General features: G+C 36.4%; 61 protein-coding genes, 3 pseudogenes and 1 riboswitch (2 of these 65 cut by a window edge). Of the genes and pseudogenes, 20 read left to right on the forward strand and 44 right to left on the reverse strand.

Annotated elements, in window-relative coordinates; all coding sequences use genetic code 11:
- From AB1280_RS16880 to AB1280_RS16910, 7 genes are all read right to left on the reverse strand, one after another.
- Window positions 1-390, reverse strand: the start of a protein-coding gene (locus AB1280_RS16880) for an amino acid permease (protein ID WP_429756519.1). The gene continues 1,026 nt to the left of window position 1, outside the view; only the first 390 of its 1,416 coding nucleotides appear in the window; the start codon lies at window positions 388-390; its stop codon lies off the left edge, out of view.
- 302 nt (window positions 391-692) lie between these two features.
- Window positions 693-1,862, reverse strand: a complete 1,170-nt coding sequence (locus AB1280_RS16885) for a homogentisate 1,2-dioxygenase (RefSeq protein ID WP_429756520.1) — start codon at window positions 1,860-1,862, stop codon at window positions 693-695.
- Window positions 1,828-2,784: a fumarylacetoacetate hydrolase family protein gene (locus AB1280_RS16890; protein WP_272190940.1), complete on the reverse strand. Its 957-nt coding sequence runs from the start codon at window positions 2,782-2,784 to the stop codon at window positions 1,828-1,830. The genes AB1280_RS16885 and AB1280_RS16890 overlap by 35 nt, the downstream gene beginning before the upstream one ends.
- Window positions 2,785-2,877: 93 nt before the next feature.
- Window positions 2,878-3,996, reverse strand: coding sequence for a 4-hydroxyphenylpyruvate dioxygenase (gene hppD / locus AB1280_RS16895; RefSeq protein ID WP_272190938.1), 1,119 nt, complete (start codon window positions 3,994-3,996; stop codon window positions 2,878-2,880).
- A 266-nt stretch (window positions 3,997-4,262) separates the two neighbouring features.
- Window positions 4,263-4,373, reverse strand: a complete 111-nt coding sequence (locus AB1280_RS16900) for a DUF3948 family protein (protein WP_272190937.1) — start codon at window positions 4,371-4,373, stop codon at window positions 4,263-4,265.
- 90 nt (window positions 4,374-4,463) lie between these two features.
- Window positions 4,464-4,574, reverse strand: coding sequence for a DUF3948 family protein (locus tag AB1280_RS16905; RefSeq protein ID WP_272190936.1), 111 nt, complete (start codon window positions 4,572-4,574; stop codon window positions 4,464-4,466).
- Window positions 4,575-4,626: 52 nt separating this feature from the next.
- Window positions 4,627-4,737, reverse strand: a complete 111-nt coding sequence (locus AB1280_RS16910; protein ID WP_272190936.1) for a DUF3948 family protein — start codon at window positions 4,735-4,737, stop codon at window positions 4,627-4,629.
- Window positions 4,738-5,173: 436 nt separating this feature from the next.
- Here AB1280_RS16910 and AB1280_RS16915 point away from each other — a divergent pair, with 436 nt between their 5' ends.
- Window positions 5,174-6,043, forward strand: a complete 870-nt coding sequence (locus tag AB1280_RS16915) for a Cof-type HAD-IIB family hydrolase (protein ID WP_429756521.1) — start codon at window positions 5,174-5,176, stop codon at window positions 6,041-6,043.
- Between the two features lie 264 nt (window positions 6,044-6,307).
- Window positions 6,308-6,508 (forward strand): hypothetical protein, encoded by a 201-nt coding sequence (locus AB1280_RS16920; protein WP_272190933.1) that lies wholly within the window; start codon window positions 6,308-6,310, stop codon window positions 6,506-6,508.
- Between the two features lie 17 nt (window positions 6,509-6,525).
- Here AB1280_RS16920 and AB1280_RS16925 read toward each other — a convergent pair whose 3' ends face one another.
- From AB1280_RS16925 to AB1280_RS16960, 8 genes are all read right to left on the reverse strand, one after another.
- Window positions 6,526-7,671: an ABC transporter permease gene (locus AB1280_RS16925; RefSeq protein ID WP_429756522.1), complete on the reverse strand. Its 1,146-nt coding sequence runs from the start codon at window positions 7,669-7,671 to the stop codon at window positions 6,526-6,528.
- A 12-nt stretch (window positions 7,672-7,683) separates the two neighbouring features.
- Complete coding sequence (locus AB1280_RS16930) at window positions 7,684-8,880, reverse strand: ABC transporter permease (protein WP_429756523.1); 1,197 nt, start codon at window positions 8,878-8,880, stop codon at window positions 7,684-7,686.
- Between the two features lie 12 nt (window positions 8,881-8,892).
- Window positions 8,893-9,825 (reverse strand): ABC transporter ATP-binding protein, encoded by a 933-nt coding sequence (locus tag AB1280_RS16935; protein WP_429756524.1) that lies wholly within the window; start codon window positions 9,823-9,825, stop codon window positions 8,893-8,895.
- Between the two features lie 138 nt (window positions 9,826-9,963).
- Window positions 9,964-10,626, reverse strand: coding sequence for a response regulator (locus AB1280_RS16940; RefSeq protein ID WP_272190928.1), 663 nt, complete (start codon window positions 10,624-10,626; stop codon window positions 9,964-9,966).
- A complete protein-coding gene (locus AB1280_RS16945; protein ID WP_429756525.1) occupies window positions 10,623-11,816 on the reverse strand; it encodes a sensor histidine kinase in 1,194 nt (397 codons plus the stop codon). Before AB1280_RS16945 ends, AB1280_RS16940 begins: the two co-directional genes overlap by 4 nt.
- Window positions 11,817-12,315: 499 nt before the next feature.
- Window positions 12,316-14,175, reverse strand: a complete 1,860-nt coding sequence (gene abc-f / locus AB1280_RS16950; protein WP_429756526.1) for a ribosomal protection-like ABC-F family protein — start codon at window positions 14,173-14,175, stop codon at window positions 12,316-12,318.
- Window positions 14,176-14,307: 132 nt separating this feature from the next.
- Entirely contained in the window at window positions 14,308-14,442 is a 135-nt protein-coding gene (locus AB1280_RS16955; RefSeq protein WP_429756527.1) for an RAxF-45 family protein, read from the reverse strand.
- A gap of 264 nt (window positions 14,443-14,706) precedes the next feature.
- Complete coding sequence (locus tag AB1280_RS16960; protein ID WP_429756528.1) at window positions 14,707-14,919, reverse strand: hypothetical protein; 213 nt, start codon at window positions 14,917-14,919, stop codon at window positions 14,707-14,709.
- Window positions 14,920-15,020: 101 nt separating this feature from the next.
- Between AB1280_RS16960 and AB1280_RS16965 the strand changes: the two genes are divergently transcribed.
- Together AB1280_RS16965 and AB1280_RS16970 are read left to right on the forward strand one after the other, a co-directional pair.
- Entirely contained in the window at window positions 15,021-15,326 is a 306-nt protein-coding gene (locus tag AB1280_RS16965; RefSeq protein ID WP_272190924.1) for a YciI family protein, read from the forward strand.
- Window positions 15,327-15,360: 34 nt separating this feature from the next.
- Window positions 15,361-16,128 carry a DUF4931 domain-containing protein gene (locus AB1280_RS16970; protein ID WP_429756529.1) on the forward strand — a complete coding sequence of 256 codons (768 nt, stop codon included), beginning with the start codon at window positions 15,361-15,363 and terminating at the stop codon, window positions 16,126-16,128.
- An 18-nt stretch (window positions 16,129-16,146) separates the two neighbouring features.
- Here AB1280_RS16970 and AB1280_RS16975 read toward each other — a convergent pair whose 3' ends face one another.
- The 3 genes from AB1280_RS16975 to AB1280_RS16985 all read right to left on the reverse strand — a co-directional run bounded on the left by AB1280_RS16975 (window position 16,147) and on the right by AB1280_RS16985 (window position 18,807).
- Entirely contained in the window at window positions 16,147-16,680 is a 534-nt protein-coding gene (locus AB1280_RS16975) for a transglycosylase SLT domain-containing protein (protein ID WP_429756530.1), read from the reverse strand.
- Between the two features lie 401 nt (window positions 16,681-17,081).
- A complete protein-coding gene (locus AB1280_RS16980; protein WP_429756531.1) occupies window positions 17,082-17,840 on the reverse strand; it encodes a TatD family hydrolase in 759 nt (252 codons plus the stop codon).
- A gap of 610 nt (window positions 17,841-18,450) precedes the next feature.
- Window positions 18,451-18,807, reverse strand: a complete 357-nt coding sequence (locus tag AB1280_RS16985; protein WP_429757359.1) for a YxeA family protein — start codon at window positions 18,805-18,807, stop codon at window positions 18,451-18,453.
- 236 nt (window positions 18,808-19,043) lie between these two features.
- Between AB1280_RS16985 and AB1280_RS16990 the strand changes: the two genes are divergently transcribed.
- Window positions 19,044-19,148: a DUF3948 family protein gene (locus tag AB1280_RS16990; RefSeq protein ID WP_429756532.1), complete on the forward strand. Its 105-nt coding sequence runs from the start codon at window positions 19,044-19,046 to the stop codon at window positions 19,146-19,148.
- A gap of 347 nt (window positions 19,149-19,495) precedes the next feature.
- On the opposite strand, the gene AB1280_RS16995 is transcribed toward AB1280_RS16990, so the two are convergent.
- A complete protein-coding gene (locus AB1280_RS16995; RefSeq protein WP_272190919.1) occupies window positions 19,496-20,107 on the reverse strand; it encodes a lysophospholipid acyltransferase family protein in 612 nt (203 codons plus the stop codon).
- A 323-nt stretch (window positions 20,108-20,430) separates the two neighbouring features.
- Here AB1280_RS16995 and AB1280_RS17000 point away from each other — a divergent pair, with 323 nt between their 5' ends.
- Window positions 20,431-20,535, forward strand: coding sequence for a DUF3948 family protein (locus tag AB1280_RS17000; protein WP_272190918.1), 105 nt, complete (start codon window positions 20,431-20,433; stop codon window positions 20,533-20,535).
- Between the two features lie 59 nt (window positions 20,536-20,594).
- Here the strand turns inward: AB1280_RS17000 and AB1280_RS17005 are convergent, their stop codons facing one another.
- Entirely contained in the window at window positions 20,595-21,524 is a 930-nt protein-coding gene (locus AB1280_RS17005; RefSeq protein WP_429756533.1) for a substrate-binding domain-containing protein, read from the reverse strand.
- A gap of 165 nt (window positions 21,525-21,689) precedes the next feature.
- On the opposite strand from AB1280_RS17005, the gene modA reads away from it, so the two are divergent.
- The 3 genes from modA to AB1280_RS17020 all read left to right on the forward strand — a co-directional run bounded on the left by modA (window position 21,690) and on the right by AB1280_RS17020 (window position 23,763).
- The gene (gene modA / locus AB1280_RS17010; RefSeq protein ID WP_429756534.1) at window positions 21,690-22,490 is read left to right on the forward strand and encodes a molybdate ABC transporter substrate-binding protein; all 801 of its coding nucleotides are present in this window, start codon (window positions 21,690-21,692) and stop codon (window positions 22,488-22,490) included.
- Window positions 22,491-22,498: 8 nt separating this feature from the next.
- A complete protein-coding gene (gene modB / locus AB1280_RS17015; protein WP_429756535.1) occupies window positions 22,499-23,173 on the forward strand; it encodes a molybdate ABC transporter permease subunit in 675 nt (224 codons plus the stop codon).
- A 101-nt stretch (window positions 23,174-23,274) separates the two neighbouring features.
- Entirely contained in the window at window positions 23,275-23,763 is a 489-nt protein-coding gene (locus tag AB1280_RS17020; protein ID WP_429756536.1) for an NUDIX hydrolase, read from the forward strand.
- A gap of 23 nt (window positions 23,764-23,786) precedes the next feature.
- Here AB1280_RS17020 and AB1280_RS17025 read toward each other — a convergent pair whose 3' ends face one another.
- Window positions 23,787-24,329 carry a GNAT family N-acetyltransferase gene (locus AB1280_RS17025; RefSeq protein WP_429756537.1) on the reverse strand — a complete coding sequence of 181 codons (543 nt, stop codon included), beginning with the start codon at window positions 24,327-24,329 and terminating at the stop codon, window positions 23,787-23,789.
- 349 nt (window positions 24,330-24,678) lie between these two features.
- Here AB1280_RS17025 and AB1280_RS17030 point away from each other — a divergent pair, with 349 nt between their 5' ends.
- From AB1280_RS17030 to AB1280_RS17040, 3 genes are all read left to right on the forward strand, one after another.
- Window positions 24,679-25,530, forward strand: coding sequence for a GRP family sugar transporter (locus AB1280_RS17030; RefSeq protein ID WP_429756538.1), 852 nt, complete (start codon window positions 24,679-24,681; stop codon window positions 25,528-25,530).
- Between the two features lie 135 nt (window positions 25,531-25,665).
- On the forward strand, window positions 25,666-26,475 hold the full coding sequence (proC, locus tag AB1280_RS17035; protein ID WP_429756539.1) for a pyrroline-5-carboxylate reductase: 810 nt from the start codon (window positions 25,666-25,668) through the stop codon (window positions 26,473-26,475).
- Window positions 26,476-26,640: 165 nt separating this feature from the next.
- Window positions 26,641-26,746: riboswitch (SAM riboswitch) on the forward strand.
- A 136-nt stretch (window positions 26,747-26,882) separates the two neighbouring features.
- Window positions 26,883-28,526: an ABC transporter substrate-binding protein gene (locus tag AB1280_RS17040; RefSeq protein ID WP_429756540.1), complete on the forward strand. Its 1,644-nt coding sequence runs from the start codon at window positions 26,883-26,885 to the stop codon at window positions 28,524-28,526.
- A gap of 145 nt (window positions 28,527-28,671) precedes the next feature.
- Here AB1280_RS17040 and AB1280_RS17045 read toward each other — a convergent pair whose 3' ends face one another.
- Complete coding sequence (locus tag AB1280_RS17045; protein WP_429756541.1) at window positions 28,672-29,202, reverse strand: hypothetical protein; 531 nt, start codon at window positions 29,200-29,202, stop codon at window positions 28,672-28,674.
- Between the two features lie 20 nt (window positions 29,203-29,222).
- Window positions 29,223-30,077: a helix-turn-helix transcriptional regulator gene (locus tag AB1280_RS17050; protein ID WP_429757360.1), complete on the reverse strand. Its 855-nt coding sequence runs from the start codon at window positions 30,075-30,077 to the stop codon at window positions 29,223-29,225.
- Window positions 30,078-30,433: 356 nt separating this feature from the next.
- Here AB1280_RS17050 and AB1280_RS17055 point away from each other — a divergent pair, with 356 nt between their 5' ends.
- Window positions 30,434-30,895, forward strand: a complete 462-nt coding sequence (locus AB1280_RS17055) for a YusW family protein (RefSeq protein ID WP_272190906.1) — start codon at window positions 30,434-30,436, stop codon at window positions 30,893-30,895.
- Window positions 30,896-30,983: 88 nt separating this feature from the next.
- Here AB1280_RS17055 and AB1280_RS17060 read toward each other — a convergent pair whose 3' ends face one another.
- The 4 genes from AB1280_RS17060 to AB1280_RS17075 form a co-directional block, all read right to left on the reverse strand.
- A complete protein-coding gene (locus AB1280_RS17060; protein ID WP_429756542.1) occupies window positions 30,984-31,235 on the reverse strand; it encodes a hypothetical protein in 252 nt (83 codons plus the stop codon).
- A 1-nt stretch (window position 31,236) separates the two neighbouring features.
- Window positions 31,237-31,560 carry a YbjQ family protein gene (locus tag AB1280_RS17065; protein ID WP_429756543.1) on the reverse strand — a complete coding sequence of 108 codons (324 nt, stop codon included), beginning with the start codon at window positions 31,558-31,560 and terminating at the stop codon, window positions 31,237-31,239.
- 146 nt (window positions 31,561-31,706) lie between these two features.
- Window positions 31,707-32,231: a hypothetical protein gene (locus AB1280_RS17070; protein WP_429756544.1), complete on the reverse strand. Its 525-nt coding sequence runs from the start codon at window positions 32,229-32,231 to the stop codon at window positions 31,707-31,709.
- A gap of 358 nt (window positions 32,232-32,589) precedes the next feature.
- The gene (locus tag AB1280_RS17075; RefSeq protein WP_429756545.1) at window positions 32,590-33,213 is read right to left on the reverse strand and encodes a hypothetical protein; all 624 of its coding nucleotides are present in this window, start codon (window positions 33,211-33,213) and stop codon (window positions 32,590-32,592) included.
- A gap of 561 nt (window positions 33,214-33,774) precedes the next feature.
- On the opposite strand from AB1280_RS17075, the pseudogene AB1280_RS17080 reads away from it, so the two are divergent.
- Window positions 33,775-34,080 (forward strand): annotated as a pseudogene (locus tag AB1280_RS17080) (alpha/beta hydrolase); the annotation flags it as partial.
- Window positions 34,081-34,129: 49 nt separating this feature from the next.
- Here AB1280_RS17080 and dctP read toward each other — a convergent pair.
- From dctP to AB1280_RS17095, 3 genes are all read right to left on the reverse strand, one after another.
- On the reverse strand, window positions 34,130-35,407 hold the full coding sequence (dctP, locus tag AB1280_RS17085) for a C4-dicarboxylate transporter DctP (protein ID WP_429756546.1): 1,278 nt from the start codon (window positions 35,405-35,407) through the stop codon (window positions 34,130-34,132).
- Window positions 35,408-35,529: 122 nt separating this feature from the next.
- Complete coding sequence (locus tag AB1280_RS17090) at window positions 35,530-36,228, reverse strand: response regulator (RefSeq protein WP_429756547.1); 699 nt, start codon at window positions 36,226-36,228, stop codon at window positions 35,530-35,532.
- Complete coding sequence (locus AB1280_RS17095) at window positions 36,218-37,819, reverse strand: ATP-binding protein (protein WP_429756548.1); 1,602 nt, start codon at window positions 37,817-37,819, stop codon at window positions 36,218-36,220. The genes AB1280_RS17090 and AB1280_RS17095 overlap by 11 nt, the downstream gene beginning before the upstream one ends.
- 233 nt (window positions 37,820-38,052) lie before the next feature.
- Here AB1280_RS17095 and AB1280_RS17100 point away from each other — a divergent pair, with 233 nt between their 5' ends.
- The 4 genes and pseudogenes from AB1280_RS17100 (at window position 38,053) to scfB (ending at window position 41,254) form a co-directional block, all read left to right on the forward strand.
- Complete coding sequence (locus AB1280_RS17100) at window positions 38,053-39,135, forward strand: TRAP transporter substrate-binding protein (protein WP_429756549.1); 1,083 nt, start codon at window positions 38,053-38,055, stop codon at window positions 39,133-39,135.
- A 37-nt stretch (window positions 39,136-39,172) separates the two neighbouring features.
- Window positions 39,173-39,331, forward strand: a pseudogene (locus AB1280_RS17105) (amidohydrolase family protein); the annotation flags it as partial.
- A gap of 267 nt (window positions 39,332-39,598) precedes the next feature.
- A complete protein-coding gene (gene scfA / locus AB1280_RS17110) occupies window positions 39,599-39,748 on the forward strand; it encodes a six-cysteine ranthipeptide SCIFF (RefSeq protein ID WP_079999468.1) in 150 nt (49 codons plus the stop codon).
- A 114-nt stretch (window positions 39,749-39,862) separates the two neighbouring features.
- Entirely contained in the window at window positions 39,863-41,254 is a 1,392-nt protein-coding gene (scfB, locus tag AB1280_RS17115; protein WP_272190894.1) for a thioether cross-link-forming SCIFF peptide maturase, read from the forward strand.
- Window positions 41,255-41,338: 84 nt separating this feature from the next.
- Here scfB and AB1280_RS17120 read toward each other — a convergent pair whose 3' ends face one another.
- Complete coding sequence (locus AB1280_RS17120; RefSeq protein WP_429756550.1) at window positions 41,339-41,938, reverse strand: undecaprenyl-diphosphatase; 600 nt, start codon at window positions 41,936-41,938, stop codon at window positions 41,339-41,341.
- 350 nt (window positions 41,939-42,288) lie between these two features.
- Here AB1280_RS17120 and AB1280_RS17125 point away from each other — a divergent pair, with 350 nt between their 5' ends.
- Window positions 42,289-42,795, forward strand: coding sequence for a mismatch-specific DNA-glycosylase (locus AB1280_RS17125; protein WP_272190890.1), 507 nt, complete (start codon window positions 42,289-42,291; stop codon window positions 42,793-42,795).
- Window positions 42,796-42,848: 53 nt separating this feature from the next.
- Here AB1280_RS17125 and AB1280_RS17130 read toward each other — a convergent pair whose 3' ends face one another.
- The 4 genes from AB1280_RS17130 to AB1280_RS17145 form a co-directional block, all read right to left on the reverse strand.
- Window positions 42,849-43,607: a putative protein N(5)-glutamine methyltransferase gene (locus AB1280_RS17130; protein ID WP_429757361.1), complete on the reverse strand. Its 759-nt coding sequence runs from the start codon at window positions 43,605-43,607 to the stop codon at window positions 42,849-42,851.
- A 342-nt stretch (window positions 43,608-43,949) separates the two neighbouring features.
- Complete coding sequence (locus AB1280_RS17135) at window positions 43,950-44,330, reverse strand: VOC family protein (RefSeq protein ID WP_429756551.1); 381 nt, start codon at window positions 44,328-44,330, stop codon at window positions 43,950-43,952.
- A gap of 136 nt (window positions 44,331-44,466) precedes the next feature.
- Window positions 44,467-45,219, reverse strand: coding sequence for a phosphotransferase family protein (locus tag AB1280_RS17140; RefSeq protein WP_272190886.1), 753 nt, complete (start codon window positions 45,217-45,219; stop codon window positions 44,467-44,469).
- A gap of 272 nt (window positions 45,220-45,491) precedes the next feature.
- Window positions 45,492-46,997 (reverse strand): malate:quinone oxidoreductase, encoded by a 1,506-nt coding sequence (locus tag AB1280_RS17145; RefSeq protein WP_429756552.1) that lies wholly within the window; start codon window positions 46,995-46,997, stop codon window positions 45,492-45,494.
- Window positions 46,998-47,797: 800 nt separating this feature from the next.
- On the opposite strand from AB1280_RS17145, the gene AB1280_RS17150 reads away from it, so the two are divergent.
- The gene (locus tag AB1280_RS17150; protein WP_429756553.1) at window positions 47,798-48,787 is read left to right on the forward strand and encodes an NAD(P)-dependent alcohol dehydrogenase; all 990 of its coding nucleotides are present in this window, start codon (window positions 47,798-47,800) and stop codon (window positions 48,785-48,787) included.
- 326 nt (window positions 48,788-49,113) lie between these two features.
- On the opposite strand, the gene AB1280_RS17155 is transcribed toward AB1280_RS17150, so the two are convergent.
- From AB1280_RS17155 to AB1280_RS17195, 9 genes and pseudogenes are all read right to left on the reverse strand, one after another.
- Entirely contained in the window at window positions 49,114-49,959 is an 846-nt protein-coding gene (locus tag AB1280_RS17155) for a DUF2785 domain-containing protein (protein ID WP_429756554.1), read from the reverse strand.
- The gene (locus AB1280_RS17160) at window positions 49,956-50,177 is read right to left on the reverse strand and encodes a hypothetical protein (RefSeq protein ID WP_429756555.1); all 222 of its coding nucleotides are present in this window, start codon (window positions 50,175-50,177) and stop codon (window positions 49,956-49,958) included. The genes AB1280_RS17155 and AB1280_RS17160 overlap by 4 nt, the downstream gene beginning before the upstream one ends.
- A 78-nt stretch (window positions 50,178-50,255) precedes the next feature.
- Window positions 50,256-50,478, reverse strand: a pseudogene (locus AB1280_RS17165) (TnsA endonuclease N-terminal domain-containing protein); the annotation flags it as partial.
- 92 nt (window positions 50,479-50,570) lie between these two features.
- Complete coding sequence (gene glmS, locus AB1280_RS17170) at window positions 50,571-52,373, reverse strand: glutamine--fructose-6-phosphate transaminase (isomerizing) (protein ID WP_429756556.1); 1,803 nt, start codon at window positions 52,371-52,373, stop codon at window positions 50,571-50,573.
- 482 nt (window positions 52,374-52,855) lie between these two features.
- On the reverse strand, window positions 52,856-54,202 hold the full coding sequence (gene glmM / locus AB1280_RS17175) for a phosphoglucosamine mutase (protein ID WP_272190873.1): 1,347 nt from the start codon (window positions 54,200-54,202) through the stop codon (window positions 52,856-52,858).
- A 2-nt stretch (window positions 54,203-54,204) separates the two neighbouring features.
- A complete protein-coding gene (locus AB1280_RS17180) occupies window positions 54,205-55,518 on the reverse strand; it encodes a CdaR family protein (protein ID WP_272190872.1) in 1,314 nt (437 codons plus the stop codon).
- The gene (gene cdaA, locus AB1280_RS17185) at window positions 55,511-56,335 is read right to left on the reverse strand and encodes a diadenylate cyclase CdaA (protein ID WP_272190870.1); all 825 of its coding nucleotides are present in this window, start codon (window positions 56,333-56,335) and stop codon (window positions 55,511-55,513) included. The genes AB1280_RS17180 and cdaA overlap by 8 nt, the downstream gene beginning before the upstream one ends.
- Window positions 56,336-56,550: 215 nt before the next feature.
- A complete protein-coding gene (gene rocF / locus AB1280_RS17190; protein ID WP_272190868.1) occupies window positions 56,551-57,444 on the reverse strand; it encodes an arginase in 894 nt (297 codons plus the stop codon).
- Window positions 57,445-57,601: 157 nt separating this feature from the next.
- A protein-coding gene (locus AB1280_RS17195; RefSeq protein ID WP_429756557.1) for a glycerate kinase crosses the window boundary here: on the reverse strand, window positions 57,602-57,671 show its final stretch. The gene runs 1,082 nt beyond the window's last position; only the last 70 of its 1,152 coding nucleotides appear in the window; the start codon falls outside the window, past its right edge — the gene reads right to left on this strand; the stop codon is at window positions 57,602-57,604.

Genomic DNA, 57,671 nt, shown 5'->3' on the forward strand with positions numbered 1-57,671 from the left:
AAAATAAGCTGACCATCCATTAGCAACAGCTGATGTTGCTAATAAGTATTCAAGCATTAAATCCCATCCAATTAAAAAGGCAAACACTTCTCCCATCGTTGCATATGTATATGTATACACACTACCCGATACCGGTACGCTAGAAGCAAATTCTGCATAGCAAAAGGCAGCAAAGGCACAAGCTAACGCAGCTAATGCAAAAGATAAAATAATAGCCGGTCCAGAATGTTTCGCAGCAACTACTCCTGTCAAAACGAAAATACCGGTCCCAACAATTGCTCCTACCCCTAACATAGTTAAATCTAATGCTCCTAATGTTCGATTTAATTTCTTCTGGCTTCCCTCTTGCAACAATTGTGTAATCGGCTTTTTTTGAAAGATTTGCTTCATACATAGCACCTCAACATTTATAATTTTCTGAAAATTTTAATATTTACATCCATTTTACTTATTTCACCTTTTTTCGTCAATAACTTAATGAGAAATTTGTCCCCCTGCCACTACTTTGAATAATCCAAAGTAGTGCAGCTCGTTATGGTATTACTAATTAAAAAAAATAAAAATCATAAAAATGGTTTATATTTCTATATTTTTATATCATTTTACAAATATTTTTGGTATTTTATATAAGTCGATTCCTTTATGAGCACAAGCACACCCATCAAATGAGTGTGCTTGTTGTTCTTTACATCTTATACGGTATATGTGCCTTGTTCTAGCCAGCTATACATGTATTGCTCATCTTCCATATCATGCGCATCTTTTATAACGCGCAGTGGCCGGAATGTATCAATCATAACCGCTAGTTCAATTGTTTCTTTTTTACCAAGACTAGCCTCTGTTTTCCCAGGGTGCGGTCCGTGTGGAATACCGCTTGGGTGAAGAGTAATAGACCCTTCCTCTACCCCTTTTCTGCTCATAAAATTGCCTTCTACATAATAGAGTACCTCATCACTATTTACATTACTATGATAATAAGGTGCCGGTATTGCTTCTGGATGATAATCATATAAACGCGGAACAAATGAGCAAACAACAAAGTTATGCCCCTCAAATGTTTGGTGTACTGGCGGCGGCTGATGAATGCGTCCTGTAATTGGCTCAAAATCCTCAATATTAAATACCCATGGATATAAATGTCCATCCCATCCAACAACATCTAAAGGATGATGCTGCAAAACATGTTTATGCATATATCCTCTAGACTTTGTCATCACAACAAATTCACCTTTTTCATCGTACGTTTCCAACGTCTCTGGACCACGAATATCACGCTCACAAAACGGACTATGTTCTAACAATTGTCCGTACTCATTGCGGTAATTACGCGGCGTTGTAATTTGACTATTTGCTTCAACAACGAGAAGTTTTGATTCCCCTGCTTCAGGGATTACCCGATAAATTGTACCGATTGGAATGATAATATAATCTCCTTTTCGGTAATGAATTGTACCAAACATTGTCTCAATTTTTCCAGATCCGTAATGAACAAATAGCATTTCATCTCCGTCACCATTACGATAAAAATAATCCATTTTTTCCGCCCCGTTTACAACCCCAATTCGTAAGTCTTCATTTCCTAATAGAAAATTCCTTCCGTTCACGGCATCTCCTATTTTTCTATATTCTTTCGTCCGAAAATGACGATGCGCTAACGCCACATCTTCTTCGTACTGCACACGACAAGACCCTGCTAAAGAAGCATGCCCCACTTCTGTTGGCATGTAGTGGTGATACAAAATAGATTGCGTACCAGAAAAACCTTTCGTCCCCATAACTTGCTCACGATAGAGCGTTCCGTCTTGTTTACGAAACTGTACATGTCGTTTACGAGGAAGTTCCCCCATGCGACGATAATACATGTTCATCCCCCGCTTCCTTTTCTGCTTTTACCGTATTACGCAATGTTCCTAAACTAGTAATTTTCAACTCTACCACATCGCCAACTTTCAGCCATCTCTCTGTTCCAAGTTCTAAAATACAGCCGCTTCCAACCGTACCAGAACCAAGCACATCTCCTGGATACAACGTAACACCTTGAGATGCTCGTTCAATCATTTCAGCAAACGTATAATAAATATCTTGAAAATTACCTTTTGACCATTGTTCACCATTAATATGAGCTGTCATTTCTAAATTGTAACGATCCTCATTTCGATATATGTCTAACTCATCTTTCGTCACAATATACGGCCCAAGCGATGTAGCAAAATCCTTTCCTTTTGCCGGTCCAAGTCCGACCTTCATTTCATGCGCTTGTAAATCTCTAGCGCTCCAATCATTCATAATACAATATCCGAAAATATATTCATGTGCTTGCTCGCGCGAAATATTTTTACCTTCTTTTCCAATGACACAAGCAATCTCTAATTCATAGTCAAGTTTCTTCGTTGCGCCTGGACAAACAATAACTTCTTCCGGTCCGATAACAGCGCGATGATTCGTAAAATAAAAAACAGGAATATCATACCACTCTGGAACAATCTCCAAACCACGGCGGCCGCGAGCTGTCTTTACATGCTGTTCAAACGCATAAAAATCACGGATACTTCCCGGATTTGGTAAAGGTGCACAAAGCTCTACATCCGTAATATGATAAATCCCTCTTTCTGGCGTACCAATCTTACTGATGATTTTCATATATTCATCGGATTTCTCTAAAAAAGAAATCATTGTGGACGGAAGTGCCCCATGGCTTGCTATATGCATATCAATAACTTTTTCACCTTCAAGCCATCCAGCTCGCAGTTCTTGTGAAGGAAGACGAAATGTAATAAACTTCATCATTTTCTCTCCTCGCTTAAAAAGTAAAGCGCGGGAGGAAGGAGCATCTCTCCTCACCATTATCCCGCTCTAACAGACAGTAGAATTTTTACTTTACAGATTTCCGCGACGCGCCTGTTCTCTTTCAATCGATTCGAATAATGCTTTAAAATTACCTTCACCAAATCCTCTTGATCCTTTACGCTGAATAATCTCAATAAATAAGGTTGGACGATCCACAATTGGCTTCGTGAAAATTTGTAATAGATACCCTTCATCATCACGATCCACAAGAATTTTTAGTTCTTTTAATTTTTCAATCTCTTCATCAATTTGACCAACACGCGCTGTTAACTCTTCGTAATACGTATCTGGCGTATCTAAAAATTCGACGCCATTTGCACGTAGCGCAGAAACGGTTTTCACAATATCATTCGTTAATAATGCAAGATGTTGTACACCAGCTCCGTTATAGAACTCTAAATACTCTTGAATTTGTGATTTTCTTTTTCCTTCTGCTGGTTCATTGATTGGAAACTTAATCCGGCTTCCATTTGTCATTACTTTCGACATTAACGCAGAATACTCCGTACTAATATCATCATCGTCAAAATGAATCATTTGTTTAAAGCCCATTACATTTTCATAATAACTTACCCATTCTTCCATTTTTTCCACATTTCCAACAACATGATCAACAGCTACTAAACCTGTTTCTTCTACTGGAACAATTGATGTAAATGGTTCATATCCTGGCATAAACGCACCTTTATAATTTTTTCTTTCTACAAGTGTATGAATCGTATCACCGTATGTGCCAATGACCGCCTTTTTAAGAGTTCCATGTTCATCAGATAGCTCTTCTGGCGGAGCAATCGCAACTGCACCACGCTTTACAGCTTCTGTATATGCTTTCTCTACATCTTCTACTAGAAGTGCCACATCTTTTACACCATCACCGTGCTGTTTTACAAACTCGGCAATGCGGCTATTTGTATTTAAAGCACCTGACACAACAAAACGCATATTTTTTTGTACAAGTACGTAAGATACTTTATCTCGATTTCCTGTTTCTAAACCAGAATATGCAGCAATGTTGAATCCAAATGCTCTCGCAAGGTAATAACTCGTTTGTTTTGCATTACCAACATAAAATTCTAGATGATCAACATCACGTACTGGGAAAAAATCCTCCATCTGTGCCGCTAAAGTATCCATAGACTTTTGTTTCATAACTTCCTCATCCCCCTACAGTATAAATTTTAAATACCTTCTCCCAAAACCGTAAACGCTTCCAAATACAATCAAAAAAACAAATTGCACCACAACTTATTTGTCAATTTTAAATTTTCTATCTTTTCCGTCAAATACCTTCCTTTTTCTCACATAGAAAATTCGACTTTTTTCTATCTATCCCATACGAAGTAACGTTTTCCCTATTAATGGCGAAAAAAAAAGAACTTCGGTTTTCGAAGTCCTTCTTTTCTTTCACGTTCAAATTATACTAAAGCACTTGATAGAAACATAATCAATGCTGTTAAGGCCATTGCTACTCCTGCTGATCCTAATAAGTCCATTTTTGTTAATTGTAATACTTCTCTATTTTCCATTATTCTCATTCTCCCTTTAATAGATTTCTATATGTAACTTGCATTTTGTAATAGTTTTCCGCTCTACTTTCTATACAAAATTGCTATGATTTACACTAAAACACTTGATAGAAATACAATGAATGCTGTTAATGCCGCTGCTGCTCCTGCTGATCCTAATAAGTCCGTTTTTGTTAGTTGTAATACTTCTTTGTTTTCCATTGTTCTCATTCTCCTTTTATAAGATGTATATATCCTGCTCGCTTTTTACAAATTAAACCAAAACACTTGATAGAAATACGATGAATGCCGTTAATGCCGCTGCCGCTCCTGCTGATCCTAGTAAATCTGTTTTTGTTAGTTGTAATACTTCTTTGTTTTCCATTGTTCTCATTCTCCTTTTTTATAAGTATTTATATGTAATTTAAATTTATGTCATCTTCAAGAAATAATTTATTCAAAGTTTTTATATTAACGTTACATTGAAACATTAACTGTAACGTTTGTAACATTAATGTAACATAACTGTTTTATTTAAGCAATAGCTCTATGAATTTATTACAAATTTTTTTAGGAATCTTTAATACTATTATTACTTTCTAATATATGTGTAATAGTTTCGACATATAAGTCGCTACTATGCAGAATACTACATGATTGCTACTCGCTTTCTCCTTTTGTTTTAAACATTGCACAAGCATTGATCGTTTCTATGCGCGGCCAAATGCTCTCGTCCCCCCCTCTTAAAAAGAAAGAAGGTTTTTATGTCGGTGTTTTAACTTGTATATATATAGTATGATGGAAACAAAGAGGTGATCATTTTGAAATTAATCGCACTTGATATGGATGGCACACTATTATCATCCAATCTAGAAATTTCCAATGAAAATTTAAAAGCAATCCGAGATGCTGAAGAAGCAGGACACATCGTTATGATTTGTTCCGGCAGAGCTAAAGAAGATATTTTAAAACTACTTGAGCAATATCAATTATCCCTTCCACTAGGAGCTAGTAACGGGGCAATAGTATACGCTGATGGAAAGGTCATTCACTCACGTACTTTGAAAAAAGAAAAAGTATATGAAATTGCCAAGCAGCTCGAAGCGGAGGAGTTTCCGTATAAACTCTATACAAACAAAGGTGTGTATGCACCATATAATTGGAAAGAGCAAGTTACGAAATCTTTTCAACTAAACAAAGAGTCTCTTGACATTACAATTGAAGAAATTGAACGAATTACCGAAAAACAACTAAAGGCTAACTTAATTACAACATTCCAAAGTATCGAAGATGTAATATCCGATTCAACTATTGAAATTTCAAAATTCTTCATCCTTACATTCAATAAAACGAATCGTACACAATTGCTACAATTATTAAAAAAAGATGAAGCAGTAATGGTGACTGCATCTGCTCCAACAAACTTAGAAATCATGGACGAACATGGGCATAAAGGCAACGGATTGCAGGAAATGGCAAAATACTTCCATATCCCTTTACAAGATACAATTGCCATTGGAGATAATTTTAATGATGTACCAATGTTAGAAGTAGCAGGTTTGTCGATTGCAATGGGAAATGCAGAGGATGATGTCAAACAACTATGTGATATCGTAACAGCGACAAATGATAAGAATGGTGTAGCTTATGCCATCGAACAACATATTTTACCTAAAACAATACAAGGTTGATAAAAATAGAAAAGAAGATAACCACCGACTATGTATAGTGTGGTTATCTTCTTTTCTATTTTCTGTACAACGATGAAATTTCGGGTACTTCTTCCTTACAAGTATATAAATTTTATTTTTCAACATATAACTCGCTTCTATGCACAGCTAGATGCTCTGACCTCTCCTCTTAAAAGGTAATTTTAAAATGTTAGAAAATCTATTCTACTTTTTGTAAACCGAGCATACGATAATAGCAGAGATTCCTAATAAAGGGGAAAAAACATGGACAAGTTATTCCTATATGTCTTGAACTATATTTGTTTAATGCTCGTCATATTAGGAGCATTACTCTTATTCCCATTCTTCCCGACGTTCGTCCTCTTTTCAGTGTGCATCTTCATGTTCGGGATTGCAATTATCATTTCACTTAGGCCAACAGAAGTACAAGAAAAAGAAAGCAGAATTCAGCGTGCAAAGCTGTAAATTCTGCTTTCTTTTTTTCAATCATAACGTATTCTTGTTAAACCGATGGCAAAGAAGATACCGGCAAATAGAAGTAACACTCCAATATATCCTGTTATATCTGCCAGTCCTCCTCCTCCCGCAATCAATTCTGTAAAACCACGCATTGCCCACGTTTGCGGGACAAAGTTTGCAATCTTTTGCATAAACTCCGGTTCTATTTCAATTGGCCAATACAGTCCGCTAATCATACAGGTCGAAATAATGATGATATTTCCTAATGCCGATTGTTGCTCTGTCGTTTTCACAACACTCGCTAACAATAAAGCTAGCCCAATAACAGCAAGTAATAGCACCGAAACAAGTACAATAATTCCTAACGGATTTCCCCACTGTACATCAAATAATAGATTCGTTAATATCATAAGTGCTCCAAATTGAAACCAACCAATTAAAAAGAATGAGAGAATATACCCAGCTAATACTTGCACTCTTGTAACAGGTGTTTCCAACAAACGATGCCATACTCCCATTTGCTTTGCTTTTAAAATCGTTCCTGTGCTACTGAGCATAACAATCATTACAAATAAAATTGAAAATCCTGCCGCTCTAGCTGATACACCATTAATTGTTTTCTTTCCTGTTACCATAGATTTTTTTTGAATTTGAACAGGCTCTGCTTTCGTATGAATGGTTTCATACATTGTCTCCCAAGACTTTCCGCTATTTTGACTCCATACATTTGCTCCTTTTACTTCTACTTCCATTTTTTTTAGTGTATTTTGTAGCACGTGTTCTACAGAAGCACCGCCTGTAAAATCAGCACTAGATTGAAATAGAACTTTATCACTTTTCCCATCTAACATTTGCTTTTGAAAGTCTTTCCCAATTGTTACAATACCAGAGGCTTTTTTATTTTCAATTTTCTTCTTTGCTTCTTCATATGATCCCTTTTCCACACTCACAAGATCGCTATCCGTTAATGATTCATAATAAGAAGCTGATAATTTTGATTGATCTTCATCAACCAAAATAATTTTCACCTTATCATTACCACTTCCACCTAGAAGTCCGCCAAAAATTAACGTAAAAATAATTGGCATACCTAACATCAGAAGATAATTTTGCGGCTTCATCAATATTTGCTTTAACTCTAATGAACAAATCGACCAAATTTTTTTCACTGCTCTCTCCTCCTATCTAGTACGTAATCGTAATGTTCCAATGATAACGGAAAGTATGCCAGCACTAGATAAACTTAAAATAATTGGTAGTAACGTATTCCAAGACGTCCCTGACATAATATCTAAGAAACTCGTAAGCGCCCATTTATTTGGTGCAATATTAGCAACCTTTTGCAATGCATCTGGAAATGCATAAATTGGTAACATAGAACCGCCTAATATCGCTAACAGTTGAATACCAATCCCACCTATAACATCAGCCGTTTTTTCATCTCGAATAAATGCAGCAATCAGCATTGATAATCCCGACACACAAATTGCATAGGAAACTCCCACTGCAATAAGCTGTGCAATGTCATCCCCCCAATTCACACCGAATACATAATGGGTTGCAATGACAAATACACCAAATTGAATACACGCGAATAGTAATGTTCCGAAGAATTTACCTAACAAAATAGAATAAGAACTTGTCGGTGTTGTTAACAACCTTGCCAACGTTTCTGTTCTTTGTTCTCCTACAATTGATTTTGCACCAACCGTTACATTATATAGAAGAAACATAACTAACATCGCTGCAGCATAATACTGCATAGCCACAACTGTTTTCTTACCAATTGTCCCTGTTTTGATTCCATTTTCACTTGAAGTTGCAATAGCTGGTAGAGCGGTTCCCATATTCTTTGCTACTTCTTGCACATTTCCTTGTTGAGATTGCGCCAGGTCCGTTACTACGCTCTTTGTAGCAAAAGCTACCGTTTGCGCTCGTTCAGCAAAAGACTGAATGAATGAATCGGCAATTTTTGCTTGTATGTCTTTGGCAGGATCAGTAAGCAGTTCAACTTCTTTTAGTTTTCCTTCTTGTATATGTTCACTCCACTGCTTCGGCAGTATAATCCCTACATCAACCTTCTTCTCTTTCAACATCTTTTCTAAGTCGGCTCGCGACGAAACTTTCTCGACCTTCACATCATCTTTTATTTCTTTTGCCTCTAATACATCTGTTCGAAACATAGTGGCAACCGTATCTTCATCTTCTTGATAGTATCCAATTACCGTTTTTGGTAATCCACCTTCATCTAAGGCCGCACTTAAAGCTGACCCTAAAATAGCTGTTAATAAAAGCGGCATAAGTAACATCATTATAAAACCACGCCGATCTGTAAAACGTATCTTAAAATCTTTCCATGCGACAATAAAACTTTTCATATTCTTTCCTCCTTAATCACGAAGTGAACGACCAGTTAGTTGTAAAAAAAGTGCTTCTAAATTCGGTTCTTGTACTTCAAGCCTTGCAATTTGCACACGATTTCCAACAACCTCTGAAACGACCATACCAACTGCATCACTATGTGTTAGAGCAATATCAATCGTATTCGAATCCTCATCCGTTACAATACGCTCTACAACAGGAAGTGCTTGTAATTTCTGCAATAATTCTTGATCGTAACGATTAACCTGTAGCTTCACCATGAAACCATCTGCAAGACGAGTACATAGTTCGCTTTTCGTTCCAAGCGCAATCACTTTTCCATGATCTACAATCGCAATGCGCTCACATAAATATTCGACTTCCTCCATGTAATGACTCGTATAAATAACTGTCATTCCCTTTTCATTTAACTTTTTCACTGTTTCTAAAATATGATTCCGTGATTGCGGGTCAATTCCAACTGTCGGTTCATCCATAATTAATAGTTCAGGTTCATGCATAAGTGCTGCACCAATATTTACACGGCGCTTCATACCGCCTGAAAATGTTTCAATCTTATCTCTCGCACGGTCTTCTAAACCAACATATGCTAGCACTTCATCTGCACGTTTCTTTGCTGCCGCTCCGCTAAGTCCGTACATTTTCCCCCAGAAAATTAAATTCTCTTTCGCCGAAAGTGTCGGATATAAAGCAATATCTTGCGGAACAACACCAATTTTTTGTTTCGTCTCCAACGGATGCCCTTTCACAGACTTTCCATCAACGCGTATATCCCCGCTATCATATGGAAAGAGCCCACAAATCATTGAAATTGTTGTTGATTTCCCTGCACCATTTGGACCAAGTAATCCAAATGTTTCTCCTTTTTCAATCGAAAATGACACACCTTTTACAACTTCTTTTTTTCCAAAGGATTTTGTAATATGATCTACGACTAACATTTCGATTCAACCCCTTTAATGTAATCTCATTCTGATTGTAAAAGAATTGCCTCGTCCTTCCATCGCTCTTTAGATAGAAAATACATAACAAAAAAGCAGCATCATCTGCTGCTTTTTCATACTTATCTATGCCAAAAGTCATATGTAAGCTGTCACACCGTACCTTACAGCAAAAATAGCTGCTTGCGTTCGGTCGCGAAGCTCCAATTTACTAATAATATTGGACACATGATTTTTTACCGTTCCTTCTGTAATAAATAATTTCTCCGCGATTTCTTTATTATTTAATCCATATCCTAATTCCCGCAACACTTCCACTTCCCGTTCTGTTAACTGCTCTATTTGTTTTGGAGCATGTTGCTCAGCAATACTATCTACTTTCGCTCTCTTCAATTCTTTCACAATTTCAGCAGTCATATCTTGAGGGAGTACAACTCCTCCTGCATGTACAGTCAAGATTGCTTGCACAATTGTATCTGTCGCCATGTCTTTTAATAAATAACCGCTTGCCCCTTGTTCAAGTGCTTCAAAAATAAGTTCACTATCATTAAACGTCGTCAACATCAGTACTTTTATATGAGGAAATCGCTCCCTTATTAAACGTGTTCCTTCTACACCGTTTGCACGCGGCATACGGATATCCATTAAAATGATTTCAGGCTGAAACTGTTCGGCATTTTGTACAGCTTCTTCTCCATCACTTGCAGTTCCAACCACTTCAAGTTCTGGGCGTAAATTTAATAACATCGCTAATCCATCGCGAACTAACGACTGATCATCAACAATCATAATTCGAATCATACCGTTCCCCCTATCACCCACGTCTTTTCTCTTAGTGGGAACTCTACGTTTAATTGAAACCCCTTCTCTTTTTCACTTTCAAACAAAATCATTCCTCCGCGTTCTTCTACACGTTCTTTCATATTAATAAGTCCAAAGCCGGGATGCACCTCATTTACGCCTGCTCCATCATCAGAAATAGAGATATGTACCTTTCCATCCAAGCATGAAAGCACGATCTCACATGTAGTTGCCTTACCATGACGCTTTGCATTTGTTAATGACTCCTGCATAATACGCAATATTGTTGGATGTAGTGACAATGGAATGATGACTGGATCACCTTGCAATTTAAATGTCGTTCTCACATTTGTTGCATTCGAAAATTCACCTAGCATCCGTCTAATATTACCGACTAAATCCCCCATATTCTCTTCTTCTTTCAAAGTTCGAACAGATGCTCTTACCTCTTGTAACGATTTCCTTGCTAACTGGTGACATGTTTGCAGAACTGCCTCAGTCTGATTTGATTTTTGTTTCCATAACTCCTCAGCAAGCTGTAATTGAACAAGCAATGCCGTCATATTATGACCAACCGTATCATGAATTTCACGCGCAATATCATTGCGTTCTTTCACTGCCGTTAATTCTTCCACTTCTTTTGCATATAACTGCAATTGCTCATGTGCTTCTTGAAGCGCTTCATGCGATGAATTCAACTTTTCATACTGTTCATCTACCGTTTGGCGAGCTAGCGTTAATTTTTTAATTAGTCCTCCAGTAAGAGCACTAAATACAACGAACATAAAAGAAATAATATTGCCCCAAATTTCAAACGCTCCAAAATATTGATATGAATATATTAAAATAGCAAACCAACAGATAAAGAAAAATCCTATAAAAAAACGGGCTATCATTTTCGATTGAATATTAATAAATAAAGTTACCGCATCTACACCGAACAAAATTAAATATAAATCTACTTTCGGAAATAAGAATCCAAATATAGCTGTTACAATCCCGTTCGATAACAATATAAAAAATATTCGCCGTTCTCCGCTATATGGCGTCATAAGTAAACAATGATTTCCCAAATAAATCAAACAGGCAGCACCAATAAATAATTGCAAGCCTAGTTCTCCATGTGGAATATGCAGTGCATATACAACACAAATGAGCACAATCGTAAGTAGCCGGGCATATCCTAGCATAAAGTTTCCTCCTGTATTCAAACAAAATATACAGACACCATATTCTTCCCCTTATCTCCCTCCTTTTAGAAATATAAAAATCCGAATCATCAAACTATCTTTCTTAAAAAACGGGAATGCCACACTAAAATTCCAATATACAGAAACTGTAAGTGTTTTATGTTAAAGTGGAATTGTGGTTAATATGTAAAGGAGAATAGTATCTTATGAATATAAAATTTAAAAGACCTTTAATTTTATTAATTCCCTTCTATATTATTTTTGTTTTATTTGATTATTATAATTATAATCAATTTAAATGGATCGAGAATATTATACAATCAGTATTTTTTGTAGTATTTTATGAATTTTTCATGTGGTTATTTTCTATAAAAAAAGAATCAACATCTAAAAATTAAGCGGTTCAAGTGTAATACAACAACAAAGCGATGACTTAAATGAATTTATATATAAGATACATACACAATTTAAAAAGCTGGTATCCACCAGCTTTTTAGTTCTACATATCTATACCATTCTCTAAATCCTCATATAATTTTGTTCTTAACAATTCTTTTTCCTCTTTTTCATGATGCAACTTCTCTAATTCTGCAACATTTTTCGTTTTAGCCATTTTGCAGTCTATCTCATATATACTTTGCTCCACATTCATAAGCTGCTCTTCCAGATCGATAACCTCCTTATTTATAGGCTTCGGCACAGCTGCTACTCGTTCCTTTTTCACAACGCTTCGTTGTTCTGTTTCTCTTTTTTCTTGCCACTTTTCACGTGCCCAAGCGTAATTTCCAACAAATCCATACGCTGTTTGATTATCAATCCAATACGTTTTAGGGAACAATTTATTTAAGAAGTAACGGTCATGAGAAACCGCTAAAATCGTTCCATTATACTGTTCAAGTGCTTCTTCTAATACTTCTCTCGATTCAATATCAAGGTGATTTGTCGGTTCATCGAGTACAAGAAAGTTAATATCTTGATGCATGAGCTGGGCCAATCGTAAACGCATTCGTTCACCCCCGCTTAATTGATTCACCTTTTTAAATACAGCTGGTCCGTAGAATAGAAAGCGAGCAAGTATATGACGTGCTTCTCCTTCAGTTACCGCCACCTGCTCCCTAAACATTTCTAATACCGTTTGTTTACTGTTCACATTCATATGTTGAGACAAATAGCCGAGCTTTACTCCGCTACCAATACGAACTTCACCTATATCCGGATTCATTTCTTGTAATAATAATTTCAATAACGTTGTTTTTCCTGTACCGTTCCGTCCCACAATCGCAACACGCTCTTGAAAACGAACATGTAATTCTACATTTTGAAATAAAACACGTTCATCAAAATTCTTTCCCACTTCTTTCATAATCACAACGTCTTTCCCGCTTCGTTCTTGTCCTTCAAATTGAAGACCCATTTGCTTATGCTCTAAAATTGGTTTCTTCAGTTTTTCCATTCTCTCTAGAGCGCGTTCCATATTGCGGGCACGTTTATGCAATCCCTCGTTTGGCGGATTCGCTTGATTGGCCCATTCCCTAAGCCTTTTAATAGCTTCCTTCATTTTCTTTATTTTCTTTTGCTGCTCTTGATATGCTTGAAACTCTTGTAATAATTTTTCTTCTTTCTCCTTTACAAACTGTGAATAGTTCGTATGGTATACATGTACTTCCCCATCTTCTAAATCAAAAATCTTTGTTACGACTTCATCTAAGAAATAACGATCATGTGAAATTACAACGACTGTCCCATCATATTCCTTTAAAAATTGCTCAAGCCATTCTACTGCGAATAAATCTAAATGATTTGTCGGTTCATCTAGAAGCAATAAGTCCGGCTTTTTAAGGAGCATATATGCAAGACACACTTTCGTCTGTTCACCACCGCTTAGCCCCCTAAAATCGCGTGAAAATAATCCCGTCACTTGCAGTCCATTGGCTACTTTCATCATATTCGCTTCCATTTCATAACCACCTAGAAACGAAAACTGCTCCTGTATTTCTCCGTACTCCGCCATCATTTTTTCCGTAACGCTTATGGCCATCTTCTGTTCAAGTTCTCTCATTTTTCTTTCTAATGCTTGCTCTTTCGCAAATGCAGAACGTAATACATCATATACAGTCATTTCTTCCGCAAACCTCGGAATTTGGGCAACATGACCAATCTGCGTACCTTTCTTCATATGAATCGCACCGCAATCCACATGTTCAATTCCCGTTAACAGTTGAAAAATTGTTGTTTTCCCGCTGCCGTTTCGGCCAACTAAACCAACGCGTTCGCCTTTCTTTATTTCAAATGATATATTCTCAAATATTCTATTTCCACCAAACGTCTTCGCTATATTGTTTACACTACAAATCATCATTTTTTCCGTACTCCTTTCAACGTAAAAAAGCCATGAGTAAAGAACCTTACCCACAGCTTTTATTTCAAAATAGAAAAGAGAACCACCATAGTTCCCTTTTCACACGTTTCTATAAAATGGGTGAAGAGACTTCTATCGTTCAATAGTTATTATGGAATTACTAAAAAAGGGCATACGTATCCCGTTAGCAACTACACGATGAAAAATTGCACGACAAATGTAGATAAAATCTAAAAATTGCGTGCGCATAACTATAGAACGATTCATCTCTTTCACCTCTTTCGTACGGAATTTTATACTTACCTTTTCATTATACTCCCCTAAAACACGTTTGGATAGTCATTTTTCTGAAAATAATGTAAATAGACATATTCATACATAAAAGGCAGCTATGGTCCAAAATTAAAAGGAGGAATATCAGATGATCGATATTGTAAAAACCGTTATTCACATTTTAGTTGATGCAAAGCCAATCGTTGATGAAATTAATAATGTATGAAAAGGTGACGAAAACAATAAAGACGAGATATCCTAAATTAGGCAGGGTATCTCGTCTTTATTTTGCCCCATGGTAAATTGCTGTTGGACAATTTTTTTGTAATATGTATGGTTGTCCATCAGTTCTTCATGTGTACCTACACCTGTAACATGCCCATCCTCTAATACAATAATTTGATCTGTTTGTAAGATTGTCGATAAGCGATGTGCAACGACAATCGTTGTCTTATGTAACGATACATTCACCAAAGCCTTTTGTATTTTTGCTCCTGATTCCAATATAAAGGATTTAAAATGACTTTTCACGAATATGTACTAGTTGGAATATGACAAATAGGGGGATAAATATGTTTTTAGCAATGGTAAATTATACTCAACCACTTGAAGTTGTAGAGCATTATCTAGGGGAGCACATTCAATTTTTAGATAAATACTACGACCTAAATAAATTTATATTTTCAGGCCGCCGCAATCCTCGCGTTGGTGGAATCATTTTAATAAATACCGTATCGAAACAAGAGGCAGACGCAATTATAGCGGAAGATCCATTTTATATACATAACGTCGCTCGTTACGAAATAATTGAATTTACACCAACAAAATATGCAGAACCTTTTCAAGTATTTCTTAACAACACTCCGAATACAAGATAATTTCTCATATACATACAACTACAGGGGGGAAAAAATGGAGACACAACAACAGCTTTACTTTGTAAATCAGATTAGTCAACAAAAACCAAACAGCATGCAAAATAAAGAATCAGCTTGCCCATTTTGCGATCACACACAACTAAGTAATATTTTAGAAACAGATGAAACAATCATTTGGCTAAAAAATAAATATCCAACGTTACAAAATACTTTACAAACAGTCATTATCGAAATCGATAATTGTCATGATCATATTGCAACCTATACAAAAGAGCATATGCGAAAGCTTATCCGATTTTCAGTTGGGCACTGGTTATCGTTAGAGCAAAGCGGAAAGTTCCGATCTGTTATTTTATATAAAAACCATGGGCCTCTATCAGGAGGAACAATCCACCATGCACATATGCAAATTATCGGTATGGAACAAGTTGACTATCGACAAAACGTAAGAACCGAACACTTCAAAGGAATTGTTGTAAGCAAAGAACACGGCATTGAACTAAATATTTCTACTCATCCCATTATCGGTTTTACTGAGTTTAACATTCTAATAGAAAATACAGCTCAAATTGACCTAATGGCTGATTATATTCAAAGAACAGTATGCTACGTATTACACGATTTTCATAAACAATGTAATAGTTATAACATGTTCTTTTATAGTTTAGATGGAAACATTATGTGTAAGATTGTTCCGCGGTTTGTCGTTTCACCGCTATACGTTGGCTATAACATTCCTCAAGTTTCTACACAATTACAAGCAGTAAAAGAACAGCTAGAAACATATTTTACAGAAAAATAGAGTAGGTCATCACGTAACCTACTCTTTCATAACGCCTTTATTTTGATAATATACATTCTCTAATCCAATATTATATTTCATATTTTTATCCGTCCACTCTGTTCCGAGATTACCAGGCCAACCAGATGTGTTCGCCACATATTTAAGTAACTCAAATTCTGTTAATCCCTTTTCCATACCTCTTTTATACCCTTTTGCCAAATGAGGCATAGCAATTTCAGCATTTTTGCGCGGATCTTTTAACTCCTCATCTGTTACATTCTCAGGAGCAAGTCCACCCCCCCGGTGCAATTGAAACAACCCAAACGATGTTCCATGATCTCCAACAGCCCTTGGATTGAAACGACTCTCATGCTCGGCAATTGTAAGAGGTATCCATTCTGGGAGATTATATTTCTTAGCCTCTTCACTAATAATTTGTTTCGCCTGTTTTGCTTCTTCTGAATTAACATAACTCTTTTGGCTTACAGGTTTTCCTGCACCTTCTGATTCGCCTCGAAAAAACATATATACTCCAAAAACAACTAAGAATCCTATAAAGAATTTCTTCATGTATATTACCTCTACTTCCGCTGAAATTTGTCCCCTTTCAGCATTACGTATATACAACTGCTTCTTTATCTATCATACCAAGAATATACAGCTTCAACATCCTTCTTAAGCCTGATTTTGTGATGCAAAAGATACGAAACAAATATAAAAATGTAATATTTCTCTATCAATCATTGAAACTAGTTTAAACACTGTTCTATATAAGTCCGTTTTAATGTTTCGACATATAACTCGCTACTATGTAGAATACATCATAGCCGCCACTGGCTTTCTCCCTTTGTTTGAAAACCTTGCATGTGGCAAGAAAAGGCCCTGACCGCTCCTATGCACGCCCAGACGCTCTCGTCTTCCCATAAAAAAGAAAGGGATTTTATGTCGTTTTATAATTTATATGCATATACTTATAAATTATAAAATTGAACTGTATTTTTATAGATAACTTCCGTTGTATCTTCAAGCAATAGCCCTTTTATTTCACTCACACTTTTTAACACTTGCAAAATCATACTTGGATGCGTCATTTCATCAATAAATTTCCACGGTCCATCCGTTTCGACCATAAGATGTGATAACGGATAAAAAGCAGCAATATCTTTAATTTTTTCTTTATATACAATGTCAGGAGTGACCGAAATATAATACCCATTCTCGATCATTCTCTCCATCGTTTGTTGACTTCCCTTAAACCAATGAAAATGAGCGCGCTGTATTCGATAAGATTCAAGTACATCACAAACAACCTCCGCATCATCGTATACAGCATGTAATATAATTGGTAAATTATACTTTTGAGCCATATATACAAATCTTTCTAGCATTTCAAGATATGGCTCTAGCAATAGCGCCTGATTTTCTTGACGTAAATAATAAGGCAAACCAACTTCTCCAATCGCCGCGATACGATGTGCTTCTTTATCAATTAATTTACAAATTTTTTCGCATTGCTTAAAATCAACCTTTTGTTCGGGATGATACCCCAGAGCAGGATATATAAATGGATAGTTCTTTGATAACTCTAATGTTTGCTGACAAGAATGATAATTCATTGACACCGCAATCAGTCCTACTATTTCCTTCGTCTTTTGTACATCTTCAATTAACTGGAATTGCTCTTCTTTTTTATATTGATCCAAATGTATATGACTATCAATCCATTTCATTTTTATCACCTTTTCTTGGCATTGTATATAGATTCATTTTTCAACATATAAGCCTTTTCTATGCACAGCCAGTTGCTCTCGTCCACCTCAAAAGAAAAGGTTTTTATATCATCAACTTGTATTTACATAGTACAACTTTCTAAAATATATATAAAATAAAAAACAAGAAGGTTCGCCTTCTTGTTCATCTATTTATTAAACAATTAAATTTGTAATTATATCAAAAATCCCAATACATACAATCGCAACGCCAAAGTAGCTAAAACACTCTACTAACGGAAACTTAACTACTTCTTCTTTTTGCATCTCACCTGTCTCCCTTCTATAATCTCCCTAACTTTTATATCTATTTTCATTATGAGAGAAATATGACAAAAGAGCCATTGAATTTGCTTACGTAAATCTTACATTTTTGTAAGGTAGAAAAATAGTCCCACCTCCTTTGAGATGAGACCCACATTTAGTTGGTTGTTAATCCTTTTCATCACATTATTGATTCAGACAGAAAGATGTATTTCGTTCTTTCTACTTTTATTATAGGTCATACTCGCGACTGCAACTATCGAATTACATTACACGTACCTTACAATATTGTCATACGTCTTTCTTTCTATTGTATTGTTAAAAGCTTTCCTCTCACATTGAATGGAATATCTTCTTTATCTATTTCAACTAATCTCTCAGCATAACGGCCTTTTGCAATGATTTCTAACGGTTCATTTTGTTTTAACATTTTCTGAATCGTTTTTGTAATCTTCTGTTCCCGTCCATCTTCATCATATCCAATAAACTCATATTCATACCAGCCATCTCCAATATGTTGACCAATACCTTTTACAACTGTATAATACGCTTTCGTTTGATAAAACGGATTATATCTATCAATTACTGGACCAAGCTTTGTTGGTAATAGTAAGACAACGATAGCAATACTAGCAAGTACCCCCAAAAATACACGTTTCCGTATTCTTTCCATTTTGGTTTCCTCCCTTGCATTTTATACGTAACCCTTCTTTCAGTTTAAAAAAGAAAGGTTACACATACCATTGAACTGCCTTACACTTCTCTTACAAAAATGTAAGCTTTCTGTAAGCTAACTCGATGGTTCAAACGGCCCTGATTTCGTACAATGAAATCAGAAACAGGATAGCAACAAATAAAAAAACTGTTTCTACTACATGAAACAGGTAAGGAAAGATTATAGTGGAGAACCAAATTACTTTTAACAAATTTGATTATGCTCAACTTGCTAGTGGTGCGGCTCTTCTTACAGCATTTATTTACGTTGCCACAGTAATTCTTATATAATTTTGTGTCCCCTTTACCCTTATATAGATAAATTTGAAAAGACGACCTTCTATGCCAGGTCGTCTTTTCCTATTACCATTATGCTCTTCTATCCCGTTATTCGCGGGCAGTAATACTTCCACCTCAAAGCTAAGCGAAAGCATTGTCCAGCTCTAGCGGCTAGAATCTCCGGTCGTTTCGCCCCCTCGGACGAAGCAAAAAGCGCCTCTCTGTTGGGTGCGTGGGCGTCCTGCGATTCTGAGCGAGCCGCTTCCGCTTTTCTTAAGAAGTTAGGCGGGAGATAAACTGCTGGCATGCGCCCGATTGGTGAGGGCTAGTAATCAGCGGGGGATGAAGCCCCCCACTGATTAAAGTTTCACTTTATCTTCTTGCAACGTTTCCTTTAATTGTGTAAACGTCTCATTTAATTTTTCTGTCATCAATCGCATCACTTCTTTACGATCCATTTGCGCTGACTGCTCCACTTGAATCGGATCACCAAAAATTAATTGCGCCTTTTTTCCACGAAACAATTCTTTTAAACTGCTAGGTCCAACGTATGCAGCCGGAACTAACGGAACATTAGAACGAAAGGCAATTGTAACAGCACCAGCTTTCAGAGAAGTCGCTTCTGCTGATCTCGTTCCGCTCGGAAAAATCCCCACAACTTTTCCTTCTTTTAATAACCTAGATGGAATTTTCAGCGTACTCGGTCCTGGATTTGCACGATCAACCGGAAACGCATTTACCCCATTAAAAAACCAATTCCCAAATTTACTTTCAAACAATTCCTTTTTAGCCATATAGTAAATTTTCGTTGGTAACATTCCCGTCGCTAACATGACAACATCCATCCAACTTCTATGAGTACAAGCTACTACATATGCTCCGCTTTGCGGTAATTTTTCTTTTCCATATACTTCTACTTTTCCAAATGTTTTAAATATATATTTCAACACCCTTACAATGAATGTATACATTCGATCTGTTCCCCTCTACAATTTAATTTTTTATAACTGTATTATTTATCATTAATTATAACACTAAGTATTAATAGTTGGTAATAAAATTAAGTGACAATTTTCAAAATCTTTTCTTACAAAACTGTAATCCTACTGTAAGCTAATTCGATAGTTACTCCCTTTCACCTGCCATATACTAAAAACAGAAACAGGACAACAAAAACACAGCGAAAAGGCACTCACATACTAAACAAGGGTCGCAACTACGATGCGGCTCGTGTTATCCCCCTTATCGATAAAAAAGTTGTTGTACTGCATTACATAAGTAAGGAGAGATTATAATGGAAAACCAAATTAGTTTTAACAAATTTGATTACATGGGACTTGTAAGCGGTGCAGCTCTTCTTACAGTAGTTATTTATGCACTTGCACATGTCCTTGTATGAAAATCCACTCCCCCCCTTTATATTAAAAGTGCTGCTTGTAATTCTACAAGCAGCACTTTTTAATTTGTTTCATATATAATTTGACCCGTTTTACTTATCTCATAACCACCAATAGCACGCAGTTCATTTTGAAATTCAGGAGACAGTAATACCTCTTTTACTGTTTTAATCAACTCAATGTTTTCTTCTGTTTTTAAAATTACTAAATCATAACGTTCTTGTATAAACGGAACAAAATCTACATTTACAATTTGCGCTACCTTTTCCGTCCCTACTCCTACATCTGCTTTTCCATTTGCAACTTGAGAAGCAACACCAATATGATTTGATTCTTCCCACTCATAGCCACAAATGTCCATTTTCGATATTCCATTTATACGCAATTGTTCATCGACAAGAACACGAATACCTGATCCTCTTTCCCTATTTACAAATTGAATGGATGTATTACATAAATCATTCCATGTCTGCACTTGTTTCGGATTTCCCTTTTGTACATAAAAACCTGATGTTCTTGATAATAAATTCATAACAACACAAGGCTGTCCGACTAAAATTCGTTTTACATACGGAATGTTGTATTCTCCCGTATCCCCATCGAACAAATGAAGACTAACAATGTCTCCTTTTCCTTGATACATCTGAACCAAACTTGTCAAACTCCCTTGATATGCCCGCAATATATTAGAAGCTTTCAAACGACTCTCTAAATGTTTCGTTAACATATCCAAAGATAAATCTTGTCCACTAATAATACAAGAATCAGATTTGCTAGGCGGCTTCATTACTTGCATAGATAAAGAAACTGCCTGTACTTTTCCTGTTTTCATCTCTGTAATATATTGCTCTAAATCACTTGCATCAACACGCATTTGCCTACCAACTCGATAAGAGGGTAATTCACCTTTTTTAATCAAATCATAAACCGTTAATTTCGATACTTTTAAACGCTTCGCTACTTCTTCTGTTGTGTAGGAATGATGATCCATAAACCGATTCCTCGCTTTCTGCCTTCATTGTAACAAAAATAGCAGTTTTGCTTCTATTTATTTTCACTATCGTGAGAAAAATCACAACATAACTAAATATAACTATTTATAATTGATTATATTTAGTTATAATTAAACTCGGGATAAAAGAAGGGAGAAATGAAGATGAACAAGTACATATTTCGTTTTATTTGCAGTATTTTATTCACACTCCTTCTCGTAATCAGTACGGGATGTACAAGCACAAATAAACAAGAAAAAACCACTGCTAAAGAAGAAAAAGTTGAACTTACCATTTCTGCAGCAGCTAGTTTACAAGATGCATTAAAAGAGATTCAAACACAATATGAAAAGAAAGAACCAAATATAAAGCTCTCATTTAACTTCGACGGTTCTGGCAAGCTTCAACAGCAAATTGAACAAGGAGCTCCCGTTGATTTATTCTTCTCTGCCGCAGAAGATAAATTTCAAACGCTCGTAACGAAAGGACTTATTGATCAGAAAGAAGGGAAAAATCTACTCGGCAATGAGCTAGTATTAGTTGTTTCTAAAGATAGTAATCTAAAAGATTTTAAATCGTTAAAAGATGAGCAAGTAACAAAAATCGCACTAGGTACACCTGAATCTGTTCCAGCTGGAAAATACGCAAAAGAGGCGCTTACTCATTTAAATCTTTGGAACGACCTTCAAAATAAAATCGTATACACAAAAGATGTGCGCCAAGTACTAACATACGTAGAAACAGGAAACGTTAATGCAGGGATTGTTTATAAAACAGACGCCCTTATTTCAAAGAAAGTAAAAATTGCTACTACAGCACAGGCAAATTCACACAAACCAATCCGTTATCCATTAGGTATTGTAAAAGCAACGAAACATAAAAAAGAGGCAACTGCTTTTTATGAATATTTACAGTCTAAAGACGCTATAACCACCTTTAAAAAATATGGTTTTACAGTGCTGTAATTGTAGCTATGATATTTGATACATTTTGGTCACCTATCATTCTTTCACTAAAAGTTGCTGCACTTTCTACGATCATTGTGATGGTGTTCGGAACGATAATTGGACGTATTTTAGCTCGATCCTCGAAGCGCTATAAAATTTTATTAGAAACCATTTTTCTACTGCCGATGGTACTTCCGCCTACAGTAATTGGATTTTTCCTCATTATTATTTTTGGAAAAAAAAGTCCCATCGGTCAGTGGATCGAAACCTTGTTTCAACAATCGATTATGTTTACATCTTGGGCTGCTGTGATTGCTGCAACTGTAGTTGCATTTCCACTTATGTACCAGTCAGCAAAAACAGGGTTTATCATTGCCAATGAACAAATTGAAGACGGAGCTAGAGATCTTGGAGCAAATGAAATGCAAGTGTTCTTACACGTAACATTACCACTCGCGTTCCCTTCTCTATTAGGTGGAATGATTTTAAGTTTCGTCCGCGCTCTAGGAGAATTTGGTGCAACGCTTATGTTCGCTGGTAATATTCCCGGTAAAACACAAACGATTCCAACCGCAATTTATATGGCAATTGATGCAAGTAACATGCCGCTTGCCTGGGCACTCGTTCTTACAACTGTCGGTATGTCAATTGTCTTTTTATTACTCATTCAATTTATCAATAAAAAGGTAATTTCTTTCTAACAGTAGCTTTCGACAAAGCTACTGTTTTTTATATTATTTCCCGCGAAATGAAATGGAAATTAGACGTTTATGTAGAATTATAGAAACTAAGGGGAAATTATATGTATAACCAAACACTTTGTTTTATCCGAAACGGCGATGAAATACTAATGCTAAATCGGGAAAAAGCACCGCTACAAGGCTTGTGGAATGGCGTTGGTGGAAAAATGATAGAAACGGAAACGCCAATGGCATGCATTCTACGTGAGATTGAGGAAGAGACAGGACTACATTTTACGGAGAAAGAAGTCATGTATAAAGGAACATTATCATGGACAACTGACAATACAAATTCCAGTGGATTGTACCTTTTTACCGCTACCTTCCCAGCTCATATTTCTTATCACACTCCGAAAAAAGTAGCTGAAGGAATTTTAGACTGGAAACACATTTCTTGGATTTTATCTAAAGAAAATAGAGGAACAAACACTTTAACAAAGCACTTTTTACCCACGGTTTTACAAGAAGAAGGCGTATATGACCATACTTCTATTTTCCACAATAATCAGATTGTGCACTACGAACAAAAGGAACATGCAAATGTAAAATAGCCTCTTTAGCAGAGGCTATTTTACTATATATTTCGGCAATACCGGTAAGATACAGACGGTTCTTCTTCTGTACTTCCCTGACTCGGGCGTTCAGATTGTTTTACAAATCCTTTTGCTTCATAAAAGGGAATTCCCTTTTCATTCCCCTCGGCAACCGACACCCACTGCTCTACAATCCCCTTTTCTTTTTGAATTTCTGTAAAATAATCTACCAACAATGTCCCGATTCCTTCTCTTCTTCGATTCGGATCTAAATATAGGACAAAGATTTCTCCACACTTTTCACCTGTTGTGCCTCCCCCAATTGCTCCAACAACTTTCTCGTTTTCCAATGCGACGAACCATCCATACCAATTTTCGTTATTCGTCAGTACTTCTTTATGAATACGCTCATGATTATAGTATTCTTCAATGACACGATCAATATATTCCTGACTATGCAAACCTTCATATGTCGCTAGCCATCCATCTGTACAAACCTTGGCAATCCCTTCGACATGACTTATATCTGCTCTTACCACTTGAATCTTATTTGTTTTCTGTTCTTGCAATACATAACCTTCCACAGCTTACATCCCCTTTATATTCTATTTTCCCCGTACTCCATCAATTTAAATGGATAAAAAATCCAAATTGTTATAATTTATTATATCTTCAAATTTCCACATAAACTATTACAATTTTCATATTCATAGAAATATACATTCTATTTGAATTTACTTTCTAAAAGAGACTCTTTCCTGTTATTATATGAAGGTGCCAAAAAAGGAGATATGAAAACGCGTTTATATAATGACTGCGTTCTCCTTATAAACATCACTACTTCATCGTTTTAACGATCACTTCTTAAGTGGAAAATTACCAATCATTAGAACTACATATATTTTATTGCTATAACAAGAAGGGAGTCTTGTAATGGACATTTTATTAGCACTTCTTCCTGCATTAGCATGGGGAAATGTTTTACTGGTAAGTGTAAAAATGGGTGGCGGTGCATATAGCCAAACGGTAGGTATGACAATTGGCGCTCTATTCTTCGCAACAATTATGTATGCATTTACAACACCAGCACTATCTTTAACTATATTAATTATTGGCTTTATTTCAGGTTTATTTTGGGCTTTAGGACAAGTCAATCAATTAAAAACAGTTCAAACATTAGGCGTTTCAACAACAGTTACCATTTCAACAGGCATGCAGCTTGTAGCTACTTCTATCTTTGGGGTTATTGCCTTTCATGAATGGACAACTACTACTACAATCATTATGGGAACGATTGCAATCCTCTTAATCGTAGTCGGTGTTGTTTTTACTTCTTTAGATGATAAAGAAAATGCACAACCGCAGGGACAATTGAAAAAAGGGTTACTGACTCTAATTGTTTCGACTGTTGGTTATTTTATGTATGTAATCATTATTCGTTGGTACAATATCGATGGCTGGTCTGCTATTTTACCTCAAGCAGTTGGTATGTTTGTTGGAGCAGTTATACTGACATTTAAGCATAAGCCATTTAACAAATATGCAATTCGTAATATCGTATCTGGTCTACTTTGGGGAACAGGAAACTTATTCTTACTTCTTTCCTTACCACGAGTTGGCGTTGCAACAAGCTTCTCATTATCTCAAACAGGGATTGTCATCTCAACGTTTGGTGCAATTGTCTTCTTAGGTGAAAAGAAAACAAAACGTCAAATGGTATTTATCGCGCTTGGTAGTGCTTTAATTATTGGTGGGGCTGTTCTACTTGGTTTGGCAAAAGCTTAATGATATATCCTAGTTTCGGAAATCCTACTTTCTGAAACTAGGATTTTTTTGTATACAAGCCTTTTCTTTTTACAATTCTCTTTTATCAATGTTATCGTTTTAGCAATACATTTCCTACAGGAAGGATCAAAAAATATGCAAAAGAAACAAAGAGTACTGTTTATTGGTGCAGGTCGTATGGCTGAAGCCCTTTTTGCTGGGCTTCTTCATACAAGTAAAGAGCACATTGCTGAGATTATCGTATCCAATCAACGAAATCAAGAAAGGCTTACAGAGTTGCGTGAAAAGTATGCTGTTTCTACAACAACAGATTGGAAACAATATGCGGCAGATGTTGATGTTATCGTCTTAGCAATGCCTCCAGAAGCGCATGAACAACTGTTAACTGAACTCTCTCCACTTGTCAGCAATCAGTTTATTGTAACAGTTGCAGCTGGTATTGGACCTTCTTATTTAGAACCAAAGCTTCCTAAAGGTGCTGCCGTTGCTTGGATTATGCCAAATACAGCTGCTACAATCGGGAAATCCATTTCTTTATATACAGCAGGCTCTTTTGTAAGCAAAGAACACCTTGAAATTTTGCAAATGCTCGTAAAAGGTATTGGAGACGCACAATTATGTACAGAAGAAGAAATTCATCAACTAACAGCTGTCACAGGAAGCGCCCCTGCCTTTCTCTACTATTTTGCCGAGAGCTTAATTGAAGCAACAAAACGGTATGGTATCGATGAGATAACTGCAAAGCATCTCGTAATTAAAATGATTACGGGGTCTGCTTCTATGCTAGAAAGTGAAAACAATCCTGCTATGCTTCGTGAGCAAGTGACAACACCCGGCGGCGCAACTGCAGCAGGTTTGAAAGTATTATATGAAAATAATTTTATGAACATGATACAAGAGGCAATTGAAGCAACAAATAAAAAAGCTAGTGGAAAAGCAATTTAATTTTAGGGATTTAAGGTCATTAAGCAGATGTTTGATGACTTTGCTTTTTGTTAAACTGAAAATTCGAAATATTAATAACCTAATTGACAATGTTTTTATCTCAGTGGTAGTATTTTGAATAATCAAAGCAACACAAAATTTAAAACTTGTTTATTATGTTTACTCATTGTATCCAGAGAGGTGGAGGGACTGGCCCTGTGAAACCTCGGCAACAGGTTCGCTTGCGAATACTGTGCCACTTCCTGCAAGCAATTTGCTTGAAAGATAGAATGAGGGACTTTGTTTATAAATGTGCGCACATTTATAAACACTCAATTCCCTCTTTTTATATACGAAAAGAGGGAATTTTTATTTCCCTCATAATTGTTGGCCAACAAAAAAACAAACAATTTAGGGAGGAACAAAACATGAAAAAGAAATTTTTACCTGCTGTCGCATCTGTTTTAGGAGCAAGCTTATTATTAACAGGATGCGGTAGCTATAATAAAGATAACGCGAACGATGCAAAAGCAAAAGATAAAGCACCTGATAAACAAGTACTTAACTTAGCATCTCCTACTGAAATTCGTACGATGGATACGGCACGTGCAACAGATACCGATTCTGGGCAAGTGATGAGAAACGTATTTGAAGGCTTATATAACCTTGGAGAAGGAAACAAACCTGTTCCTGGTGTCGCAAAATCTCATGATGTTAATGCAAATAAAACAAAATATACGTTTCATTTACGAGATTCAAAATGGTCCAATGGAACACCTGTTACAGCGAAAGACTTCGTATTCGCTTGGCAACGTGCTGTTGATCCTGCAACAGCTTCTGAATATGCTTTCTTATTCTTTGACATAAAAAATGCGCAAAAGATTAACAATAAGGAGCTTTCGTTTGATCAACTAGGTGTAAAAGCAATTGATGATAAAACATTGGAAGTAGAGTTAGACCGCCCTGTGCCTTACTTTATTAGTTTAACAGCGTTCCCAACATTCCTGCCTGTTAACGAAGAATTCTTTAAATCACAAGGCAAGAAGTACGCTTTAGAGTCTAACGCATTAATTTATAATGGGGCCTTTACATTAGAGAATTGGAAACATGAACAAAGCTACCAATTTAAGAAAAACCAAAACTATTGGGATAAAGATGCTGTAAAGTTGGGAGAAATTAACTTTAATATCGTGAAAGAGAAATCAACAGAGGTAAACCTATACGAATCTAAACAACTTGACCGTGTTGTTTTAACATCTGATTTAGTTGATAAATACCGTAAAGATTCTAATTTTAAAGAACGACCAGCTGTCGGTGTACAATTTTTACGCATGAACCAACAAAATAAAGTACTACAAAACATTAATGCTCGCCAAGCTATTGATAAAATAATCGATAAAAAAGCTTTTGTAAATGTTCTATTGAATGATGGCTCTCTTCCAGTCTACTCGCTTATTCCAAAAAACTTTGCAAAAGGACCGAACGGAAAAGACTTCCGCGCTGAAAATGGTGACTTAACAAAAGAAAGTCCAAAAGAGGCTCAAAAATTATGGAAACAAGCACAACAAGAACTTGGACCAGATAAAATTACACTAGAACTTTTAACAAGCGATACGGATTTATCAAAGAAAACAGGAGCGTATTTAAAAGAGCAACTTGAGAAAAACTTAGAAGGATTAACAGTTACATTAAAACCACAGCCTCGTAAGCAACAAGTAACTTTATTATTACAAGGCAATTATGAAATTGGTATCGATGGCTGGAGTCCAGACTTTGCTGATCCAATTACATTCTTAGAATTGTTCACAACCGGTAATCCATACAACTTAGATCATTATTCTAATAAGGAATTTGATGATTTAATCAAAAAAGTAAAAACAGATCTCGCTGGTAATGAAAAAGCACGCTGGGAAGCTTTAAAACAAGCAGAAAAAATCTTATTTAAAGATGCGGTAATCTCACCTCTATATCAAAACGGAAAATCTTATTTACAGCGCTCTTATGTAAAAGGTATCGTTGAGGTTGATTTTGCAGGTCCATTAAACTTTAAATGGGCAAGAATCGAAAAGTAATATACAAAAGGTATCCCATTTAAGGATACCTTTTTCTTCTACTAACTCGATTGCCGCTTGAATAATTTTCTCCGTCTTCTTTTAACGCACCATATAAGCTTTGTCTTCTAAATGAAAGGGATCACTTACATTTATTTAGAAATATTCAAGACCGATACTCGTATAAACAAACAAGAAACTGGAATACAGTTAATATAGAACTAAATAAAAGTGTGACTAGCAGACTCATATGTAAAGATGGATGAAAAATAGTAATTGCTCCCCAAACACTTATACTAAACAAGAAAAATTGAACAATGACTCCCGCTGGTTTCAACCATATCCTTGTTTTTTGTTTTGTAATCTTCACTAAAAATCCGATAACTGAAAATAAGGTTAATGCAATAAATGCTAGCCATCTTCCATAGGCAACATCATAAGGTTCAATTTGACCCGGGAATATGAAATGAATAATACGAAATAATAGAATACCAATACCGATACAAATAATTAATCCAAGTAAACATTCTATACTAGCCTTAAATAGAGATTTTAAAATTGGCTTGTTTTTCCCTATTACTCCTAATATTTCACTTAACATGCCAACTGTAAATAGTGCAAAAAACCATATAAAGAAGTAAAAAGGGGTTTCTAATTTCAATAATTCCGATATTGAGTAGAATAACATTTTCCACATGTGTTCTTTCTCACCCTTTCTTATTCTTCTATATCTTCAAACTGCAAATTCGTAGGTTCTTCAGAAAGAGTCTCATAAAAGTTTTCCGCTAAGTCCGTTGATGCCACTTTTTCATCAACTTCATCTAATCGAAAACTATCCGCCCATATGCAGCCTTCTCCTGATAATAAAATGCCAAATGCAATTCCGATCGCCTCTTCTTTTATATCCAGCACAACTGAATAAGGCTCCCAGTTTGTCGTATTTTTAATTGGACGATTTTGCATATTATCCATAGCTAATGGCTCTGTATCTTTTCCATCCACACGCATCCACAGTCCTGCCCAATCTTTCACACTTTTACTTTTAATAAATGCCGTTAGGCGCAAACGTTTTCCCTTGTATTTATCAGCTTTAAACATTTGCATAAGTGTTGTAAATCCACCATGTGTAACATCCTCTTTCGCTTTTATATAAGCTGATGTTTTTCCTTGATGAACAGTTTCATAGTCTATTCCCATTTCATATTCTCCAGGGTGACTTCCACTTAACACCCATCCTTTCGGTAATCCTTTTTGCATTGAAACGCCCTCCCTTGCTATATAAAATGATTGAAAATATGTCCGATACCTTTTCGGTGGTAAATGAAACATACCTTTAAAGGCTCTAGTAAATGCTTCTTGTGAGGAAAACCCATACTGCACTGCAATATCTAATACAGATCGATTTGTCATCACTAATGCCTGTGCTGCATATGTTAATCGTCTCTTCCGAATATATGAGTTGACGCTCATTCCAATATTATCTTGAAAAACCCGATGAAAATGATACATAGACATAGCACAATAAGAAGCTACTTCTTCTAAAGTCAGTTCTTCCTCAATATGCTTTTCCATATAATCAATTGCACGTTTTAATAGTTCACCATACCTCTGCACACTCACCACTCCCTTTGCGTTTCCAATTTAACACAAATATTCCATATATTTTTTGATTTAAATTGCGATATTTCTCTCTTCGACACATAGAAATTAGAAAATCTTTTCGTACTCATGCCGTTTCCTGCAATAACAGGGTGTCTAGCAAAAAATAAGTGATTGCTCCCACAAACATGGCATTTTCTAGCTCTTTGGAACAATCACTTTTTCTTTATATTTCATCTTCTTATTATAAAAAAATATTCCTTTCCCTTACATAAAAAGATAAATATTGGAAAAACTTTATTTGAAAACAACTAAGGAGGCTTTACAAAATGAGAATTTTATTTTCAATCCTTTTGGCATTCATGCTATTACCTGCAATGACAGGCTGTACACCTAAGAAACAGGATACAACTACTGATAAGAAAACGACAGAAGGTGGAAAACAAGCAGCTAACCAAGATTTAAAATTAAGCTTTAATGAATTTGATTTAAAAGCAAACTACAAAGATACAAAGAAAGACTACGAAGCTGACTATAAACATAAAACAGCAAGTGACAAGCCCGAGGTAAAATTAGACGATAGTAAAACAAATGAAAAGCTAGCTGGAGATGAAGCATTAACAAAGCTCACTCCACTATTACAACAACTAAAATTTGATAAAGACACAAAAGATGAAGATGTCATTAATCAAGTAGTAGATGTATTCCAACTGGACAAAGACTATGAAAAATTCGACTTAGAAGTTGTCTTTACAGATGGAACGAAAAAAGAATATAAAATGCCAAAGTAAAAGGTGCACTCTAAAAGTACACCTATATATATCATAAAAATTCGAACAGATAGTAATAAAGTAGCCCTTTTAACTTTCGTCTAAAGGGCTACTTTATAATTTCTTTATTTTCATTAAAACATTTTTTATGAAATCTTTTCCCATCCATTTTGTTATAATATACTTCATATTTCTCTCTCGTAGTTGGATCAAAGTATATTTCTCCTGTAAATACATACCCATTGGGCACTTCTGTACCATGATTATCTTGTAATCTTTTATCTTTTCTCTTAGCCATTAGTAAAATAAGAAGGAAAATAATGATCTGTACAAAAAAATAGATTACAATACCTTTCCACATACTATTCAACCTTTTCTACAATAACAGCTGTACCATACGCTACAATCTCACTCATATTATGACTCAAGCTTCCTGAATCAAAACGAACCATAATAATTGCATTTGCGCCCATTGCTGCGGCATTTTCAACCATGCGGTCTAACGCATATTTTCTTGCGTCCTCAAGCATCTCTGTATACTGTAAAATCTCTCCTCCAAATAACCCTTTGAATGCAGCCATAATATCTTTCCCTAATCCTCTTGCTCGCACTGTTAATCCAAATACCGTTCCTAACGTCTGTTTCACTTCATAACCTGGTAAACCCTCCGTTGTTACAACAATCATTTCATTCAACTCCTCTCATTATTATCATTATCGATAATGATAATAATATATGTGAAAAATGTCAACATTCCTCCATTCCAATTAAATATTTATAGTCCAACAAAATATCTCTCATAAAATAAAAATAACTTTGTTTAAAAACAAAGTTATTTCGCTTCCTTCTCTTCTTTTTTAAAGCGGTCATAATAATTAACTGCTGTAGATAGGTGCACCTCAATATCGCGAATTAATGAAGTGTCGCCTTCTTTCACTAATTGGTCTAATTTTTTCACCGCTTGTTCTGTTTCATTTAAAAAGCCTGTGTATAATTCATTTTCTTTTTCTTTTGATTTTGGAACCCGAATTTCTTTACGCACATTCTCAATATCTGCTAACGTATTATCCTTTAACTTTTGGACATCTTCTTTAAACTTCGGAAGTTTCATTGCCTTTCCAGAATCCTCTTCCGCTTTTTTCCAAAGCTTCATAGCTTCATTTACTTCATTGTTAATTTTGTCTTCATATTGACTATGTACAGATTGGTACACCTTCAAATCTTCAGGATTGTCTTCTTTATGGTTTGTTTGCTCTACTTTTTCTTTCGTTTCTTGTTTTGCTTCCTTATTACTAGTACATCCTGCTAATAGTAATGCACTACTAAGCAGAATCACACCCCAAGCTTTTTGCTTCATTTCAAACTGCTCCTTTTGTTCACATGTCTTCTCTCATTATTATAGCGATAACAAGTAAAAATTTACACGTATCTGCTCTCATTTATAACTACAGCAATATTCTGTTCACAATATCGTCACTTTATCCACATTGCTTATATGACAATCCCCTTTTCTAGGTAAGAAGAATAAAACCGGCAAAGCAATACAAACTAAAAATAGAACATTTATGTAAATCAAAAAGGAGAAGACCATATTATTAAAATGGCCGACACACTTACAGAAGGTATTATAAAACAATTTCCAAATAAATTTTAATAGTGTAAAGCTCCTTCCTAAATCGGAAGAAGCTTTTCTTTTCGTCCACTACTGTAACAATTCAATACTTAAATTGCGGTTCTGTTTGCAAGTAATAACCATTTCTAACATGTCCTACCCAGTTCGCAAAGAATTCTCTCCATGAAACACTGTTAAAAAATGCGTCTATAGATTGTGTTTCAGAATTCCAGTCTAATATTAAAAATGGAGCATTTCCTAACTGCCAAATCCCTCTATTAACATCCGTTCCAGTTTCTCGAATTAATAATAATGGTAACCCATATTGATAACCCATCGATGGTTCAATTTGTGAAAACGGAGTCCCTTCCCAAAATGGTGTTTGCGGTTCAAATGGCCCAACATTTGTTCTTAAACCTTGAACAAAAAATCTTTGAAAATTGACCGCTACTAATCCATAACTAGATAATATCATTCTCCGTATACTTGTTAATGGCGCTTCAGGATATTGATCACTTCGAGGGATTGTACGAGGAAACAGAAGAGCTTGTTCAATTTCTAAAATAAGTCGATCTAAAAATTGTTGTTGCAGTTGATTTAAAGTATTTACTGTACTTAAAAATACAGGAATTCGAAAAGCTTGATCAATTGCCTGCTGCAGCTTTACAGAATGATAGACACCTTGTTCAGTATTTATATAAGGACTACCAGTTATGTTTTCTTCCATTAGTATCTCTCCTTCCTTTTTGTTAATTAGTATATGTAGTTTAAAAAAGAAAGTTTGGACACCCTCAAGTCACAAAAGTAAAGGGAATCTATTCCTTTTGATCAAAAAATTGGTTTATCACCGTAACATGGGGTTGATTTTTTGAAAGTGAATCATTTTCAATACACGGAACGAAGAGTGGCGACTCCTGCGGGAATAGCGAGGAAAGTGAGACCCCGCAGGCTTGCCGAGGAGGCTCGCTCTCGCCCGCGGAAAGCGTCCACTCGGAGTAGAGTGTACATCTATCTAAATGTCATCCCCGTCTTTTGGTGATGAACCAAAAATTATAAAATCATACAATGAAGTATTTTCTACAATTGGGGGTATAACATTTTGTTCTTTTCAAAAGTAATCGACTTATATGCCTTATATAGTTTTCACAAGAATCGCAGCAAAGAATTGTAATTTTCTTCTCTTCCTAACAAAATGTTAGAAACAATAGGCATCCAAGAATTTTATAAAACCAATTCAATCGATATTCAATTTCAAATGAAAGATGTTAATAACCCAAATTATGCTACCGGGAAATATGTTAAAGCCGACTTACAAGAACATGGAATGACTTACAATGATTTAATAAAATATTGGAGAATCACAGAACCCAACCAAACTGTTCCGGTAATGACCAAAAACAATATTCTATTAATCTCTGCCAAAAACGATCAATATGTCCATCTCGAAGATACTGATTACTTATGGAAATCATGGGGAGAACCTATGCGATATGTATATAACGGGAGACATGCTGGAATTGTCCTAAATCGCAAAAGAATTGCAACAAATACCATCAACTTTATTCAAAGAAGGATAGCTACGGAAATACACTAACAAAAAAACTATCCACCTAATGTAGTGGATAGTTCCTTCTATTTATGCATTATACAGCTTCCTTCGCCCCTGTTAACACTTTTGTACCAGCAATGGCTTCTGCATGCCTTTCTTCATCAAATTCGTTTTCACTCTTTGCGACAACGATTGTCGCAATCCCGTTTCCAATTAAGTTTACAATCGCTCTTCCTTCACTCATAAAGCGATCCACCCCAAGAAGTAACGCTAATCCTTCTAAAGGAATAACCTTTAACGCAGCTAACGTAGATGCTAATACAATAAATCCACTTCCTGTCACACCCGCAGCACCTTTAGACGTTAACATAAGTACTAAAATAATGGTAACTTGCTGTCCAATCGTTAGATCGATACCAAATACTTGTGCTAAAAAGACAACCGCCATCGATAAATAAATAGATGTACCATCAAGATTAAAGGAATAACCTGTTGGAATCACAAGACCAACAACAGATTTTGAACAGCCATATCGCTCCATCTTATTCATCATTCTTGGCAATACAGATTCAGAAGAACTTGTTCCTAATACAATTAAGATTTCATCTCGAATAAACTTTAAATAATTCCATAAACTAAATCCATAAATCTTACAAATAATATTTAAAACAACAAAAACGAATAAGAACATCGTTATATATACTGACATCATTAATTTCCCAAGTGGTACAAGCGAAGCAAGGCCAAAGTGACCAATTGTATATGCCATAGCACCAAATGCCCCGATCGGTGCAGCTTTCATTACATAGCCAATAATTTTAAAGAATACGTGTGAAAGTTTGTCTAAGAAATCAATTACTGAGTTTCCTTTCTCTCCAAGAGCCGCTAATCCTACACCAAATAAAATCGAAAAGAATAATACTTGTAAAATATCACCTTTCGCAAACGCATCAACCATATTAGACGGAACGATATGGGTTACAAACTCAATCCAGTTAAGGCCATGTCCTCCGTTTTGCGTATACTTTGATACATCTCCTTTTGCAAGCTCATTAAAGTTAAGGCCTTCTCCTGGCTTCATAACATTTACAACAATTAAACCAACAATAAGGGCAAATGTCGTTACTACCTCAAAATAAATAAGAGCTTTTCCGCCGACTTTACCAACTTTTTTCATATCTCCCATTTTGGCAATACCGAGTACAATTGTTAAGAAAATAATCGGTGCAATTACCATTTTTACTCCATTGATAAATGTGTCGCCTAACGGCTTCATTTCTTTACCAACACTTGGCCAAAGTAATCCAACTAACACCCCAAATGCAATAGCCGCTAATACTTGAAAGGTTAAGTTTTTAAAGAGACGTTTCACCTTTCTTCTCACTCCCCTGATTTTTCTAAATTTTCTATCTGTTTATTTCTAACATAATGATAGCGTTTACACGAAAAAGTGAGAAGTTTATGGTCATAACGAATATTTTGTTCATTTTGGTCTTAACTTTTCGTTTCTCGAAACACATAACGATTAATTGGCCTTCCAACTCCGCCATACTGAACTGCCAAATGAATGACACCTCTTTTTTCTAAATAGTCTAAGTAACGACGAGCCGTTACCCTAGCTATCCCAATGGCACGTGCCACATCTTCAGCAGAACGAGGTTCTTCTTGCCGCTTTACATACGTTACAATTTCATTTAATGTAAACTCGTTCAAACCTTTTGGTAAATTACTCACCGTTCTCTCAGAGCGCCCAGAATATAATAATAAATCTAGCTGCTCCTGCGAAATAGCTCCAGAATCTCTCAAACTTATTCTATATTGGCGATACTTCTCTAACGCTTGCTGGATGCGATGCAACTTAAAAGGTTTAATAATATAATCTATTGCTCCATTTTGCAGCATGAGTTTAATTGTTTCCCTATCTTTCGCAGCAGAAACAACAATTACATCTGTTTCTAATTGTTGTTTTCGAAATTCCTGTAATACTTGAATACCATCCTTTTTAGGCATAAAAATATCCAAAATAACAAGATCTGGATTCATTGTTTTTACAAAGCTAATCCCCTCCTCGCCATTGCTGGCGATAGCAATTACTTGAAACCCTTTTACACTTTTTATAAACTCTTTATTTACCTCCTGAACCATTGGATCATCTTCTATTAGCACTACTTTAAATTCCTCTTTATACGCCATACAATTCCGCCTCCATCCCCATTGGAAAAGTAATGATAAAGCTAGTTCCTTCACCTTCAAAAGATGAAATTCTAATTTCTCCTCTCCCCTTTTCAACAATTTTCTTTACTAGAAAAAGACCATAACCTGTCCCATCACGTTTATTCACAGTAAATCCTTTCTCATATAATCTCGGTAAATATTCTTCTTTTATCCCGCAGCCATTATCTTCAATTAAGATTGCACACACGTCCTCTGACTGCTCGATACTAATATCGATTCTCTTATTCGCGGCCTCAATTTGTTCAAATGATCCAAATGCGTTTTCTATTAAATTTCCTAATAAAACAACAAAATCATGTTGATCTACTTGGTATGGAAAAGCCTCCAGATAACTATTTTGATCAATGCTCACTTGAATTCCAAGCTCTTTCCCTCTACTTACTTTACTTAAAAGAAGCCCTGCAACGGCATCATTTTTAATGGTCTCATTTAGAAAATTGCTTACGCTCTCCTGCTCCTCTGAAGTGTTATAGGCAAGTTGCAGGGCTTTATCAGCTTTACCAAGCTGAATTAAACCTGCTATTGTATGAAGTTTATTCATATGCTCATGACTTTGTACACGCAGTGCCTCAACAAAGTTCTTCACCCCAGTTAATTCTTCCGCAAGTTTTGTTACCTCCGTACGATCTTGGAAAATTGCCACAGCTCCAATTAATTCATTACCCTTCTTAATAGGTATACGATTACTTAAAATGACCTTGCCACTTACTTTTATCTCTTCATTGTATACTGCTTGATTTTTCTCCACGATTTCTGGAAGCCTTGTATCTTGTAATATTTTACGAATAGGTTGTCCAACAACATCACCATTTACATGAAAAACTCGCTTCGCTTTCTCATTAAAAACCGTGATTATTTCTTGATTATCAATGGCAATCACCCCTTCATTCATGGAATGAAAGGTTGCTGTTCTTTCTTCAAGTATTCTTTTAATCTCATATGGCTCCAACTGAAACATCTGTTTTTTGATATGATTAGCAAGCATTAATGAACCTATCAATCCAAGTATTAAAGTTAAGACGACGATAAAAAGAATCTCTCCCTTTAATTCATTCATAATCTCAAAGAAGTTTGGTATCTTATTTCCTACAACAACAACGCCAATTTGGTTTAAATTTTGATCTTTAATAGGCATAAAAGCACGAATGACAGTCCCTATTTCTCCCTGTGCTTTTGAAAAATAAATATGTTCTGCAAACGCCGCCTCTTCATCTGCTCCTTTCGAATGTTTTCCAATCATTTCTTTCACGGGATGCGAATATCGGACTCGTTCCATATTCATGACGACAATATAATCTGTTTCATTAATGACTCTAATATTTTCAATCACAGAATTTAATGTCATCCATCCATTTGTTTCTTGAAGAGACTTCTTTACATCTGACATTTCTACTACCGTTCGTGCCGTATTCATCGATCTAATTCTTAATTCTGTCTCTTCCTTTTGCTGAATATTTGCGACGATAATCCCGCCACCAATCATGAGTGAAACGATAACAACTGCATAAGAAAGAATCGTAATCTTCCAACGGATTGGTAAATCCCTCACACTTAGCACTCCTTTCCCCTAAAAGCATCTTTACGAATAGAAATCTTCTAGGTATGCTTACAATAAAGTGAAACTTCCATCAGTGACGCATTTCTCACTGATGGTTAGTTGAACCAATCGGGCTTTTACGGACAGTTTTCCCCCACCTAACTTCCTTGCTTCTCTCTGAATCTTGAGGTGGGGGGCTTACTGCTCGTTAATAGCGGGATAACGACTTCAAAAGGAGAACGACGATGAAAAAAGCAGCTACCTTTATACTCCTTTTCACCATTTCCATTGCAAGCGCTTTATTTCTTTATTATCAGAGTCACCCTCCTCACAATGAACTCTCATATGACGATGACCAAGAAGGACTAAAAGACCAACTCGTCTTTAAATTTAGTCATGTTGTTGCAGAAAACACACCAAAGGGACTTGCTGCCAACAAATTTGCGGAACTCGTGAATGAAAAATCAAATGGTAAAATAAAAATAGAGGTCTTCCCTAACGGCAGCTTATATTCTGATATAGAAGAATTTCGCGCTTTAAAATCCGGACAAGTACAATTTATTGCTCCTTCCACATCAAAACTTGGAACGTTCTCCCCTGAATGGGGTGTACTTGATTTACCATTTGCTTTTTCAAATTATGAAGCCTTGCAAGAAGGCTTAAACGGAAAAATTGGGGAACAGTTACTTCAATCCTTACAAAAAGATGGAATAAAAGGGCTCGCCCACTGGTCCAACGGCTTTAAGCAGCTCACTTCAAACAAAGGACCTATTTATACACCAAAAGATATACAAGGACAATCTTTTCGCATTATGCAAAGTAATGTCATCCAATCTCAATTTGATTTATTAAAGGTTAAATCGCATCAAGATGCATTCAATTCTACATATCAATTAATTGAATCAGGAAAAGTTGACGGTGAAGAAAATACCATTTCAAATATCTACTCTAAAAAATTCTATAACGTTCAAAACTATTTGACAATTAGTAACCACGGATATTTAGGATACGTTGTCATGATGGATCAAAAAACTTGGAACGAGCAAGCTCCCAAAACAAAGCAAATATTAACGGAAGCAATGGAAGAAACTACTACTTGGAATAATCAACAAGCCGCTCAAATAAATAAAGAACAACTTGAACTTATTAAACAAAACTCATCGATTCAAATTCATGAACTAAACAATGAACAACGAAAAGATTGGGAAATAACACTATTACCTATATATGATAAACTTGCTCCTACGATTGGAGAAGATTTGGTAGAAGAGTTGAAGGAATTACAAAGGAAGCATCGAGCACAAGAACTACAATCACAAAAGCCATAAAATAAAAAAATCCGTCCATTCTTAATGATTATAAGAAGAGAAGGAAACCGGATCCATTAAAGTTGGCAAAAAAGCAGACCTTGTTGTATTAGATAAAAATTTATTTAAAGTTCCAAAACATGATATTTATAAGACAAAAATTTTACTTACTCTTTTGAAAGGAAAAGAAACGTATCGTCATACAGATTTCCATTAATCTTTTTCCCCACTGACTAGCTGATACCGCTTGAAGTGGGGGTTCTTATTTGACTAACAAGTAAAACACTCAAGTGGAGTTTATGTACTATTAAGACACCACGAATGATTGACGTAAATCAAAGGTGTTGTTAAAATTATTACTGGAATTAATGTGAAAGTAATCACAAACTTCAATTATTAATGTGAACTAATTCACAAAGTGTATTTTTTAATGTGAAATCATTCACAAATATTAACCTTATTTCTTAAAAAGGAGTTATACGTCATGAAAAGAATCGTAACACTTAGCACTCGTAAACTGACAGATACGGTAAAACACGGTGGATGTGGTGCATGCCAAACATCTTGCCAATCCGCTTGCAAAACGTCTTGCGGAGTTGCAAATCAAAAGTGTGAAAACACAATGAACAGATAGGAAACAAGACATGTACCGCCCAGCTGCTTCCCAGATGGGCGGCCATTTTTATCCCGTATTAACAGGTATAACGGAAGTTTCACTTTATAAATAAAAGGAGCTTGATTATCAAGTATGATTCATCAATATAAACTAAACGGCTACAACATCGTGCTCGATACCTATAGTGGATCAGTACATGTTGTCGACGATCTCGCCTATGAAATTATTGCGCTTTATGAAACTACTCCTGCGGAAGCAATCGTAACGATGATACTGGAAAAATACGCACATGATGCAGGCATCTCTGAGCAAGACATTCGAGAAACAATCGCAGATATTGAAGAGTTGAAAAATGATGGACAACTCTTTACTGAGGATGAATATAAGAATCTCTCAGTTGATTTAAGAAATCGCCAAACTTATGTAAAGGCCCTCTGTCTCAACGTCGCACATACATGCAACCTATCATGCGAATACTGCTTTGCCAGCCAAGGAAAATACAACGGAAACAGAGCAATCATGAGCTATGAGGTTGGCAAAGGAGCTATCGATTATCTATTGGAAAACTCCGGTCACCATCGAAACCTCGACGTCGACTTCTTCGGCGGAGAACCGCTTATGGCCTGGAAAGTTGTTAAACAAATTGTGACTTACGCAAGAAGCAAGGAAAAAGAGTACAAAAAGACTTTTCGCTTCACCTTCACAACAAATGGTATGCTCTTAAACGATGAGGTCACTGATTTCCTAAATAAGGAAATGTACAATGTCGTATTAAGTCTTGATGGCAGAAAAGAAGTCCACGATCACCTGCGTAAAACAGTAACTGGAAAGGGAAGCTACGATTATATCGTTCCGAAGTTCCAGGAATTCGTCGAAAAGCGTGGAGATCAAGAATACTATGTGCGTGGAACCTACACCCACAACAACGTTGACTTCACCAATGACATTTTTCATATCGCAGATCTTGGGTTCGACAAGCTCTCCATGGAACCGGTTATCTGTGATCCGCGGGAACCATATGCGCTCACCGAAAAGGACCTCCCAGAGATTTACAACCAGTACGAAATTCTAGCCAAGGAAATGCTAAAGCGTGAAGAAGAAGGTAATGGCTTCACCTTCTACCATTACATGCTCGATCTCTCTGAAGGCCCTTGCATCCAAAAGAGAATTTCAGGATGTGGCTCAGGAACTGAATATCTCGCTGTCACGCCATGGGGTGAGCTCTTCCCTTGTCATCAATTCGTTGGAGATCAAGAATACAGTATGGGAAACATCTGGGATGGAATCACAAAACAAGAGACGCAGTGCCAATTTAAAGAAAGCAACTGTTATTCTAAGCCGGAATGTCAGAACTGCTGGGCGAAGCTTTACTGCAGCGGCGGCTGCCCTGCCAATGCGCTGCACGCAACTGGCTCTATCAATGGAATCTACGATTTCAGTTGTGACATCTTCCGTAAGAGAGTCGAATGTTCCATGATGGTTAAAGTAGCTGAATCCATGAGAGCTATGGAAAAAGCTGAATAAGTACAAGGATATAATAAGAGGCTAAGAAATAAGTCAACGTTTGACTTATGCTCAGCCTCTTTAAAGATTTTTATACTTGTATACTCAAAAACCCTTTGATTTGTTTTTGGATGGTAAAACATGTTGCTCTATTTTTTCATATAGAGTAAGCAATTGTGTAATAAAAGAAAATCTCGGTACGAACCAATACGAAAATAACGCTGAAATACATCCTATTAAAGCTCCTATTACAACATCAAAAGGATAATGAACACCTACCCAAATACGAGAGATCGCTACACAACATGCAAGTATAAGCCATAACCAGCCCGTCTTTTTACGAACAAGCCATAACGAGGAACAAATTGAAAAAAAGAGAATCGTATGGTCACTAGGGAATGAATTATCTACAGCATGGTCGACAAGTTTATTAACATCCGGCAACACCGCAAACGGTTGATAATTGAAATAAAATTCCCCTGCTATTTTTCCAATCACCTCCGCAATTACAAAAGCAATCATCGCCTGAATAACCATCATCCTACCTTTTCTGGACCCGGTAAACCAATAAACGATAATAATTAAGCATAAAATATATACCATATATTCCGCCAAAAACACCATGGCTGAGTTTAAGAACGAATATTGTTTACCTAAATCATTAATTGCTCGAAAAACATCAATATTGAATTGAGAAAAAGACATTTTCAAACCCCTCCTTTATCGTAAGGCGATAGACTGATTGCCATATACCTTCTTGTATGCCTCTCATTTTATTATCGGAAAAAAGGTTTAAATGGGACTTAACTACTTCTTAACTATTTCTTAACTAAGAAATAGAAAATGTAATTGCAAAAGCCCATTTCTTCACAGGAAATGAAAAAACACGAGGAAAATTACTTCTCCCTCGTGCGAAAACACCATTAAAATAACAACCAGAACATTATGCATTGTTTGAACTGCCCCTTATATTTTGATAGGAGGTGTGATCCAGAACTTGTGGTAAAATAAAAAAACTTGATACGGTTACATTCCATAAAGAAGGAGGGTTAATCTTGAACCCAATTCATGATCATGTTAAAGAAGATTTAAACATTTTATTCGTCGGCTTTAATCCAAGTATTCGCTCAAGTGAGGCAGGACATCACTTCGCCAATCCCAATAACCGCTTTTGGAAAATTCTCTATGAAGCAGGATTAACTCCCAAAAAATATGATGCTTCGGAAGATTATAAACTGTTGGATCTAGATATGGGTCTTACAAACATAGTAGCAAGACCAACTAAGGCAGCGGATGAAATTACAAAAGAAGAGTATAAAGAAGGAAAAGAGATTTTAAAACAAAAAATTATACGGTTAAAACCAAAAGTAGTCTGTTTTGTTGGGAAAGGTGTTTATCAGGAATATAGTGGACAAAAAGTAGCCCCCTGGGGACAGCAGTCTGAACCAGTCATATCTGGAACAATTGACTTTGTTGCGCCATCCTCAAGCGGATTAGTAAGAATGAAACTTGAAGAAATTGTAGGGATTTATAAGCAGCTTGCTAAATTAGTATATAAATAAAACATCGACGGGTAGGCAAGCCCATCCGATTTTTATTTAATCCTCCTACATTTTTATTGCACCTTCGTTCCGATGACCACGTTGGCATCCAACTCTTCAAAACTAGCCAACTGCGTTATCAACCCATTACGAGTGAATATCTCGACAGTATGCGGCGCCTGCCGCTCACTCGTCTCAACAAGCAGATACCCGCCAGGTGCCAGCCAAAGTAAGGCCTCAGCCGCCACCCGCCTCTGTATATCAAGCCCGTCCGTTCCCCCGTCGAGCGCCACACGCGCCTCGTGTATGCGAGCCTCGGAGGGAAGCAGCCTGATTGCCTCGGTGGGTACATAAGGTGCGTTCGCAACTAGGACATCGACGCGGCCGCGCAGTGTGGCGGGCAATGGTTCATAGAGGTCACCTTCGTACACACGACCACCGGTTGCAGTGACGTTGCGCTTCGCGCAACGCACCGCAGCAGGGTCAATGTCGGAGGCGTATAACTCAATCCGTTCCTGCATTGCACCTAGTACAGCGCCAAGCGCCCCTGAACCACAGCACAGGTCAACCACGACAGCTCCTGGCCGAGTGAGCTCGGCAGCCTGGCGGACGAGAAACTCTGTACGATAGCGAGGTACGAAGACTCCCGGGTCCATCGCTATCCGCAGACCACAAAACTCCGCCCATCCGGTGATGTGTTCGAGGGGCAAACCAGCTACTCGCCGGTTCACCATGGCGGCGAGCTCAGCCGGCGTCATGGCCGCAGAAATAAGCAACTGGGCCTCATCTTCGGCGAAAACACAACCAGCGGCCTGAAGCCTGTTAACGATCATTGTATAAATGGTGTCCCCATAAAAACCACCACATTCGGCTTTCTCAAGGTTCAAAGATGCTTTCCTTGAATCCATAACATTCCCCTCCTGCCCATCTTCACATTCTACTCATTAGATTAGTGGCTTACATTGCCGTTCAGTTTAACCCTCTTTCCAGTCTAAAACTTTAGTTTCTATCTGAAAGTTGGAGCTAGAATTTTTCTTATTACGCTTTACAAAAAAACACCCCAAAAGAGATGTCATCATAATCTCTCTTGGTGTGTTTTTAAATGACTTTATTATCACAAACATGAAAACAATTAAAATTCGTTTTGGTGTTTTTTTTACCTATAATTTAGGAATTTACTTTTTTTCCATTACTGCAAAATAATTATTTTCATGATCAGCAAAGTTAAATATTCTACCAGAAGGCATATTTACAATTTCTCCGACTGTAACATTTTTGTGTGATAAGTCACTATATAAATTATCGAAATTTTCCGAGAAGAACATTAAAGAAGGTGTTCCAAGATTTAATTCAGGCGACATTTTCGCAATAAATTCCTTATTATGGAGAATAATACTTGTTTCAGCTTCTTTAGTTGGAGCAATTTCAATCCATCTAAACCCTTGGCCGTTATCTTCCTCAGAAACTACACCGAACCCTACTTTTTCTGTCCAAAATTGCACTGCCTCATCTTGGTTATTTACATATAACATAATTTGACCGACTTTATTAATCATTTACTTTCCCCACTTTCTTCTATTTCAGTTAATATTGATTTTTTCATTTAACATTTCATTATACTTTGAGATTCATCATATAATCGCCTAATGATTATAACAAATATAAAGCCTAAACAATTTTTTCATCGTTCCCTTAATTACAATACTGATCCACTAACTTATTTAGACGTTCTATATTTTCTGAAGATACATTTTCTGATAATCTTGCCGCAGTAATAATAGGAGCCCATCCAAAAACTTCATCCCTAGATAAACCCGTATTTTTACAATATATACGTAAATACATTTCAGCTAATTCTACTGAAGACTGTGAATACAATAGATACGTTTGATATATATCTGCCCGAATGTCTCCCGAGCTAGAATCAACCCAATCAATAATATTCACGTTATCGTTACTCATGATCAAATTAAATGGATGAAAATCTCCATGACATAGCCTAGGTTCAAATACCATTGAATCCAATTTTCTTAATAATTTATCCTTTTGTTTTTCATCTAAATGATGTACGGATTCAATCTGGCGATGTAGTTTTTTCACCATCGGTTCAAGTAAATTTGAATCAACAACAACAGCATGCATCTTTTGTTGCACATTGACGCAAACACTTATGTAATGCTCAGCTAGCTTCATATCACTCATTAAGAGATCACCTACTGTTTTCCCTTTCACATATTCCATTACAATTGCCTGTCTACCCTCTATTTTTGTAACTTCTAATACCTTTGGAACATGAAGCCCACATGAATAAGCGTATTCTTGTTTCTTTGTCTCGTATAAAGATTCTGTACTTGGAAAGTGTTTTTTAAACACTTTCACAATTTTATTATCACAAAGATATATCTTTGCGGTATTTCCTGTAGCTATTGGATCACCCAGGTTCAATTATTTTCTCCCCTTGAAATAATTTATAATACTGTCAAATTCGGTGTAATGATAGTGAAATCCTTCTGCCGCTAGATTGTACTTTTAGTTAATAAAAAAGAATCCATTTGATTAATCAAAATGGATTCTTTTTCAGCAAATTTAAGTTTCGATTTTATAAAAAGGTTTAATCATTTTCTTTTTACCATAAAAACACCCTTTAGATAATCGTATCTAAAGGGGGAAGACATCGTGACTTTATTTCAAATCCACAGCTTCTGTTACAAATATCTTTAAGAATTAACAACAGACCGTTCTTCTTCACTTAAACCAAGCGTCTGCGCTGTTGAAGTAGAAATTTTTTGGAAAAGCTCTGGGTTTTCCACTAGTGACACGCCATAAGAAGGAATCATTTCTTTTATTTTCGGTTCCCACTCTTTCATACGTTGTGGGAAGCATTTTTCTAATACCTCAAGCATAACATGAACGGCAGTAGAAGCACCCGGAGAAGCACCGAGTAATGCAGCTACCGAGCCATCAGCGGCACTAACAACTTCCGTACCAAATTGAAGTGTTCCTTTACCACTTGCAGTATCTTTGATCACTTGCACACGTTGGCCTGCTACCACTATACCCCAATCTTCGCTTTTTGCGTTTGGGATAAACTCGCGTAATTCTTCCATGCGTTTTTCATTCGATAACATAACTTGTTGGATCAAATATTTTGTCAATCCCATTTCTTTTACGCCTGCTGCCAACATTGTGAAGAGGTTATTCGGTTTTACAGAACTTATCAAATCAAAATTTGAACCAGTTTTTAAGAACTTTGGTGAGAAGCCGGCAAACGGTCCAAACAACAATGTTTTCTTGTTGTCGATATATCTTGTATCAAGATGCGGAACAGACATTGGTGGAGCACCAACCTTAGCTTTACCGTATACTTTTGCATGGTGCTGCGCTATAACTTCCGGATTGTTACATACCATAAATAATCCGCTTACCGGGAATCCTCCAATATGTTTTGACTCAGGAATACCAGTTTTTTGTAGTAAAGGCAGACTTCCGCCCCCACCGCCGATGAAAACAAATTTCGCAGTATGATATTCGATTTTACCGCTATCGATATCATGTACCTTCACTTCCCATGAACCATCGCTAGTACGTTTAATATCCTGAACACTATGCTTGTAGTTTATCTCGACGTTTTTACTCTGTAAGTGATTAAACAACATGCGTGTTAACGCACCAAAGTTAACATCCGTTCCAGAGTCGATTTTCGTTGCCGCCATCGGTTCATTCGATGTACGACCTTCCATAATAAGCGGGATCCATTCCTTCAGCTTTTCAGGATCATCAGAAAATTCCATCCCTTGAAACAGGGAATTATTTGAAAGCGCTTCAAAACGTCTTTTCAAAAATGTTACATTTTTTTCCCCTTGTACTAAACTCATATGAGGTATTGGCATGATAAAGTCCTGTGGATTACGAATCAGCTTGCTGTTTACAAGATAAGACCAAAACTGTCTTGAAAGCTGAAACTGTTCATTAATTTTTATAGCTTTGCTAATATCTACAGATCCGTCAGATTTTTCGGATGTATAGTTAAGCTCACACAGCGCAGCATGGCCCGTACCCGCATTATTCCATTCGTTAGAGCTTTCTTCTCCCGCGCTTGCGAGTTTCTCAAACACTTTGATTTCCCATTCAGGTACTAATTCTTTCAGTAATGAGCCTAAAGTCGCACTCATAACTCCGGCACCAATTAAGATAACGTCTGTTTTCTTCTGCATTTTGCTCATGATAACCTTCCTCATCCCCTATATTTACAAAAAAGGGTTGGCGCTCCTGCTTAGATGTCACAAAAAGCACTGCGCCACCTAGACCCCACCTAGGAACACACCTTTTCTGTCTCAATTATAACCGTTCATATTCTATTATAATTATTTACAAGGTAAAATATCTACTGTTATCTGATAATTATAAACTATTTAAAGCTGTTTAAAAAGGAAGAATTTCATCCAGAAGGCCCTAACTCAGCTTCTTGCAAGGGTTAAGACTTTAGTTTACCGTTACTTGTGGTATGGTTCTCAGCAGTTAATAGTTTGGAGTAAAGTCTGATTCTTCTCTGCCTATGTTATGTGACGTATAACTTTATGAAAAGTCCTAGGACAGATAAACGTGCCCTAGAGATTTTGATTGATAGGACGTTTTTTACTATAACGGAAATATCGGTTTCAATATAAATTTTGCTAGAAAGCCTCTCTTCTACTTTTCCATTTGTAGCACTTTTGGCAGTTCAGCATTCATTAATAATTCGGGGAATTTCCCTTCGATTATCGCCATCCTTTTAATGAACAATTAGACACCTTAATTTTACTATATTCCTTTATACTCAAATTGAACATACAATTTGATGAAATTAGGACAAACTTTATACTGTCTCATAAAGTGTGCTTTTTAACATCCACTTGGATGGTGCAAGATACTAGAAAAAAGGGCCGGATAGGTTAAGAATAGTTTTTGAAGGGCGAAACTATCGTTCTATTTATTCGTGTTCGCAGATATGAATGAATAGAACGAACTTGGAGGAGGAGGATTAATGAAGGCAATTGTGTATACAAAATACGGTCCACCCGACGTTCTTCAGTTGAAAGAGATTAAAAAACCTACTCCTAAGGACAATGAAATACTGGTGAAAGTAAAAGCGACAACCGTAACAGTAGCAGATATTCGATTAAGGAGTTTTACAGTTCCTCTCTCTGTTTGGCTGCCTGCTCGAATAGCATTGGGTTTTAGACAACCCAAAAAAGAGATATTGGGGATGGAGTTAGCTGGAGAAGTTGAGTCAGCAGGGAAGGATGTCAAGCGATTTAAGGAAGGTGATCAAGTTTTTGCAGCTTCCCTAGTTGGTTTTGGTGCCTATGCCGAATATAAGTGTCTACCTGAAAATGGACCAGTATCTATTAAACCCAACAATTTATCCTTTGAGGAAGCCGCTGCCATTCCAATCGGGGCACGAACTGCATTATTTTATCTTAGAAAAGCTAATATTAGGAGTGGTCAAAAGGTTCTTGTTTATGGTGCTTCAGGAAGTGTAGGAAGTTATGCAGTACAGATTGCTAAGTATTTTGGGGCAGAAGTTACAGGGGTATGCAGTACCACGAATTTAGAATTGGTAAAATCCCTGGGGGCCGATCAAGTAATTGATTACACTAGAGAAGATTTTTCAAGCAAAGGCAAGACTTATGATGTTATCTTTGAAGCTGTAAACAAGAGTTCGTTTTCAGCTTGTATGAAATCGCTAAATAGGGATGGAACCTATATAAATGTCACCGTACCATTACCAAGTGTTCGAATGCTATGGACTAAATTGACAAGCAACAAGAAAATAATTTTGAGTCAAAATTCACCTGAAAATTCCGAAGCACTAAACTTCCTCAAAGAACTTGTTGAGGCTGGAAAATTAAAAGTGGTTATTGACAAATACTATGCGTTTGAAGAGATCGTTGAAGCTCATAGATATGTCGAGAAAGGACACAAGAAGGGAAATGTTGTCATAACTGTGGAACATGACAATAACCGCCAATAAATAAAGTACTATTAGATTAGAGCAGAGGGAATTCATTTATCCCGCATTAACGGGCAGTAAAAGCTTTTACTTTATAGGTTAGCAAACCACGGAAGCACAATAGCAAAATAAAGGTTTTGGTCAACCTTTTATAAAGCAGTCACAGTAGTAATTTTGTGACTGCCATTTTTAACTAAATGAAAATTGAAACACACTCTAACAATATTAATCTTTTAAAAATAGTAAAAAATTAGTTATTTACTTTTTATTTTTCTTGACATAAAAAGAGGCAATCCCTCAGCCAATTTCCCATGGTTTTTGGGACATCTCCTCTAATCTCTAATCCTTTAACTGATAGAAAACCTGTTCAATTTTGCCTCAGTACCAAGCATGACAGTGTTAAGCTCATCCCCCCGGCTATCTTGTCCCCTTCTGAAATAGAGACTGCGTAAAAAATTCTTGCTGTTCACGCGAGCAATCACCTGACTGCGACTTCTCGGCAAATTGCAGCACTCTGCTAAGCCGCTAATCCAATCAGCGATTTCTTGATGTGGAAGTAACTCTTTGTCAATCATCGTATCCACGATGTTGACTAACCGCTCATCATCCTCATCGCTAAAAATGTGTCTACCATTATGAAGCATGCCAGAAATAGCGACAAGAACCTCACGCAGCATTGCGACGCTGCTCTCCTCGCACTGCACCAGCTCGACAAAAACATCCGCACCGTGAGACACGCTGTGAGCCCAGCCCCCTACTGAAAGATAACCTCGCAGATCCTTCTCCTCTTTATAATAACGGAGCATTGCATGCATTAATTGCTCGATTTCCGCTTGATTGAAAAATGGATTCTGTCTGTGACGTTGCACAATTAAAACGATAGGCAAGGCAGAGAACGTCCTTGTAAAAACTGACTGATCATCCTCGCTGCCAATATTATAGAACAAATGGTTCTCATCAGTCAGAACAGTTAAGAGGCTACGCAACTCCTCTTCACTGAACCTATCCTCTTCCTTAATCCACATATAAAACATCGGATAAATCAGGTTATCCCGTAATTCTGGCTGAGGATCACCAATATATTGAAGTAACAAAGGTAAGAAATCTTGATGCTGCTCACCTTCACGTAACTGATACTCATCCTTCTCAATTCTTTGCAAATCCAGCATCAATTTGGTCCTTGTATCGCTCATTTTCCCATCCCTCTCATCATTCGTTCTATTTGGTCGATTGTTTTTTCTAATACTCTTAAACCTACGTTGTTATATTTTAAAATTTTTTGTAATCTTATTTTTACTCCCGATTCATGAGCTGTAATTAACTTTTGACTCTGCTTTAAGTCATCAACAAGAATAATTTCCAATAACATCCAAAGTGGAATCATATAAATTATCATAGTGTAATAGTTCAATTGCTTTATCTCTTTTCATTTCAAGCCTTACTGCATATGTAGTTTCTCTATTTTTTTGAAATCTGTTCTGCGGCCAGTAACGATATAATCGGAATACTCAGTTAAATAAAAATAATTGTGTTCTAAATCCGACAGAAATTCATGCTGTCTGTTTGTTTTTATTCCTTTTAAACGAGTCGAACAACCCTCTGTAGATACATCTTGAATCTTTAAACCAAGGTTTATCATCTACTTCAATACCAGTCCCTCAACCTTGTTTAATCCACTGTTCAACCTCAGATGTTCTTTTTCTTTTCAACACAAAAATCCCCCTTTAGATAATCATATCTAAAAGGGGGAAAACTGTGCAACTTTATTTCAAATTAACAATTTTATTCCAAATCTATAAACCTCTTACTCAACAGTCACCGACTTAGCCAAGTTACGTGGTTTATCAACGTCACACTCACGGTGAAGCGCTGCATAGTATGAGATCAACTGTAATGGAATGATTACCGCAAGCGGTGCTAGTGCTTCGTGTACAGCTGGTACGATGAAGCGGTCGCCTTCCATTTCTAAGCCTTTCATTGCGATGATGCAAGGATTTGCTCCGCGTGCCGCTACTTCTTTTACATTACCGCGAATACCAAGGTTTACGTGTTCTTGCGTAGCAAGCGCAATAACTGGTGTACCTTGTTCAATTAACGCAATTGTACCGTGTTTTAACTCTCCTCCAGCAAAGCCTTCCGCTTGGATGTAAGAGATTTCTTTTAGCTTTAATGCGCCTTCTAAACCAACGTAGAAGTCAACGCTGCGGCCAATGAAGAAACAGTTACGTGTTGTTGCTAAGTATTCTTTTGCAATTGCATCCATTTCATCTTTTTGGTCGCAAAGTACTTCCATTGCGTTTGCAACAAGACCTAGTTCTTTGATTAAATCAAAGCCAAGTGCTAAACCTTTTGCTTTTGCAATGTCAGCTGCTAAGATTGCAAGTACTGCAAGCTGTGCTGTATATGCTTTTGTAGAAGCTACAGCGATTTCCGGACCAGCATGTAATGGCAATGTATAATTCGTTTCACGAGACAATGTAGAACCCGGTACGTTTGTAATCGTTAATGCTTTATGCCCCATTTCATTTGTTTGCACAAGTACTGCGCGGCTATCTGCAGTTTCACCACTTTGTGAAATGTAAATGAAGAATGGTTTTTCTGTTAATAATGGCATATTGTAAGAGAATTCACTTGCTACATGTACTTCTACTGGTACTTTTGCAAAACGTTCCATGAATTGTTTTCCAACAAGGCCTGCATGATAACTTGTTCCACACGCAATGATATACACACGATCGCTTTCTAAAATTGCATTGCGAATTTCTGCATCAAGTTTGATTTCGCCGTCTTCATTTTGATACTTTTGAATAATATTACGAATGACAAGTGGTTGCTCATCAATTTCTTTTAGCATGAAATGAGGATATGTTCCTTTTTCAATGTCACTTGCATCTAATTCTGCTGTAAATGGTGTACGATCAATCGTTTCACCTTGTAAATTTTGGATTGTAATCTTTTCTTTTGTTACAAGAACCATTTCTTTATCCATTAGTTCGATAAATTGATCTGTAACTTGTAGCATTGCCATTGCATCACTTGCAACAACATTAAAGTTATCTCCAGTACCCACTAATAGCGGGCTTTTATTTTTAGCAACATAAATCATGTCTGGGTTTTCTGCATCAAGTAATGCTAATGCATATGAACCGTGTAATAGTGTTAATGTTTTACGGAATGCTTCTTCTACCGTCAAACCTGTTTTCACTTGTTTTTCTACAAGCTGAACGATTACTTCTGTATCTGTTTCACTTACAAAGTTTACATCTTGAAGATATTCATTCTTTAATAACTCGTAGTTTTCAATTACACCGTTATGCACAAGGGTAAAGCGCTCTGTAGTGCTTCTGTGCGGATGTGCGTTCACCTGACTTGGAACACCATGAGTTGCCCAACGTGTATGACCGATTCCCACATTAGCTGCTACATTTTCATCTACGATTTCGCGAAGTTTTGCAATGCGGCCCTTTTCTTTAAATACAACAACACCGTTCGCTGCTTGCACTGCAATACCAGCTGAATCATATCCGCGGTATTCTAGCTTCTCTAACCCTTTTAATAAAATTTCCTTTGCATCTTGTTCCCCAATAAATCCTACGATTCCACACATAATTAGTCGCCGTTACAATATGCTTATGACCTTTCATAAACACATAACGACATAGCCCGATCTTATCTTTGCATACAAAAAAACGGATTTACATATCGCTAGCTTTGTAAGCTTGTAACGGCTTTCACCTTCCTCTCATTTTGGTTTCAGCCTGTATACTTCATACAGCTAGTGCATCCATTCTTTTTCTCTCATCACACTTTTACCTTTGTCTATTGAGTCACCTCAATGCTTTAAGTAAAAACTTTCGGTTGTGATGAACAACCGGGAGCCATCCGCCGAAATCTCGATAAACTCCTCCTCGTCAACTACATCACAGGTAGTTCTGGCGCTTCTTACTTCAATCTATTTTGCTGAGAAAAAGAACAAAATTATCTTATAACAAATGGAATAAATCGTCAATGAAATTTTTCCATTGTAGATAACAAGTATATGTAAAAGGAGCACAAAATGTGCTCCTTTTTTGTAACAACATTCGGCTATTATTCAGCTCCAACTTCTGCTTTTACAACCTCTACAATACGACTTACGTATTGATCACAAAGATCTTGTGTTGGTGCCTCTGCCATAACACGAATTAATGGCTCTGTACCAGAAGGACGAACGAGAATACGACCATCTCCGTCCATCTCTTCTTCTACAACACGAATGATTTCTTTAATTTTTTCATTTTCTAATGCTTGTTTTTTATCTGTTACGCGAACATTCACAAGTAATTGAGGGAACTTTTTCATTTCATTTGCAAGCTCAGATAATGATTTTTTCGTCATTTTCATAATGTTTACAAGTTGAAGTGCACTTAACATACCATCCCCAGTTGTAATGTAATCCAAGAAAATAATATGACCAGATTGTTCTCCACCAAGGTTATAGCCGCCACGCTTCATTTCTTCCATTACGTAACGGTCACCAACAGCTGTTTGATTACTTGTAATACCATTAGCTTCTACCGCTTTATAAAAACCTAAATTACTCATAACTGTTGAAACAACTGTATTATGTTTTAATTTCCCTGATTCGCTCATATATTTCGCACAAATGTACATAATTTGATCGCCATCTACAACATTTCCTTTTTCATCAACAGCAATTAAACGGTCACCATCTCCGTCAAACGCTAGACCAATATCAGCACCTTTTTCTTTCACAAACGCTGCTAATACCTCTGGATGTGTAGAACCTACCCCATCGTTAATATTCATGCCGTTTGGCGATGTTCCCATTGTTGAAATGTCAGCTTCTAAATCAGCAAACAAATACGGCGCTAGAGAGGATGTTGCACCGTGCGCACAATCTAACGCAATATGTAAGCCAGAGAAATCTTCATCTACAGTTTGTTTAATGTATTGTAAGTATTTTTGCCCGCCTTCAAAATAGTCATTTACTTGTCCTAAAGCTGTACCGACCGGACGTGGAAGTTCATCTACTTCTTTATCTAATAGCGCTTCAATTTCTTCCTCTTGCTCGTCTGTTAATTTAAAACCGTCTGGACCAAAAAACTTAATTCCATTATCTTGTACAGGGTTATGAGATGCAGAAATCATCACACCAGCTTGTGCATCTAATACTTTCGTTAAATAAGCAACCCCAGGAGTAGAAATAACACCAAGGCGCATTACTTCTGCCCCAATTGATAATAGTCCAGCTACTAAAGCACCTTCTAACATATGTCCAGACACACGTGTATCACGGCCAATAATAACTTTTGGACGCTCTGTATCTTTCGTTAATACATAGCCACCAAATCGACCAATCTTAAATGCTAATTCAGGCGTTAATTCCTCATTCGCAACGCCTCGTACGCCGTCAGTACCAAAATATTTTCCCATTGCTATTCGCTCCTTTTTTCTTGCTCATTTCCTTTATTCGTTGGCTGCTCTGGCTGCCCTTGTACTTCATGCCCAGTATCTTGCTTCTTTGCAAGCTCTACTTTCGCATTTTTTTGTTTTAATTCTAATGTGACATTATTGGGACCACTAATTTGAATTGGAACGTCATGTGTTCCTGCACTCATATTTCCTACATTAATCGATGCTTTAATCTGATCCGCGCTTATCTTCTCTATAATACTTGCATCCCCAGAAACATCAACACTAATTTTTCCATTTTGTGGATCGGAAAATTTCATTGTTAATAAATCTGATAACCCATTCACCTGCAAAGGAATGTCAGTTATTGTTTTTCGCTGTTGCTTTCGTACTTCAACTGTCACTTTTACTTGGCTAGGGTCCGCCTTGGTGACACCTTTAGGCAAAGAAACAGAGGCATCGAAGGTAGTTGACTCTGTAATTTTACTTAAGTCGACTTCGATGCCCTCAAGAGATGTAATATTATCAAGTACGTCTTTCGAACCATAAATCTCTATTTCACTCGGTTCAACTTTTATACTCGTTACAGTTATACCTTCTTGTAAACTTCCCTTTTTCGTGACGTCTAGGGAAACCGTTTTTTCAGGTGATGAAACTGGTACAGTGACATTGACAGTAGAAGAATCTGTTTTCAAATCTAACTGATTCCCATCTTTATCATACAATACAATTTGTGCTTCTTTTGTCACTGTTTTGTTAATACCTTTCAAGTCAACATATGCTCGCACAAGAGCAATTTGTGAAAGTTGCTCTGTTGTACCGGCTACTTCTACAGTGCCCGGTTTAACAATCGGTTTATCTATAACTGTTCCTTTTTGCACTTGATTCTCATTTAAATATTTCACTTCTACAGGAAAAGATTTTACTTCTTTCTTTTTAATAGTAACTTGTATTTTCGCTGGCTGAACTTTTAAATGTAAATTATTTGGAACTCCGCTATATTTTAAAGGGACCTCATATGTTCCCGGTGTATAACCACGCAAATTAACAAATACCTCAAACTGCCTTTTCACTTTAGCAGCTGCCACAACGTTATTTTGCCCTTCAAGCGTGACGCTTACTTTTTCAGGAATTCCGCTTACAATATACTTATCCTCATCATAATATGCAGATACCGGGACTCCAGATATTGTTTCTGTTGTATCTCCTACAGGAAAAGGCGATGGATTAAAATTATCTGATACATTTTTATCTATGTTCGTTGACATATAGAGCATAATTGCTAATAATAATGCAATCCCTCTTAAAAACCAATGATTATCCATTAATTTATCCATGACGTTTTCTCCTCCAATTCCATAAAGACGAAGAAGACTGTTTTACGTTTCCGCCTAACTCTTTCATAAGCAGTTCTTTTAATTGTTCACTTTTTAAATCACGATGTAACTCACCGTTTTTTGTTAAAGAAATGTGTCCCGTTTCTTCTGATACAACAACTGTTAAGCTATCTGTTACTTCACTTACACCCATTGCGGCACGATGACGTGTTCCCAATTCTTTAGAAATGAACGGGCTTTCTGATAATGGTAAATAACAAGCAGCTGCTCTAATAATATTTCCTTGCATAATTACTGCCCCGTCATGCAGCGGGGTATTTGGTATAAAAATATTAATTAATAACTCTGATGAAATATTTGCATTTAGTGGGATTCCTGTTTCAACATAATCCCCCATCCCAGTTTCTCTCGCCATTGTAATAAGTGCACCAATACGACGTTTTCCCATATATTCTGTTGCCTTTACAACAGCATTTACAACCGACTCATGTTCATTTTCCTCTTGATTGCCTCCTCGTGAAAATAAACTTCCCCGTCCAAGCTGCTCAAGAGCACGTCTTAACTCTGGTTGGAAAATGATAATAATCGCTAAAAATCCCCAAGTTAACGCCTGATCCATAAGCCATTGCAGCGTATGCAACTCAAAGAAATTACTTAAAATACGAACAATAATGATTACTGTAATTCCTTTTAAAAGCTGGACAGCTTTTGTACCACGTATTACAAGAATCAATTTATATATAACAAACCATACAAGGGTGATATCTATTATAGTGCTGAGATATTTAAAAATAACATTTATATCTCCAAAAGGCATTCTGACCCTTCCTCCATCTATATGTAATTTACAACAACAAATTAATTATAACATACATTATACGAACCACAATTTCAAACCACATTTCTAAACCTGACATGCTATTATTAGATGTCAGACTTTAAGAAATGATTATAAAATATAATGTACCGCTGTATCTTTATTTCAAAGTAAAAAAAAGCAGCTTTTCAGCTACTCTCTTCTCTTTTTTAAAATTATTTTAACTTTTCACCAAATAAAGAGCCCATTAACGCTACAGCTGCAATTGCAGTTTTATTTTTTTCATCTAAAATTGGATTCACTTCCACAAATTCGGCAGATGTAATCATACCAGACTCCGCTAACATTTCCATTGCTAAATGACTTTCACGATATGATAAACCACCAGCAACCGGTGTACCTACGCCAGGTGCATCATGTGGATCAAGACCATCTAAATCTAAAGATAAATGTACACCATCTGTATGTGATAAGTATGCCATTGTTTCTTCCATAACCGCTGTCATTCCCATGCGATCAATTTCATGCATAGTGAAAACTTTAATACCTTCTTTTCGAATAAACTCTTTCTCTCCATCGTCTAAAGAACGAGCACCGATAATAACTACATTTTCTTTTTTCACTTTCGGATACTCACCGTATAAATTAACAAGTGATGAATGACCATGTCCTAAACTTGCAGCTAATGACATACCATGAATGTTCCCAGATGGAGATGTTTCCTCTGTATTTAAATCTCCATGTGCATCGTACCAAATAACACCAAGATTTTTATAATGCTTTGCAATACCAGCAAGCGTTCCAATCGCAATGCTATGATCGCCGCCTAATACAAGTGGGAAGCTTTTCTTTTCAATAATGCTATCAACTTTACTTGCTAGCTCATGACATACTTTTACAACTTGCTCAAGGTTTCGTAATTTTTCATTTTCATTTATTTGAACTTCTCTTTCAATACATATATCCCCTAAGTCTTCTACGTTATATCCTATATTTTCAATTCTTTCAACAACTCCAGCATAACGAATCGCGCTCGCCCCCATATCAACACCGCGGCGCATTTGTCCTAAGTCCATCGGTACTCCCACAATTGAAATTTCTTTCTTCATAGATGATTCCCCCTTTTATGCTTTCACTAAATATTTTAAATCTTTTATATTATCTGACTCAACTCGACATTTTTTTGTATTTATATACACTTAATACAATATAAAGAAGCCATAAAGTGAGAATTTCCCGCTAAAATATGCATAAAAAAATCGTCCCTTACGAGTAGGGACGATTTTTTAATCCTAGTTTCCATATAGCCGCAATATTTCGTGCTGTAGTATAAATA

This window comes from Bacillus sp. S10(2024) (assembly GCF_050473865.1).
Classification (GTDB): domain Bacteria; phylum Bacillota; class Bacilli; order Bacillales; family Bacillaceae_G; genus Bacillus_A.

What these genes read in the sequence shown, in the direction of transcription:
- AB1280_RS16885 (WP_429756520.1), bottom strand. Translation starts at nt 1,862, where the DNA reads ATGTATTATCGTCGCATGGGGGAACTTCCTCGTAAACGACATGTACAG.
- AB1280_RS16890 (WP_272190940.1), bottom strand. Translation starts at nt 2,784, where the DNA reads ATGAAGTTTATTACATTTCGTCTTCCTTCACAAGAACTGCGAGCTGGA.
- hppD (WP_272190938.1), bottom strand. Translation starts at nt 3,996, where the DNA reads ATGAAACAAAAGTCTATGGATACTTTAGCGGCACAGATGGAGGATTTT.
- AB1280_RS16900 (WP_272190937.1), bottom strand. Translation starts at nt 4,373, where the DNA reads ATGGAAAATAGAGAAGTATTACAATTAACAAAAATGGACTTATTAGGA.
- AB1280_RS16905 (WP_272190936.1), bottom strand. Translation starts at nt 4,574, where the DNA reads ATGGAAAACAAAGAAGTATTACAACTAACAAAAACGGACTTATTAGGA.
- AB1280_RS16910 (WP_272190936.1), bottom strand. Translation starts at nt 4,737, where the DNA reads ATGGAAAACAAAGAAGTATTACAACTAACAAAAACAGATTTACTAGGA.
- AB1280_RS16920 (WP_272190933.1), top strand. Translation starts at nt 6,308, where the DNA reads ATGGACAAGTTATTCCTATATGTCTTGAACTATATTTGTTTAATGCTC.
- AB1280_RS16930 (WP_429756523.1), bottom strand. Translation starts at nt 8,880, where the DNA reads ATGAAAAGTTTTATTGTCGCATGGAAAGATTTTAAGATACGTTTTACA.
- AB1280_RS16935 (WP_429756524.1), bottom strand. Translation starts at nt 9,825, where the DNA reads ATGTTAGTCGTAGATCATATTACAAAATCCTTTGGAAAAAAAGAAGTT.
- AB1280_RS16940 (WP_272190928.1), bottom strand. Translation starts at nt 10,626, where the DNA reads ATGATTCGAATTATGATTGTTGATGATCAGTCGTTAGTTCGCGATGGA.
- AB1280_RS16945 (WP_429756525.1), bottom strand. Translation starts at nt 11,816, where the DNA reads ATGCTAGGATATGCCCGGCTACTTACGATTGTGCTCATTTGTGTTGTA.
- abc-f (WP_429756526.1), bottom strand. Translation starts at nt 14,175, where the DNA reads ATGATGATTTGTAGTGTAAACAATATAGCGAAGACGTTTGGTGGAAAT.
- AB1280_RS16955 (WP_429756527.1), bottom strand. Translation starts at nt 14,442, where the DNA reads ATGAATCGTTCTATAGTTATGCGCACGCAATTTTTAGATTTTATCTAC.
- AB1280_RS16965 (WP_272190924.1), top strand. Translation starts at nt 15,021, where the DNA reads ATGTTTTTAGCAATGGTAAATTATACTCAACCACTTGAAGTTGTAGAG.
- AB1280_RS16970 (WP_429756529.1), top strand. Translation starts at nt 15,361, where the DNA reads ATGGAGACACAACAACAGCTTTACTTTGTAAATCAGATTAGTCAACAA.
- AB1280_RS16975 (WP_429756530.1), bottom strand. Translation starts at nt 16,680, where the DNA reads ATGAAGAAATTCTTTATAGGATTCTTAGTTGTTTTTGGAGTATATATG.
- AB1280_RS16980 (WP_429756531.1), bottom strand. Translation starts at nt 17,840, where the DNA reads ATGAAATGGATTGATAGTCATATACATTTGGATCAATATAAAAAAGAA.
- AB1280_RS16995 (WP_272190919.1), bottom strand. Translation starts at nt 20,107, where the DNA reads ATGTATACATTCATTGTAAGGGTGTTGAAATATATATTTAAAACATTT.
- AB1280_RS17000 (WP_272190918.1), top strand. Translation starts at nt 20,431, where the DNA reads ATGGAAAACCAAATTAGTTTTAACAAATTTGATTACATGGGACTTGTA.
- AB1280_RS17005 (WP_429756533.1), bottom strand. Translation starts at nt 21,524, where the DNA reads ATGGATCATCATTCCTACACAACAGAAGAAGTAGCGAAGCGTTTAAAA.
- modA (WP_429756534.1), top strand. Translation starts at nt 21,690, where the DNA reads ATGAACAAGTACATATTTCGTTTTATTTGCAGTATTTTATTCACACTC.
- modB (WP_429756535.1), top strand. Translation starts at nt 22,499, where the DNA reads ATGATATTTGATACATTTTGGTCACCTATCATTCTTTCACTAAAAGTT.
- AB1280_RS17020 (WP_429756536.1), top strand. Translation starts at nt 23,275, where the DNA reads ATGTATAACCAAACACTTTGTTTTATCCGAAACGGCGATGAAATACTA.
- AB1280_RS17030 (WP_429756538.1), top strand. Translation starts at nt 24,679, where the DNA reads ATGGACATTTTATTAGCACTTCTTCCTGCATTAGCATGGGGAAATGTT.
- proC (WP_429756539.1), top strand. Translation starts at nt 25,666, where the DNA reads ATGCAAAAGAAACAAAGAGTACTGTTTATTGGTGCAGGTCGTATGGCT.
- AB1280_RS17040 (WP_429756540.1), top strand. Translation starts at nt 26,883, where the DNA reads ATGAAAAAGAAATTTTTACCTGCTGTCGCATCTGTTTTAGGAGCAAGC.
- AB1280_RS17045 (WP_429756541.1), bottom strand. Translation starts at nt 29,202, where the DNA reads ATGTGGAAAATGTTATTCTACTCAATATCGGAATTATTGAAATTAGAA.
- AB1280_RS17050 (WP_429757360.1), bottom strand. Translation starts at nt 30,077, where the DNA reads ATGGAAAAGCATATTGAGGAAGAACTGACTTTAGAAGAAGTAGCTTCT.
- AB1280_RS17055 (WP_272190906.1), top strand. Translation starts at nt 30,434, where the DNA reads ATGAGAATTTTATTTTCAATCCTTTTGGCATTCATGCTATTACCTGCA.
- AB1280_RS17060 (WP_429756542.1), bottom strand. Translation starts at nt 31,235, where the DNA reads ATGTGGAAAGGTATTGTAATCTATTTTTTTGTACAGATCATTATTTTC.
- AB1280_RS17065 (WP_429756543.1), bottom strand. Translation starts at nt 31,560, where the DNA reads ATGATTGTTGTAACAACGGAGGGTTTACCAGGTTATGAAGTGAAACAG.
- AB1280_RS17070 (WP_429756544.1), bottom strand. Translation starts at nt 32,231, where the DNA reads ATGAAGCAAAAAGCTTGGGGTGTGATTCTGCTTAGTAGTGCATTACTA.
- AB1280_RS17075 (WP_429756545.1), bottom strand. Translation starts at nt 33,213, where the DNA reads ATGGAAGAAAACATAACTGGTAGTCCTTATATAAATACTGAACAAGGT.
- AB1280_RS17090 (WP_429756547.1), bottom strand. Translation starts at nt 36,228, where the DNA reads ATGGCGTATAAAGAGGAATTTAAAGTAGTGCTAATAGAAGATGATCCA.
- AB1280_RS17100 (WP_429756549.1), top strand. Translation starts at nt 38,053, where the DNA reads ATGAAAAAAGCAGCTACCTTTATACTCCTTTTCACCATTTCCATTGCA.
- scfA (WP_079999468.1), top strand. Translation starts at nt 39,599, where the DNA reads ATGAAAAGAATCGTAACACTTAGCACTCGTAAACTGACAGATACGGTA.
- scfB (WP_272190894.1), top strand. Translation starts at nt 39,863, where the DNA reads ATGATTCATCAATATAAACTAAACGGCTACAACATCGTGCTCGATACC.
- AB1280_RS17120 (WP_429756550.1), bottom strand. Translation starts at nt 41,938, where the DNA reads ATGTCTTTTTCTCAATTCAATATTGATGTTTTTCGAGCAATTAATGAT.
- AB1280_RS17130 (WP_429757361.1), bottom strand. Translation starts at nt 43,607, where the DNA reads ATGATCGTTAACAGGCTTCAGGCCGCTGGTTGTGTTTTCGCCGAAGAT.
- AB1280_RS17135 (WP_429756551.1), bottom strand. Translation starts at nt 44,330, where the DNA reads ATGATTAATAAAGTCGGTCAAATTATGTTATATGTAAATAACCAAGAT.
- AB1280_RS17145 (WP_429756552.1), bottom strand. Translation starts at nt 46,997, where the DNA reads ATGAGCAAAATGCAGAAGAAAACAGACGTTATCTTAATTGGTGCCGGA.
- AB1280_RS17150 (WP_429756553.1), top strand. Translation starts at nt 47,798, where the DNA reads ATGAAGGCAATTGTGTATACAAAATACGGTCCACCCGACGTTCTTCAG.
- AB1280_RS17155 (WP_429756554.1), bottom strand. Translation starts at nt 49,959, where the DNA reads ATGAGCGATACAAGGACCAAATTGATGCTGGATTTGCAAAGAATTGAG.
- glmS (WP_429756556.1), bottom strand. Translation starts at nt 52,373, where the DNA reads ATGTGTGGAATCGTAGGATTTATTGGGGAACAAGATGCAAAGGAAATT.
- glmM (WP_272190873.1), bottom strand. Translation starts at nt 54,202, where the DNA reads ATGGGAAAATATTTTGGTACTGACGGCGTACGAGGCGTTGCGAATGAG.
- AB1280_RS17180 (WP_272190872.1), bottom strand. Translation starts at nt 55,518, where the DNA reads ATGGATAAATTAATGGATAATCATTGGTTTTTAAGAGGGATTGCATTA.
- cdaA (WP_272190870.1), bottom strand. Translation starts at nt 56,335, where the DNA reads ATGCCTTTTGGAGATATAAATGTTATTTTTAAATATCTCAGCACTATA.
- rocF (WP_272190868.1), bottom strand. Translation starts at nt 57,444, where the DNA reads ATGAAGAAAGAAATTTCAATTGTGGGAGTACCGATGGACTTAGGACAA.